The organism is Clostridium sp. (assembly GCF_026168755.1).
Taxonomy (GTDB): Bacteria; Bacillota; Clostridia; order Clostridiales; family Clostridiaceae; genus Clostridium.
This window is the reverse complement of sequence record NZ_JAPFDR010000015.1, coordinates 1-57,671: the sequence shown is the minus strand read 5'-3', so window position 1 is coordinate 57,671 and position 57,671 is coordinate 1. Positions and strand designations below refer to the sequence as shown.

Here is a 57,671-nt window from a genome sequence, read left to right as displayed (position 1 = left end):
TGTTAGAATTAAAAGGTGCTTACTATGATATTTATTGTGAGCAGTTTAAAGATTTTAATGCTTTAGAAAAGGAGGTTATATAAGATGCAGAATAATATAAATAAAGATGAAGAAGTTATGAGGCGTAGCAAAAGTGAAATAACAATTAAGTTATTAACTTATCTTAAGCCATATAAATTAAAAGCTTTTCTAGTAGTATTATTAATGATATTTGTAATGATATGTGAAATAGTAAATCCATTATTATTAAAGATAGCTATAGATGATTATGTAAGTAGTAGAAATGTTAATGGTTTGATAATAATAGGAGTTTCATTATTATCATTAAATTTAGTAGCTTGGGTACTATCAAAAATAAGATGGAATATGATAACTAGCATAACTAATAATATTTTAGTAAATATAAGACATGAGCTATATAGCCATATTCAATATTTATCTTTTGATTTTTTTGATAGTAGACCTGTAGGAAAAATACTTGCAAGGGTTGTTGGAGATGTTAATGCTTTAAAAAATTTATTTTCTCAAGCAATACAATCCTTTATTCCTCAAATAATTAATTTGTGTTGTGTTGCAGTAATAATGTTTTTGCTTAATGTTAAATTAGCATTAGCATCAATAGCACTGCTTCCTTTATTAGGATTTGCAATGTTTTGGATAGAGATTTATTCAAGACGAAGATGGGAGATTTATAGAAATAAACGTTCTAATTTAAATGGTTTTACTCATGAAGATTTTTCAGGAATAAAAGTTGTACAAGGCTTTGCTAGAGAAAAAGGAACAGAAAATAATTTTAAAGATATGGTAGGAGAATTAAGTGATTCATTTATAAAAGCAGTAAGGTTAAATGATTGTTTCTGGCCATTAGTAGAGTTATCTTGGGGTGTAGGAACTCTTGTAGTTTTTGCTGTAGGATACTTTTTAATAAAAAGTGGTGAAATAGAAATAGGTACTTTAATAGCATTTTCAATGTATGTTGGTATGTTCTGGAGACCTATTATGAATCTCTCTAGTTTTTATAATACTTTAATTACAAATTTTTCAGCAGCAGATAGAATATTTGACATATTAGATGTAGAGCCTGTTATAAAAAATTCTTTAAATGCTAAACCAATTGGGAAAATTGAAGGTAATGTAGAATTTAAAAATGTTACTTTTTCTTATGATGATGAAAATGAAGTGTTGAAAAATGTAAGTTTTAAAGTTTCAAAAGGGGAGAAAATTGCTTTAGTAGGAGCTACAGGAGCAGGCAAGAGTACTATAGTTTCATTGTTAAGTAGATTTTATGATCCAACTAAAGGAAAAATTTTAGTAGATGGAAAAGATATTAAAAATGTTAACTTAGAAAGTTTGAGGAGTCAAATGGGAATTATGCTTCAAGATACATTCTTATTTTCAGATTCAATTATGGAAAATATAAGATATGGAAGGCTTGATGCTACTGATGAAGAAGTAATTAATGCAGCTAAAGCTGTAAATGCTCATAGTTTTATTATAGAGTTAGAAAAGGGATATGATACTGAAGTAAATGAAAGAGGATCAAGACTATCTTTAGGACAAAGACAACTTATATCCTTTGCAAGAGCACTTCTTGCTAATCCAAGAATATTAATATTAGATGAAGCAACTTCTAATATTGATACACAGACAGAAAAGTTAGTTCAAGAAGGGATAGAAAAAATTCTTTATGGAAGAACTTCTTTTGTAGTTGCTCATAGACTTTCTACTATTAGGGACTGTGACAAAATCATGGTTATAAATAATGGAGAAATTGAAGAGGTTGGAAATCATGAAGAGCTTCTAAAGAAAAAAGGGAGTTATTATGAATTATATATGGCACAATATAACTTCTTAAGTGAAGGAGCTTAGAAATTAAGTAATTAAATTAAATGGATTATAGAATTTTTGAAAAGTATGAAGAATAAACGAATATTTTATCGTTGAAATTAAGTTAGTTCTAGAGTATAATCTTAGAAGTATTAGTAACGGATGAAAGGAATGTTATATAGATGAGATTAGGGATTGTAGGACTACCAAACGTAGGAAAAAGTACATTATTTAATGCTATAACAAAAGCAGGGGCAGAATCAGCAAACTACCCATTCTGTACAATAGAACCAAACGTTGGTGTTGTTAGCGTACCAGATAAAAGATTAGATGTATTAGAAAAAATGTATGGCACAAAGAGAAAAGTTTATACTGCTGTGGAATTTTATGATATTGCAGGATTAGTTAAAGGTGCTTCAAAAGGTGAAGGTTTAGGAAATAAATTCTTATCACACATCAGAGAAGTTGAAGCCATAGTACATGCAGTTAGATGTTTTGAAGATGAAAATGTAGTTCATGTTGAAGGTTCAGTAGACCCAATTAGAGATATAGAAACAATTAACTTAGAGCTTATATTTGCAGATTTAGAAGTTTTAGAAAGAAGAATGGAAAAAGGCGTAAAGCTTGCTAGATCTGGTGATAAAAAAGCTAAGGCTGAATATGAAATAATGGAAAAGGTTAAAGCTCATTTAGAGGCTAATAGACCAATTAGAACATTAGAATTAAATGAAGATGAAGAAGCTTTTGTTAAATCTTTATTTATGATAACTTCTAAACCTGTATTATATTCTTGTAATATATCAGAAGATGATATGATGAGTGGAAATCTTGAAAATAAATATGTTAAGATGGTTAAAGAATATGCAGCAAATGAAAATTCAGGAGTAGTTGTTGTGTGTGCTAAGCTTGAAGAAGAATTATCTGGACTTGATGAAGAAGAAAAAGCTGAAATGTTAGAAGAGTATGGAATAGAAGAATCAGGATTAGATAAGTTAATAAGAGCATCTTATAAATTATTAGGGTTAATAAGTTATTTAACAGCTGGTGTTCAAGAAGTTAGAGCATGGACTATAAAAGAAGGAACTAAAGCTCCAGCAGCAGCAGGTAAAATTCACTCTGATATAGAAAGAGGATTTATAAGAGCAGAAGTTGTATCATATGATGATTTAGTTGAATGTGGATCAGAAGCGACAGCTAAAGAAAAAGGATTATATAGACTTGAAGGTAAAGAATACGTAATGAAAGATGGAGATGTAGTAAACTTCAGATTTAACGTATAATATGTGTTTATAAAATAGGAACTGTTTTAGCAGTTCCTATTTTTGTGAAAAAACATATAACAAATAGAAAGAAAAAAAGACTAATATCGCAGAGGGTTCCCATAAAATGTAATAAATACAAGTCTTGGTATTACTTATACTTTAAAATAGATGAAACTATTGATTTTACTATATTTATCATGAGAAAAAAATACTATTTTAAGTAAATATATCTTGAAGGAAAGGGAATAATTTTATAGAATATATATAGTGGTGTAAAGTGGTTAAAAGTGGTTTAGTATGACTTAATGGAGGTGCAAAATGTTTATTGGTGAATATTCACACTGTTTGGATAGCAAAAATAGAATGATTGTACCTGTAAAGTTAAGAGATGAACTAGGGGAAAGGTTCGTAATTACTAAAGGACTTGATGGATGTCTTTACGCTTACCCGGAGAACGAATGGAAAATACTTGAGGAAAAATTTAAAAAGTTACCACTCACTAATAAAGATGCAAGAGCATTTGTAAGGTTTTTCTTTTCAGGTGCTTGTGAAGTGGAAACGGATAAACAAGGAAGAGGATTAATTCCATTAAACCTAAAAGAATATGCAGGGATAGAAAAGGATATAGTAAGTATAGGAGCCTTAACTAGAATAGAGATATGGAGTAAGGAAAAATGGCAAGAGTATAATGAATCAAATATAGATTTTAATTCAATTGCTGAAAAAATGGGCGATTTAGGAATATAAGGAGTTAGAAAAAATGGAATTTAATCACGTATCAGTTTTACTGAATGAATGTTTAGAAGCACTTAGTATTAAAGAAAATGGTATTTATGTTGATTGTACATTAGGAGGAGCTGGCCATTCATCTGAAATTATTAAAAGATTATCTAGTGAAGGAAGACTTATAGGTATAGATCAAGATAAAGATGCGTTAAAAGCAGCAGGCAAAAGGTTACAGAAGTATTCAAATGTTACTTTTGTACATAACAATTTTCATAATATAGGAGCAATCTTAGAAGGACTTGAAATCGAAAAAGTTGATGGTATTCTAATGGATTTAGGAGTTTCCTCTTATCAATTAGATCAAGGTGAAAGAGGATTTAGTTATATGAAAGATGCACCTTTAGATATGAGAATGAATAGAGAAAATAGTTTTTCAGCCTATGAAGTTGTTAATGATTATAGTGAGGAAGAATTATATAGAATCATAAGAGATTATGGGGAAGAGAAGTTTGCTAAGAGAATAGCTAACTTTATTGTAACTAGAAGAAGTGAAAAAAATATAGAAACTACATTAGAGCTAGTAGAGATAATAAAGGATGCAATTCCAGCAAAGGCTAGAAGAGAAGGACCTCACCCAGCAAAAAGAACTTTCCAAGCTATTAGAATTGAAGTGAATAGTGAATTATCAATTCTAAATAAGGCTATAGAAGATGGTGTTAATAAACTAAGTAAAGGTGGAAGAATGGCTATAATTACTTTCCATTCTCTAGAGGATAGAATAGTTAAAAATAAGTTTAGAGATTTAGCCGTATCTTGCAGATGTCCAAAGGAATTTCCAATTTGTGTTTGTGGAGAAAAAGCAAAGGTGAAAGTTATAACAAGAAAAGCAATAGATCCTTCAAAGGAAGAGGTTGAAATGAATCCAAGAAGTAGAAGTGCAAAATTAAGAGTAGTAGAAAAGATATAAATATTATGAAAATTGGCAGGGATGTGAATAAAATGGGAGTTAAGGAATATGATTATATAAGAGGAAATACAGCTTTAGCACCAGAGAGAAAAGTTAAGGAACTAGATAAAAAAAGAGAGTTACAAAGAAAAGAAAGAGAGCGTAAAGCTCATCAAAAAAGAAAAAACCTTCTAGTTAGTGGATTAACAATTGCTACGATTATGTTTACATTAGGAGCTACAACTTTATATCTAGATGGGAAAATACATGCCCTTCAGAAAGAGTTATTAATCTTAGAAGGCAATATGAAAGAAGAAGAGGATGTAAATGCAGCAATTAATGTAGATATGTTAAAATTTGCATCATTCGATAAAATAAAAAGCACAGCAGAAAATGAATTAGGAATGGTTTATCCAAGTTCTGAAAGCACTATAAGTATTGATATGTCAAAAGAATACTTTTCACATTTAAAAAATGAGGAAAGCAAGAAGAGTGGGTTACTACAAAAAATTATAGCAGCATTTAATTAATGGATAATTTATAGAAATGTAGACGCAAGGTATATCTTAGTAGTATTTTAAACTCTAATTATTCATTAGTTAAATGTTCCTTGGAGGAATTTAATATGAATAAGAAAGGGTTTAAGGATAGAGCAGTCATGCGTAAAAGGATGGTATTAGCTCTATGGTTTATTACTGCTGTGTTTGCCTTGCTAATTGTTAGGCTATCCTATATTATGCTTGTTAAAAGAGATGATTATTCTAGTAGAGCAGAAGATCAATGGACAAGTGAAGTTAGAATAGATGCGAGAAGAGGTAGAATTTTAGATAGAAACGGAAATGAATTGGCTGTATCAGCGAATGTTTACAGAATAGACTTTGATTTGAATTCTATTAGACAGTATTTAAAGAAAAATGAAAAGACTACTGATGATATTGCCCCTTTAATTGCAGAAGCAGTAGATATGGATACTAGCACAGTTAAAGATAAGCTTGAGACTAAGCTTGCAAATGGTAATGATGCAGGTTCGGCTACTTTGGTAAGAAGAATTGAAAAGGACTTAGCTGATAAAGTTAAGGAATTAAATATTCAAGGAGTTATAGTATCACCAGATACTCAAAGATATTATCCGGAAGGACAATTCTTATCACATGTGTTAGGAACTACCAATAGTGATGGACAAGGATTAACTGGAGTAGAGCTTCAGTATAATGAATATCTTTCAGGTGTTCCAGGATTAAGAATTACTGAGTTAGATAGAAATAGTGAAGCTTTAGATTATACAATATCAAATTTTACTGCACCTATTGCAGGTAAGGATGTAACATTAACTATAGATAAAAACTTACAAGCTATAGCTGAAAAAGTAGCGGAAAAAGGTCTTGTTGATAATAAAGCAAAAAGAGTTTCTATACTTGTAATGAATCCACAAAATGGAGAAATATTAGCTATGGTTAATGAACCAGATTTTGATCCTAATAATCCATTTGAGGGATATGAAGATTTTATAGGTGAGACTGATGCTGAAAAACTTCAAAAGATGTGGAGAAATAGTTTAGTTAATGATACCTTTGAACCAGGATCAATATTTAAGGTAGTTACTATGTCAACAGCAATAGAAGAAGGATTAGTTTCAGAATCTGATACTTTTCAGTGTGGAGGAAGTTTACAAGTAGGTCCACATACTATTCATTGTTGGAAAAGATCAGGGCATGGAAGTCAAATATTACCTGAAATTCTTCAAAATTCATGTAATGTTGGGTTTATGAAACTAGGAGAAAAAATTGGAGCAGAAAAGCTTGTTGAGTATATTAAAAAGTTTGGATTTGGACAAATTTCTGGAGTAGATCTACCAGGTGAAGCAAGAGGAATAATAAAATCAGCAGAGAATATGAATGATGCTGACCTTGCAACAATATCTTTTGGACAAACAAATACAGTTAATGCTGTTCAATATATGGCTGCATACAATGCAATAGTTAATGGTGGAACATTAATACAACCTCATGTAATGAAATCTATTAGTCATGTAGATAGCAATGGAAATACAATAGTTGATGAAGAGTTTGAACCAAAGACCAAAGAAAATGTAATTTCTGAAGAGACAGCTGCTACTTTAAGAGATTATTTAGAAAGAACAGTAAATCAAGGTGGATCTAATAAAGTTTATATAGAAGGATATCATGTTGGAGCCAAAACAGGTACTGCGCAAAAAGTTAATCCTTTAACAGGATCTTATGAATCAGGAAAGTATATATCATCTATGGCAGGATTTGCAACAGTTGAAAATCCTCAAATAACTGTATTTTTAAGTATAGATGAACCAAGCAATGGTGCATATTATGCTGGTGTAGTAACAGCTCCATTAGGTAAAATATTATTAGAAGATATATTTAATTATTTAGATAGTGAATTTTCACAAGATGAAAATGTGATATTAAAAGATATAGTTATTCCAGAGTTAAGAGGAGTATCAGTTTCAGAGGCTAAAAACTTACTAAAAGAATATAATTTAGAGTGTACTGTAGAAGGGGATGGGGAAACAATAACAAATATGAAACCTTATCCAGGATATACTATAAAGGAAGGTACTACAATAAATCTTTACACAGATGAAAATGAAACTTACAATAAAGATGTTATTATGCCTGATGTAAGAGGTTACTCAAAAGAATTAGCTGTAGAGCTTTTAGATAGTCTAGGAATAAAATATACACTTCAAGGAGATGGAGTAGTAATAAATCAAAATATTCCTAGTGGGGAAGTAGTTTCGGAAGGTAGTATTGTAAAGTTAACATTAAGTGCTGAGTATGGAGATTAAGATTTTATTTTTTAGCATGTGGTAGATTCACATGCTAAATTTATGTATAGACAAAATGTTTTTATTGTAGAATAAGAAGTTATATTGATGTCTATAATTAAAAGAAGCATACATTAATAAAATAAAAATAATATTTGAAAGATGAAGAAGGTAGAGTGATTATTATGGAAATGACTTTTAAGGAAATGCTAAATGCAATAGACGGAGAAGTTATTGTACAAAAGGAAGAGATTAATTTTAATAATTTATGTATTGACACAAGAAAAATAGAAAAAAATAATGTCTTCTTAGCAATTAAGGGAGCTAATTTCAATGGAAATGATTTTGCAGTAAAAGCTTTAGAAAATGGAGCATCTGTTGTAATAATAGATGAAGTTAAATTTGACTTAAAAGAAGTGCAGGGTAAAAGTACTATAATAAAAGTAAAAGATACTAGAGAAGCATTATTAAATTTAGCTAAATTTTATAGAGAGAAATTAGGTCTTAAGGTTATTGGAGTTACTGGTTCAACAGGCAAAACATCAACTAAAGATTTAATAGCTGCTCTTCTAAGTGATAAGTATAAAGTGTTTAAGACAAAAGGGAATTTCAATAATGATATAGGACTACCACTTATGATATTGGAGCTAACTTCAGGATTTGATGTGGCTGTATTAGAAATGGGGATGAGTTCTCTAGGGGAAATAGAGTTACTTGCAAGTGTTGCTAGACCTGATGTGGCTGTTATAACTAATATTGGATTATCACATATAGAAAATTTAAAGACACAAGAAAATATTTTAAAAGCAAAAATGGAAATTTCTACTTTCTTTGATGAGGGAAATACATTAATTGTCAATGCTGAAGATAAACTATTACAAAATATTTCATCAAATGTATTTAAAGTTAAAAAAATTGGTTATAATCATGAATATGATGTTTACGCATCTAATATTATATTAAGAGAAGAGGAAACAGAGTTTTTAGCTCATGCTTTTGGTGAAGAAGCTGTATTTAATCTACCAATGGCAGGTAAGCATAATGTGTTAAATACAATGCTTGCAATTGAAGTTGCAAAGTGTTTAAATGTTCCTTTTAAACAAATGGTTAAAGGACTTGAAAATTTAGAAGCTACTTCGATGAGATTACAAGTTATAAAAAAAGAAGGGCTTACTATAATAAATGATTGTTATAATGCCAGTCCTGATTCAATGAGATCTTCTTTAGATGTACTTTCAGCTTATAAAAATTGTAGAAAGATTGCAATTTTAGGTGATATGTACGAATTAGGAGATGAATCAGAAAGAGCTCATTTTGAAGTAGGAAAATATGCAAAAGATAAAGTTGATATCTTAATAGTTATAGGTAGATACATTAAAAACTTTAAAGATGGATTTGATAATGATAATATAATTATGTATAACACTAAAGAGGAATGCATAAAAGAATTGAAAAATATTGTTAAACTAGATGACGTAGTATTAATTAAGGCATCTAGAGGTGTTAAACTAGAAGATGTTGTTAAAAAATTAGAAGAGATGTAATTCAACGAAGGAGGTGAACTGCTAAGTATAGCAGTAAAAGATGGGGGATAGTACTATGAACATATTACCAGGAGAGATAACAAAGATATTAATATTAACTTTTGTAATAGGGATTATTATAGCTTTAATACTTGGCCCGATTACAATACCACTGTTAAGAAGATTAAAGTTTGGTCAAAACATTAGAGAAGAAGGACCTAAAAGTCATTTAAAGAAAGCAGGAACTCCTACGATGGGAGGAGTAATGTTTATTCTTTCAACAACAATAGTAATGCTTATTATAAGTGATAGTTTTACTGAAAAAGGAATGGTAGCACTATATTCACTTATTGCATTTGGATTTATTGGATTTTTAGATGATCTTTTAAAGATATTAAAAAAGCAAAGTGAAGGATTAAAAGCATGGCAAAAAATGCTTCTATTATTAATTGTTTCAGGAGCTTTTGGTTACTATAGCTATGTAAATTTACCACATGATATTGTAATACCATTTACTAGCTTTAAGCTTCCTTTAGGTGTGTTATATGTTCCATTTGTTATATTTGTTTATGCAGCTATGACAAATGCTGTTAATTTAACAGATGGATTAGATGGATTAGCATCAACAGTATCAGTTTTAGTTTTAACATTTTTTGGAGTTTTAACATTTATAATTAAAGATTACTCATTAACTATATTTTCAGTAGCATTAATAGCGGGATTAATTGGTTTCTTAAAATTTAATGCGTATCCTGCAAAAGTATTTATGGGAGATACAGGATCTTTAGCAATTGGTGGAGCTATTACTACAATAGCAATAATAAGTGGTTATCCTCTATTAATAGTAATAGTTGGGGGCATTTATGTTGTAGAGGCTTTATCAGTAATAATACAAGTTACTTCCTTTAAATTAACTGGAAAAAGAGTATTTAAAATGGCTCCTATCCATCACCATTTTGAACAATGTGGATGGAATGAAGTAAAAATAGTTACAGTATTTTCAATAATAACAGTAGTTTTATGTATAATAGGGTTTTTTGCAATTTAGTAATTAAATTGGAGGAATGTCTATGAGTTTTTATAAGCCCAAGGAAAAAAAAGAAATGGGGCAAATTGATTATGGTATATTTTATACTTTATGTATACTATTATCAATAGGGGTTGTTATGGTGTATTCCACAAGTTCTTTTTATGCTATGTTTCATAATAATGATAGTATGTATTTCTTTAAAAGGCAATTGATTTGGGCAATAATAGGTGTAATATCAATGACTGTAATGATGTCTATAGATTATCATAAGTTAAAAAAGATAACACCTAAATTACTTTTATTAACAATACCATTATTAATTGCTGTATTTTTCTTTCCAGCAATTAATGGTGCAAAAAGATGGATTTCTTTAGGTCCATTATCTTTTCAACCATCAGAGTTAACGAAATATGCAGTTGTAATGTTTTTAGCACTTAGTATAGATATTAAAGGAGATAAAGTTAAGGAATTTTGGCATGGATTAGTGCCTTATTTATGTGTATCAGGATTCTTTGCAGCACTTATTTTAGCAGAACATAATATGAGTATAGCTTCTATTATTATGATAGTTACTTTTATAATGCTTTTTGTAGCAGGAGGTAAAATTAAGCATTTGTTTGGAATTATTATGCCAGCTATGTTAACATTAGCCATATTCTTTATTTTTAGTTCTGATTATAGGAGAGAAAGAATGTTAAACTTTATAGATCCGTGGAAGGATGCAGCTGATGCTGGATATCAGTTAATACAATCTTTCTTAGCATTGGGATCAGGTGGACTTACAGGTTTAGGGCTTGGGCAATCTAGGCAAAAAACTTTGTATATGCCAGAACCTCATAATGACTTTATATTCTCTATAATAGGAGAAGAAGTAGGTTTAATTGGATGTTTAATTATTATAAGCCTATTTTTAATATTTATATGGAGAGGTGTTAGAGTTGCTATGAGTGCCAAAGATACTTATGGTAAGCTTTTGGCTATGGGAATTACATCTATTATAGCAGTTCAAGCTATTATTAATATAGCTGTTGTTACTGGATCTATGCCGGTTACGGGAGTGCCTATGCCGTTTATTAGTTATGGTGGAACCTCCCTTGTAATAAATCTGACGGCAATGGGAATATTATTAAACATATCAAGGCAAGTTGAAAAGAAAATAATTTAAAAGATTTTAAGAGCTTCTTATGAAAGAAGCTCTTAATTTTTGTGTACAATATAAAAAGAATGATGTAAAATAATTATAAAAAATTACAAGTTTTATGGTAAAATTATAGTAAAAGATAGAAATTAAAAAGGAATAAGATACTAATGAAAGATGTAAAAAAGTTTATAAAAGCGAAAAAAAGAAAAAGGCTAATAAAAAAGTTAACATTAATTACAATAGTAGTTGTTGTTGGAGGATTTATTTTTATTACAAAAGCTCCAATATTTAATATTAAAGCGATTACTTTTAAAGGAAATGTTACAATATCAAGTGAAGTTCTTTTAAGTGAAGTTAGCGATAGTATTGGATTAAATATCTTTACAGTAAATGAAAAAGATATAAGAGATGAGATTTTAAAAAATAGATATGTTAGCACTGTTGATATTAAGAGAAAGGGTATAAATACATTAGAAATTAATATTACAGAGGAAGCACCAGTGTATTATATTAATAATGGTGTTGAATTATTAATTATCAACAATGATTTGGAAGTTTTGGAAGAAGTTGATAATATTGATGGAAGAAATTTAGTTGAAATTAAAGGAGTTGACTTAAGTGTTAAGGATGATGAAAGTAGAGTTGATGAATTTAATTCATATAAAAGCATTTTAACAAATTTCTATCCTTTTATTTCACAAAATAGGGAATCTATATATATTTCAAGTTTAGATGTAAGCAATATAGTTAATATTATTGGTTATATTGAGAATGTAGAGATACTATTTGGTGATGACAGTAATTTATATAATAAAATGGAAAACGTATATAGAATTATGTTAGATGATAATATAAATATTGCAAAAGGATATATAAATGTTAGTTTTAATGGATCACCTGTAATAAAGGTTGAAGAAGTAAAAGAAGAAACTAATGAAGAAGAGGAAGGAACAATAGAGGAGAATAGTGTAACTGAAGATAATAGTACAACACAACAAGAGGGTCTAGAAGTAGATGCAGATGTAGAGCCAGTAGAATAGTAGGAGGAGAAATATGAAAAAGGTATTATCTCAAATAGTTGTAGCGTTAGTATGTGCATTTTTAGGGTTTTTATTAACATATCAATTTAAACAATTAAGTGTCGCTAATAGTGGAGATATAGATTATAATGGTGCGGATATATTATCAGAAATAGAGATTTTAAAAAAAGAAAAAGAAGATCTTCAAAAAAATAATGAAATATTATCTGAAGAATTAAAACAGCTTGAAGATGCAGCCGCAAAAGAAGGGGAAATTGAAGGAGAAATTAAAAAGCAACTTGACAATGCAAGAATGCAAATAGGGCTTTTAGATGTTAAAGGACCAGGAGTTGTAATAACATTATCACTTAAAAATTCAGTTTTTGGAACAAATGGGACTCAAACTATAAATACAGTAAGTGAAGAGGAAATTGTAAATTTAATTAATTCTTTATGGTATGCTGGAGCAGAGGCTATCTCCATAAATGAGATGAGAATTACACCACAGACTGGAATAAAAATGGCGGGAAGTTCAATTTCTATTGGATCAGCAGGAAGAGTAGATCCTAATAGTGAAATTGTTATAAAAGCAATAGGAGATAAAAGTAAGTTAAATCTTGCAGTAAATTTTCCAGGAGTATTAGATTATGCTGCTTTAAAGAGTTATACTAATGATGTTAAGCAAGTGGATGATATAACAATAGTTAAGACAACACAATCATTAAGATATGAATATATAAAGCCAATTCAATAAAGGAGGAAAAGTTATGATAGCATTTATAGGTTTATTATTAGGAGTGCTTTTAGGATTAATATTTGATGTAAATATACCAGAAAAGTTTTCTCCTTATATGTCTGTGGCAATACTAGCATGTTTGGATTCTGTATTTGGTGCATTTAGAGCATCTCTTAACAAAAAATTTAAGCCGGATATATTTATATCAGGTTTTTTTGGAAATGCGTTACTTGCAGCAGCGCTTGCTTATTTAGGAGATAAATTAGGAATTCCTATATATATTGCAGCTGTAATTGTATTTGGGGGAAGAATATTTGATAATTTTGGATCAATTAGAAGAGTTTTATTAGAAAAATATAAAGATAGACGAAGAGGTGATTAGGTGAAAAACTATAGAAGTAAGTTTTTTATTTTAATTGCTACAATATTACTTGGATTTTTAATTGTAACTAACATAGGTATAAAACAAACTAACGGTTTTCTTAATCTGAATTCTGTTGAATATAAGGATGCTATAGAAGAGAGAAATAAACTATACGATGAGATAACTGCATTAAGAGATGATAACTATGAATTATCTAAGAAGATTTCAAGTCTTGATATTAATTATGCAGATGATGATGAAAATAACGAAAAAGTAATTGAGCATATGAAAGAACAATTAGCTTCTTATGGGGATCTTGCCGGTACAACTAAAATAACAGGACCTGGTATAATTTTAACTATTTATGATGGTGAATATGATATAAATAAAGATGATCAATTAGAGGTTGATAGAAGAACTTTACATTCAGCAGATGCAGCAATGGTGCTTAATGATTTAAGAACTGCAGGTGCAGAGGGAATAGCTATTAATAATTATAGGATTTTAAATACTACAGGACTTGTATGTGCATGGGCATTTATAAGATTTGAAGAAAATGGAAACGATATGGAAGGTAGTCCATTTAAATTTTATGCTATAGGAGATCCAGAACAACTGGAAGCTTCATTACTAACAGAAGGTAGCTATATAAATAAATTAATAATTAGAAAGTTAAATATAACTATAGAAAAGTTTGATGAAATTACCTTACCAGAAGCAAAAAAATCTATAGAACCCAAATTTATGGAGAGAGCAGATAATTAAATTAAAAAAAGTATTAAAAATTTTCTAAAAAAATGTTATAATTAAAAAGAGATTTAGAAGGGAATTTTATACTTTTGAAGAATAATAATCTATGTAGGCAATTAACTCTTTCTAAGGAGGGATCAACATTAGTATTGCAGAGAAAACAATAAAAATTTTAAACGAGATACCTAATGATGTTAAGTTAGTAGCTGTATCTAAGACTAAGCCAGTAGAGATGATAATTGAGTCATATAATGCTGGGCAAAGAGATTTTGGAGAAAATAAGGTTCAAGAGTTAGTCTCTAAGAAAGAAATGTTGCCAGAGGATGTAAGATGGCATTTTATAGGTAAGCTTCAAACTAATAAAGTTAAGTATTTAGTGAATAATGTTTATTTAATACATTCTTTGTCTAGTATAAAACTATTAGAGAAAATAGAGAGTGAGTTTGGAAAAAATAATTTATGTGCTAAGGTACTTATTCAAATAAACATAGGTAGAGAAGAAAGTAAAAGTGGAATATATGAAGAAGAGATAGAAGATATGATTTCTGCTGTTGAAAAGTGTAAGCATGTAAAGGTTAAGGGAATTATGGTTATAATACCTAAAGGGAATGAGGAAGAAAATAGATGCTATTTTAGTAGAACAAAACAAATCTTTGACCAATTAAAAGAAAGAAAGTTTGAAAATATATCTATGGAAGTTTTATCTATGGGAATGACCAATGATTATAAAATTGCAATTCAAGAAGGTGCTAATTTAGTTAGAATTGGTTCTGGAATATTTGGATTAAGAGAAAAATAGGAGGATGTAATAAAATGAGTAATATGTTTGGAAAGTTTAAAGAAATAATAGGTCTTGGAGAGTATGATGACGAGGACTTTGAAGATTTAGAAGAAATTGAAGAAGAAGAAGAGGTTGAAGAGATTGAACCTATAATTTCAAAACAAAGAGGTAATAAAGTGGTTAATATTCATAATTCAGCATCTGCTAAGGTTATGGTTGTTAAACCAACTTCATATGATGAAGCAAGAGAAATTGCAGATGCTATAAAAAATAGAAAAATAGTTGTGGTTAATACAACTGCAATGGAAACGAAAATAGCTCAAAGATTAGTAGATTTTATTAGTGGAGCATGTTGTGTGTTAGGAGCACAGCTTCAAGAAGTTGAGCAAAGAGTATATTTGCTTTCACCATCAAATGTAGAAGTTAGTAATGAGTTAAGAAGTGAAATAAGTTCAAAAGCACTATTTAACTGGAATAAATAGGAGGTGATTCCAATAGGAATCATAAGTAGTTTTTTATATTTATTATTTACTGTGTTAGATATAAGTATTTTAGCAGAAGTAATACTTTCTTATGTACCTAATATTAGAGAAAGTAGTTTTTATAGAATTTTAGTATCTTTTAACAATCCAATTTTAGAACCCTTTAGAATTCTACAAGAAAGACTTTTTGGGAATATGATGATAGATTTTGCACCACTATTAGCTATCATAGTATTAAATTTTATCAGTGGTATATTATTATAAAATGTTATCAAAAGAAGATGTTTTAAAGAATTTTTTAAAAGAAGATACTGAAGATGTTATAAAAGTTTATCAATATATGAACTTGGCTTATAATAAAGGTATACCAACGTTTACTAAGTTTTTTTGCAAACCTAATATTTGGATGTATTTTACTAAGAATTTTAATGCTAATGATTTTTTAGTAGAGGCAAAAGGTGCTTTTGAGGAATGTGATAGAAAAATACTATCATTTAATAATATTTATTCTACTCCTTTTCCATATAGAATTATCAAGATTACCAATAAGTCTAAATTTAGTAATCTTTCACATAAGGATTATTTAGGATCTATTATGGCCTTAGGAATAGAGAGAGAAAAGCTTGGAGATTTACGAGTAATTGATAATTATGCAATAGTTCCTATTTATGAAGAAGTAGCAGACTATATTTTATATGAGTTAAGTAGTGTAGGTAGATCACCTGTATCAGTAGAAGAAATACAGGAGGATAATTTACCAAAGAGTAATTTTTTAGAAGGTACAATAATAGTTCCTTCACTTAGATTAGATAATATAGTTGCTAAGTTAGCTAACATATCTAGAGGAAAAGCAGTTGAAATTATTGATAATGGTAAAGTACTAATAGATTATTCTAAATCTATAGATAAAAGCAAAGAAATAAAGAATGGCCAAAGAGTAACGATTTCTGGAATAGGAAAATTTGTAATAGGGGAAATTGTTGGGAATACGAAAAGTGGAAGATATAAAGTTAAAATGAACAAATTTATATAGAAGAGGTGGATGGAATGAAATTAACTCCTATAGATATAAACAATAAGGAATTTAAGAAGGGAATAAGAGGATATTCTGTTGAAGAAGTAGATGAATTCCTAGATGAAGTTGTTGAAAGCTATGAAGAGGTTTATAAGGAGAATGCTAGGTTAAAGGAAAGTTTAAGCAGAGTAAATGAAAAGCTTGAACATTATGAAAAATTAGAAGCAACTATTCAAAATACTTTATTATTAGCACAAAATGCTGCAGATCAAGCTAAAGAAAGCTCTGAAAAGCAAGCTGAATTAATTATTGGAAATGCTAATGACACAGCTCAGAGAATATTGGATAAGGCGCATGGTGATGTTGTAGCTATAAATGATGAATATGAAAGAGTAAAAGAAGAGTTTATAAAATTCAGAGCAAAATTCAGAGGATTTATGAATACTCAACTTCAAACTTTTGATGAATTAGAAAAAGATTTGACAAAAAATTATAATGTAGCACAACCTATTGAACAATATGAGTTACATGAAAAAGAAGCAGAGATTTATAGTTCAGAAGAAAAGGACGAGTTTAAACTTGAAGATCTAAATGATGATATAGATGCTGTGAAAAAATTCTATTCAAATAACTAATACATATAGGAGACCGAAATTTTGGTCTCCTTTAGTTAATTTATTTGGCTTTATGATTAAGACTGCTATTGAGAATGATTTATTTATATATTATAATGGCAAAAGAAACTGATTATTTATGAGCTCTAGTGAGTACATAAAGTATAATTTGATTGTCTAAATTAAAGTTTAGAATATTAATTATACGAATATAAATAAATGGAGTAAAATATATGGAAAATTTAAGTTTTAATATTAATAGTGAAGAAGAAGGGCAAAGAATAGACAAATATTTATCAATAATGATAGAAGGTAAATCGAGGTCATTTGTTCAAGGATTAATAGATGAAAAAAAGGTTAAGGCTAATAGTAAAGTAATTAAGAACAATTATAAGCTTAAAAAAGGTGATTTTATAGAGGTTGAAGTTCCAAAGCCTGTTGAACTTAATGTTTCTGCAGAGGAAATGAATTTAAATATTGTTTATGAGGATGAAGATGTATTAGTTGTTAATAAGGAAAAGGGTATAGTAGTTCATCCTGCTCCAGGAAATTATACTGGAACTTTAGTAAATGGAATATTACATCATTGTAGTGATTTATCAGGAATTAATGGTGTTATAAGACCTGGAATTGTACATAGAATAGATAAAGATACTTCTGGAATACTTGTAATTGCAAAAAATGATGAAGCTCATAATGATTTAGCAGCACAATTTAAAGAGCATTCAATAAAGAGGGAATATTATGCCTTAGTAGAAGGAAGATTTAGTAATTTAAAGGGAACTGTTGATAAACCTATTAGTAGAGATAAAAAAGAAAGAATAAAAATGGCAATTAACTCTGATGGAAAAAGAGCAGTAACACATTATGAAGTACTAGAACAATACGATAAAGGAGTATCCCTTGTTAAATGTACTTTAGAAACTGGAAGAACGCATCAAATTAGGGTACATATGGCATCTATAGGTCATCCTTTAGTAGGTGATTTAGTTTATGGTTATAAAAGACAGAAGTTTAACATAGAAGGGCAAGCACTTCATGCTAAGACATTAGGTTTTATACATCCTAGATCTAAAGAGTATATGGAGTTTACATCTGAATTACCTAATTACTTTAAAGAGTTACTAGAAAAATTGAGAAAAATGTAAGGAGTTTATGTTTATGAAGTTAAAAGCTAATTTATTAGATGATAATGCAATTAGAAGAAGTTTAGTTAGAATTTCACATGAGATTATTGAAAAAAATAAAGGTGTTGAAGATATAGTATTAATAGGCATAAAGAGGAGAGGATATCCTTTAGCTAAAAGAATAGCTGAAAACATCAAGAAAATAGAAGGTGTTGCTGTAGATGTAGGATACGTTGATATAAGCCTTTATAGAGATGACATTACAGAAATTAAGGAAAGTCCTAAATTAAATTCTGTTGATTTAGGAGCTGAGGTAAAGGGTAAAAAAGTTATATTGGTAGATGATGTATTATTTACTTGTAGAACAGTTAGAGCAGCTATTGAAGCTATTATAGATGGAGGAAGACCACTATCAATTCAACTTGCAGTTCTTATTGATAGAGGTCATAAAGAATTACCAATTAGAGCTGATTACGTTGGTAAAAATATACCGACATCAAAGACTGAAATAGTAGCAGTGGAAATAAATGAAATAGACGGAAATGATTCAGTTAAAATATATGAATCATAAAAGGAGATAATAAATAATGGAATATAATTTAGTAGCAACAACTACTTTTGGATTAGAAGGAATTACAGCAAAAGAACTTAAGGCGTTAGGATATGAAGATCTAAAAGTTGAAAATGGTAAGGTACATTTCGAAGGTGATGAGATGGATATTGCCATTGCTAATGTACATTTAAGAACAGCAGATAGAGTATTTATAAAGATGGCGGAATTTGAAGCAAGAAGCTTTGAGGAACTTTTCCAAGGTACTAAAAAAGTAAAATGGAGTGAAATTATACCACAGGATGGAGTAATGCATGTAGTTGGTAAATCTGTTAAATCAACTCTTTTTAGTGTGCCAGACTGCCAATCAATTGTTAAAAAAGCAATAGTAACAAGTATGAGTGAAGATTATGGAGTAAGTCATTTTAGTGAAGATGGACCAGTTTATAAGATTGAAGTATCAATATTAAAAGATGTAGTAACTTTATCTATTGATACTAGTGGTGTAGGACTTCATAAAAGAGGATATAGGGAGGAAGCTGGTATAGCGCCATTAAAAGAAACTTTAGCGGCTGCTTTAGTTTTAATTTCTAGATGGAAAGAAGATTATACTTTAGTTGATCCTTTCTGTGGATCAGGAACTATATTAATAGAAGCTGCTATGATAATGCAAAATATAGCACCTGGACTTTTCAGAAATTTTGTATCAGAAACATGGCCAACTATAGGTTCGGATATTTATGAACAAGTTAAAGAAGGTGCAGAAAGATCTATAAAGAATAAGGAGATAAAGCTTATAGGTTATGATATAGACGGAAGAATGCTTAAAATTGCAAGAAGTAATTCTCAAAAAGCTGGAGTTGCTAAATATATTGAATTCCAAAAGAGAGATTTTAAACAATTCTCAAGCGGTGATAAAAATGCCTTTATTATAACTAATCCACCATATGGTGAAAGATTAGGAGAAAAGAAAGAGGTTGAAGAACTTTACAAGTATTTAGGAATGAATAAGAGAAAACTTGATACTTGGGATTTTAACATTTTAACGTCATATGAAGGTTTTGAAATACCTTTTGGAAGAAAGTCTACTAAAAATAGAAAATTATATAATGGTAAGTTAAAATGTTATTATTATCAATATTTTGATAATGAAAAAATAAAGAATCATGGAGATATGGTTGTTAATCACATTTAATATAATTAAAATAAAGATGGTGAAATTGCAGAGCAACTTTACCATCTTTTGCATTATTTTTTCTTGATATTTAAATTGTTAAATTCAGAAGGTTCTACAAACATTGTATAGTTAGTATGATAAATAACCATTCCTGGATTTGCTCCATTTGGTTTTTTTAGATTTTTAACTAAAGTATAATCAACTGGAACTTTTGAAGAATCTTTAGCTTTACTATAATGTGCTGCTAAAGTAGCTCCTTCTACTAATGTACTATCTGGAATATCATTTGAACATATAATAACATGTGAGCCAGGAATATTTTTTGTATGAAGCCACATAAAGTTTTTATTTGCAAATTTTAATGAAAGATAATCATTTTGAATATTATTCTTACCAACAAAAATATCTATACCATCAGAAGAAATATAATGTAATGGTTTTGATTCTTTAGATTTTTTTGAGTTTTTGCTATTAGATTTTCTTTTTCTTACATATCCTGTTGAAATTAATTCTTCTTTAATATCATCAATTTCTGTATAACTTTCACAATTTTCTATATTAGTTAATACAGAATATAAATATTGCAATTCTTGATCGTTTTTTTCAAGCTGTTCTATAGCTGATTCTTCAGATTTTTTTAGTTTATTATATTTTTTATAATAACTTTGTACGTTTTCGGAAGGTGTTTTATTTTCATCTAAAGGAATTGTAATTTCTTCACTATCCTCACTAAAGAAGTTAACTGTAGTGAAAGTTTTATCCCCTTTTTTAATACTATATATATAAGATGTTAATAAATCACCTTTAATTTTAAAGTCATCCTTATCTTCACATTTTTTTAGAAGATCATTTAATTTATTTTCTTTTTTTATACATCTTTCTATATTTGTTGTAACAAGTTTTTGTAAGTTTACAGAGCGACCTTTAATACGTTCTTGTTTATCCTTTTCTAAATAATATTTATCCATTAATTCGTGAATATCATTTAATATTTTAAAAGTATATTTTTCTTCTAATTGACTTAAAGGCATAACATAAAAGTCTATATATTCTCCATCTTTATCTTTGTAAATTTTAAATATTTCATTATCTAAAAGAGTGTTTATAAAGTTATTAATAAAGACACAGATATTCTTTATAGAAAAATCTGTATAATTTTTATTGTATTCAATGAATAAATGTTCAGATAGTGATGTACTTATACCGGTAAAACAAGAAACAAAGAAATTTTTGTTAAAAATCACTGAATTTTTATCCATAAACTCTTGTAAAGTGGTATCATTAAAAGAGAACGGATTAATCTTTGTTGATTCTGGAGGATATTTATAAGTTATTCCTGGATATAAAATTCTATAACTATTCATAGAAGGAGCTATATGTTTTATACATTCCATTATTTTATTGTCTCTTTCTCTAACAAGGGTAATATTACTGTGTCTTCCCATTATTTCAACAATTAAGGTATAAACACTATTAAAGCCTAGTTCATCAGAAGTTTCAATAAAGAATTTAACTATTCTATCTCCTTCTTGTTGAACAATATCTATAATTTTACCACCAATTAAATATTTTCTAAGAACCATAGTAAACATTGGTGCTTGAAGTGGGTTAGGTTTAACAACTGTAGTTAAGTTAAATCTTGGATATTTAGGTGATGCAGATATTAAAAGTTTTAAGTTTTTTCGTTCTTTTCTTAATGTTATTATTATTTCATCCTTTTCAGGTTGATTTATTTTATCAATTTTAGAATTTAATATTGATTTTTTTAAATCTTGCACTAAACTATATAAGTAGATACCGTCTATTGCCATAAATATCATCCTTTCTTTAGTATTAATTAAAGTAAGTATATCATTAATTTATGTATTAGTAAAACGGTTGTAAAATGGAGGAGAAAATTATGGAATTTATAAAAATGCACGGCACAGGAAATGATTTTATTTTTTTATTAGATTTAGATAATAAATATATTGGTCAAGAAAGTAATTTAGCTAAAAAGCTTTGTCATAGAAGATTTGGTATAGGAGCTGATGGAATAGTATTAGTTAGAAAATCAGCAGTAGCAGATGTGAAGATGGTAATAGTAAATAGTGATGGATCAGGTGCTAATATGTGTGGAAATGCTATTAGATGCTTTGGAAAATATGTTTTTGAAAATAATATTATAGATAAAGAAATAATTACTGTTGAAACTGGTGATGGAGTAAAAGAGTTAGAGTTAAAGATAAATAGTGATAGAAAGGTTGAAACAGTAAAAGTATATATGGGTGAAATATCTTTTGATGGTTCATTAATACCATTAAAGAATAAGGATAAATTAATAGATGAGAATATAGTTGTTAATGGTAAAAATTATAGAGCTTCATCTATATTAGTAGGTGTACCCCATACAGTTATTTTTGTAGATGATGAAAATTATGATGTTACAGAAGGTAAATATATAGAAAAATATGAGCTTTTTGAAGAAGGTACAAATGTTAATTTTGTTAAAGTAATTGATAATGAAAACATTTTAGTTAGAACTTGGGAAAGAGGGGCTGGAGCAACTTATTCGTGTGGAACAGGATGTTCAGCATCTGTTGTAATATGCAATAAATTAAATTTAACTAAAGATAGAGTTAATGTTAAAGTTCCAGGTGGTAAGTTAAGAATAGAATTAGAAGGAACTTCTATTTATATGATTGGGAATGCAGAGTTTATTTGTAGTGGTAAAGCATATTGATAAAGAGGAAAAAAGTAGATGGCAAAAAGAAAATGTAAAAGAGTGATGATTTTAATTCAACTTATGATTACTGCTGTATTTTTTCTAGGTTGTAAGAAGGAAAGCGTAGAAGAAATAAGTAAAATAAGCTTAAATAAAGGTGCTTTTGTAAATGAAAGCACCAGTTATGAAACTTTTAACTTTAATTCAGAAAACACATATGAAGAGATAGATACGGAAGGTAAGGTAATAACTAACTTTAATATGAAATCTAATACATATACATTTTATAAAGATAATAGTTTTTATGTAAATTATAATTCTAAAGATATAAAAATAGAACATAATAAAATAGCAAGTTTAAAGGTTTCACCAGAAGGAGATTATGTATTTTATTTTATAAATGATGAATACTTAGAACCAGCAGTTATGGATTTGAAAAATGAAAAGGAAATACTTTTAGATAATAAGGCTATAATTTCAGGACAGTTTATTGATTGGATAACTGATACTAAATTAGCTTATTATGGAGTTGATATTGAAGAAAAAACTACTGGAATTTTTACATATGATGTAAAAACACAAAATGAAGATAATATTTATAAAATAAGCAATGGATATGTGAAATTTTTAAAGCATATAGATGATGGATTAGCTTTAGTTGAAGAACATTATGGAGAAGATACAGTTCTTAATATAGTTAGTGTAAACGGAGATATAACTGAAATTTCAAGAGAAGTTATTGATATTAATGATATAGAGTCCATTAATGATAAATTATATTTATTAGGAAGGGTAAAAAATAATAGTTACTCTATTTATGAACTTGATAATGGGGTGGTAAAAAGGTTATTATTTGATTTTCCAAATGTACTTTATGCAGAAAAAGGCTTATCAGTTAATGAAGCAGGCGAGATATTATTTGTAGGAAGTGTAGCAAATGGGCAGGCGGAGCATGTGTATAAATACTCTAATGGAAGTGTAGTTTTAGTTAGTGATGATATAACAAATTGTAATTTTATAAATATCAATTAAAAAAAGAATTTAGAATAATTTCTAAGTTCTTTTTTTGTTTTAAAACTATTATTAAAATTTAAAAAAATATACAAAATATAGTATAAAAAATACAGGAATGGACAGTTTTATTAAGGGTGATTAAAAAATGGTAAAAAGTGAATTAATTAAGAATATAGATATTTCAGTAGTAAGAAAAATAAATGAACAAAAAGCAAAAAAGATAAGAGCATTTCCATTTAAAGAAAATAGCAGTGAAATTTACATCTATGCAAGCGAGAATAAAAAAACTATTATAGATGAATTTGAGTTTATATTTAGAAAAAAAGTTAAGGTAGTAATTATAAGTGAAGAGGAACTTGAATATTTACTTAAAATTGTATATTTAGGAAATAGCAAAGATGCTGATAATGAGGTTTTTAAGAAAGCTATAAATTTAAAAGCATCAGATATACATTTTGAACCATATAGAGACTATATATTAGTTAGATTTAGAATTGATGGGTTGTTAAGAAGTATGTGTATATTCGACAATAAGGAATATACAGCTATTTTATCAAAAATTAAAATAAGTTCAAATTTAGATATAACTGAAAAAAGAAAGCCTCAAGATGGAAAACTAACATTTAGATGTGATGAAAAGGATTATGACTTAAGAGTATCTATAATACCAATTGTATATGGAGAAAAAATTGTTATAAGAATTTTATATGGAAATGTATTTAATTACTCTATAGATAAGCTAAATTTAACTGATAAACAAAAAAAGAAATTAGAATATATTATGAAAGTTAACACTGGATTAACTATTGTAAATGGTCCAACAGGTTCAGGGAAGTCTACAACTCTTTATTGTATGTTACAAGAATTAAATAAGGATGAAGTAAATATATCAAGTTTGGAAGAACCAATTGAGGCAGTAATACCTGGAATAAATCAAGTGAACTTAAATAAAACTCTTAATATTGGTTTTGCAGAAGGACTTAGAAGTTTGTTAAGGCAAGATCCAGATATAGTTATGGTAGGAGAGGTTAGAGATGAAGAGACTGCTGAGATGGCGGTAAGAGCAGCTTTGACAGGACACAAAGTCTATTCGACTATTCATACTAGAGATCCAAGAGAAGTGTATTTTAGGTTAGAAGATATGGGAGTAGAAAAATATTTAATAAGGGATTCACTTGTTGGAATAATATCACAGAGACTTATTAGATTGCTATGTAATAAATGTAAAAAGAAAATAGGCGAAAAAATTATAGATAAGGAAAAAAGAGATGTTTTTTCAAAATGTGGATGTATAGAGTGTAACTATACTGGCTATAAAGGAAGAGCGTTAGTAGCAGCAATACATGTAATCGATAATGAAATGAAAAATAATATTAAAAATATTTATAATGATACACATATATTATCTAATATTGAAATGATAGAAAATTTAAATGATTTATTAAAGGGTGGAGAGATATCTATAGATGATTATGAAAACTTCATAGAAATGGAGGGGATTAAATATAGTTACAAAAAAGAAAGCTAGTTATAGGGATTTAGCCCTTATTGCAGGAAATATAGGAAAACTATATGATGAGGGAATTTCTTTGCTAAATATATTAAGTTTAATTGATGAATTACCATTAAAGAAAGAATATAAAGGATTACTAAAAGAAATGGAGAGGTGCATTAGAGATGGAGGAAGTTTATGTGAGAGCTTTAAAATGGGTGGTACTCTTATTCCAAGTTTTTTTAATTCTATGATAGATATAGGTGAGAGAACTGGGAAAATAGTTTATGTTTTAATAGGCTTAGAAACATTTTATAGTAAGCTATATTATGTTAAAAAGAAAATTGTAGGAGCACTAACATATCCTATGATTTTATTAGGTGCATTAGCCATTTTAGGATGGTTTGTTTTATTTTTCTTTATTCCTAATATGAGCAATATTTATTCAGCTATGGGTCAGGATATTCCTCAAGCATATGTAAATATAATATTATTTAAAGAAACATTTTTTGATAATCCTATAATAGTAAGTATACAATTGGCTATTATATTTATAATAATTCCTTCTTTTATTATTAAAAGCTTTTTTAAACAGTATTTAGATATGTTAATTGAAAAAATACCTATATATAACTTAATTAATGAATATATAGTTATAGTTTTAATGGATGTAGTAATTAATAGTGGAATTAATATAGCTATAGGACTGCAATATTGTTGCGAAGGGGAGCTTGGAAAAGCTATAAATAAAAATATTAAAAAGATAAACAAGGATATTACAGCAGGAAGAATGTTATCTCAATCAATGAGTGAGACAAAAATGTTTTCTAATTATACATTAGCTCATATAAAACTTGGAGAAGAAAGTGGTTCATTAGATAAGAGGTTGCAGATATTGGAAGAAGAGATTTTTAAAAATTTAAATTCAAGAATGAATAAGATAACACAACTTATACAGCCTTTTCTAATAGTGTTTATAGGAGTGATAATTGTAAGTTTTATTATTAAATTTTTAATGCCACTTTTAGATATAGTATTAATATGAGGTGCTAAATATGAAAAGAGGATATACATTAATAGAACTTATTATAGTTTTAGCTATAATTGCAATATTAATGCTACCAACATTAAATATATCAAAATCTTATAGAGAAGCAATAGGAAGAGTTAAAGGAAAAAGTATTATAAATGATATAAGCAATTTAATTAGTTACAGCAAATATTATTGTAGACATTATAGTAGTTATGGAGTAATTGAAATTAATAGTAGTAAGGGAAAAATAATATTTAAAGATACATCAGGAAAAAGTAAAGTAATAAAAACTATAACATTAGAAGAGGGATTTAGGTTTGTTAGCAATAATAGTTTAAGTGTAAATAAAGTAGGGCATATACAATCAGGAACAATAAGGATTATGGATGAAAATAGCAAATTATATAAAGTTACTATTTCTACCGGAATAGATAGAGTTAATATTTATGAAGGAGAGTAAGAGGTGAAGGTGAGGAAAAAGGGAAGTATTTTTATAGAGACTATAGTTGGAGTTAGTATTATTTTATCAGTATTTTTAATAGTTTCATTATTAATAGGTGAAAATATAAAAAGTTCATTTAGGCGTGAAGAAATAGAAGAATCAAATAGAATAATTTATTGTATAATGCAAGAAATAAAATATAATATGACATTAGAAGAAATATTATATCTAACTAATACAGATGATTTAAAATTAGAGAATTATGATGAATTTTTATTAGATTTATCAAGTTTGGATTTAGAATCAATGCCTAAAGGGGATGAAATAATAATTAAAACAACTCCAACAGAAGATGAAAATAAAATAGAAGTTGAAATAAAACTAAATTTAGCATCTAAAGATGAAAGCTTAGAGAGAAGTTTTGTTAAATATAAATGGATGGATTATTATGAGGAAACGTAAAAGTGGATATACATTAATAGAGGTAATAGTAGTTTTAGCTATAGTACTTTTACTGGGAGGTATAACAATAACACTTTCTTATGAAACTATAGGCAATTATTTTATTAATGTTGATAGATGTTATAGTGAAGATAAGTTTGATAATGCACTATTAAATATAGATGCTCTATGCAATAGTAATGGAATTGTTTCTATAGAGGAAAATAAAGTATTTATAGATAAAACAACTAATGATATTAAATCAAATAATATAGTCATTACTTTTAAGGATATAAAGGAAAATATAAAGATTAAAATAATTTACTTACAGAATGACAAGTTAATGGTTAGGACTTTAAATTATGATGGGGGTATATTGACAGTTGGAAATAATACCATATTAGATAAAGTTTACGACTTTCAAGTAAAAAGAAAGAAGAATTTAATTTATTATTATATAGAAAATAAAGAAAATAAAGAAAATAAGGTAAGAGGAAGGTGTATATGAAGAAAAAACAAGGGGTAGTAATGCTAGAAGTATTAATGCTATTAAATATTTTAATTGTATTAATAGTTTATAACTCTAAAACTATAATTGCCAATTTAAATAAATTTGATCTTTATGAAATAAAAGAAGATATTTTTTATTTAAATGATTTGGAATATGACCTATTAAATGAAGTAGAGGATTTAATTAAAAATGATGAAGAAATGTTTGTTTTAATTAATTCCTATAAAGATGATTTAAGTATTAATTATGAATATAGTTTTAGTGAAAATGAAAAATTAAAGTTTGTTATATGTGAAGGTAAATTGTATTTAAAGGAAACATTTCCTGGTAAAACTGAAAGCATAAGAGAAATTGATGTAGTATTCATTGAAGATGATAAAGAAGAAGTAGAAATTGTATTTAGACCTAAGTTATATAAAATGTTTTATATGATATAAGAGGAGAATTTATATGAAAGATATTATAGTTTCTACTAAGGATGATTTTATATTTAAAAATAAACTATATGACGAGATTGCCATAAAAAGTGTTGTTAAAAAAGAAATGGATTTATTTATATTTGAAGAAAATATACTTATTAAAAAGTTTGAAAATATAAAAAAAGCTAAAGAAGCTATTGTTGAAAAAATAGTAAGAGAAGAATTTGGTGATGAAAATGATATTTTAATTCATTATGAACATGATAAGAAGAGAAAAAATTTATACTTATATTCAATGGGAAATGGAAAAAGGGTTAAAAATATAATTAATGAGGCGAAAGTTCTTAGAATAAAGCCAATTCAGTTTTATATTAAGACATTAGTAGAGCGTAGAATAAAAAAACTAAGAAATTATATTATAATTATTGAGTTAAGAGGAATTATATATTCATTATATATAGAGGAAAATTTTATTATTAAAAGTTTTGTGAAAAATAAAAATGATTTTATTTTAACTCATGAGCTTAATGATTTAGAAAATGGATCTATTTTAGTAATGAGTAAAGAAGTTGAGGATATAATTCCAGAAGAGATAAAATATAAGCTACATATTATATATCTTGAAATAGGAGAAATAATAAATGAAAAAATATTTAAAGTATAAAGATTTTATTCCTAAAGAATTTGTTGAAAAAAAGCAACTTAAAGAAAGTAAAGAAAATAGAAGGGGATATAAAATATTATTATTATTAAATATAATTTTAGTATTATTTAACATAGAAAATATATCCAAGAGAAGTGAGGATAATGAGTATGATTTCAAACCCAAACAAATGTATATTGAAAAAGAAGAAATATTTAAGTGGCTAAATTTATATGATGAAGATAGTATTGAGTTTAAGGTTATAGATAATGTTGCTGAAATAACATATGAAAAAAATAAAGATATTAATAAAGTAGAAAAGTTAGGTGCTCAGATAAAAAAAGTCACTACTCATGATGATACAAAGGTGGTGAAAGTAATATATTGAGTAATCTAAAAATAAAATTAGGGGAATGTAAGCAAGCAATATTAATAATTATAACTATTATTCAAATTATAATTATGTTTTATTATTTTAGAATAGAAAATAAGATTCAAGACATTGAAGAAATAAATTATACTATGCCATCGAAATTAACATTTTATGAGATAAGTAATGATTTAAATATAGACAAAAGTATTGAAATATTAGAAGTTGAAGACTTGGGAGAAAAATGGTATGTTAAAATAATGATAAATGGCAATAATAAAAAAATAGAAGAAATAATTAATAAATTAGAAGAATTTGAAATATACAATTATGATATTAGTGGAAAAGATAGTATTTTAACTGTAATATTGGAGCTATATAGATAAATTTATTAAATTTTTTTATGTTATTAATGAAATAATTGCATTTCTTTAGTAATTTTGATAGAATGTTTTTGTTGTGTCATTAAACGACAAAGGGGATTATGATTATTTATTAAAAATAAAGGTCATAATAACTATGAATTCAAGTGATTTGGAGGGAATTTTTTATGATATCAGCAGGTGATTTAAGAAAAGGTACAACTTTTGAGTACGACGGACAAGTGTATACAGTAATAGACTTCTTACACGTTAAACCTGGTAAAGGTGCTGCTTTCGTTAGAACTAAGCTTAGAAATGTTATTTCAGGTGGGGTTACAGATACAACTTTCAACCCAACTACAAAATTACAAGAAGCAGTAATTGAAAGAAAAGAAATGCAATATCTTTATTCTGATGGAGAATTATACTACTTCATGGATCAAGAAACTTACGAGCAAATTCCACTAAACTATGAAAAAGTTGAAGATGCTATAAAGTTTATAAAAGAAAACATGTTTGCAGTAATTAAGTTCTACAAAGGTGATGCATTCTCAGTTGAAGCACCAAACTTTGTTGAGTTATTAATAACTCAAGCTGACCCAGGAGTAAAAGGAAACACAGCTACAAACGCTATGAAACCAGCTACATTAGAAACTGGAGCAGTTGTTAACGTACCTATGTTTGTTAACGAAGGTGATACTATAAGAGTTGACACTAGAACTGGTGAATACATGGAAAGAGTTTAATCTTAAAGTAAATGCTAGGTTTTTAACTTAGCATTTGTTTTTTTATAGAGGATATAAATCTTTGATTTAGCTATTCAAGTTATACCTAAGAGTAAATATGAATAGTGTGTTTAATATAGTGAATCTAAATATTTAATTTAGTTCTTTCAACTTATATAAACATGTCCGATTTTTCTTTTAAAGATGAGAAAATAAGGGTATAATTATATATATAATAATTTCTTCAAAGGAAGTGAAAGTATGAGAGAAATATATACTAAAATAGATCAACTGAAAAATATGATAAATGATATACAAGATGAAAAATATAATAATATATTTAATTCTATAAGTGATATATTATTAGACTTATCTTCAAAGGTTGAGGATTTAAATATAAGACAAGAATATTTAGAAGAAAATATGGAATATATAGATAATGATTTAACAGATATACAAGATGAACTATTTGAAGAAGTATCATTTGATGATTTAAGTGAATTAGAAGATGAATATGTTGAAATCAAATGTGAAAAGTGTAATAAACCTTTATTTGTAGAACAACAAGCATTAAATAACAACAATAATATTCCTTGTCCATTTTGTGGCGGTATAGCTAACAAATAATACATAGTATATATTTATTAAAACTTACTTAGTTTAAAAAACATAGGCTATTGCAAAGTAATTGCAATAGCCTATGTTTTTTCATTAAATTTAAGGAATTTATATGTGATGAGATAAATATATTATTATAGGTATTTATTTTACATATGTTTTTAAATAAATAATTTACATATTTTTTTATAGTATGAATAATTAGCTATTATGTGAAATAAAAATTAAAGAGAAAGGGAAATAAGGAAGTGATTATATGAATTATGATGAGATTTACAAAATACTTCCAGAAGTAATAGGAAATGGTATTAAACAGTTTTTAATGGAAGATAAAATACAAGAAATAAGAATTAAGGTTGGAAAACCGATAATATTAAATTTATCATTTGAGGAAAAGGTATTAGATTATACTCCTACAAGGGAGGATTTAAGGTACTTAATAACTAAAATTTCAAACTATTCATTATATGCCTTTGAAGAAGAAATTAAGCAAGGTTATATTACATTAAAGGGAGGACATAGAGTTGGACTAGCTGGGGAATGTGTAATGTCAAAAGGTGAAGTTAGAACTATAAAAAATATTTCCTCATTAAACATAAGAATATGTAAAGAAGTTATAGGAGCTTCTAATAAAGTTATGAGATTAATTACAGAAAATGATAGAGTATATAACACTTTAATAGTATCTCCACCTAAATGTGGGAAAACAACTATATTAAGAGATATAGCTAAGAATTTATCTAATGGAATGTATCAAATAAATTTAAAGGGAAAGAAAGTAACAATTGTAGATGAAAGAAGTGAAATTGCAGCTTGTTATAATGGAATTCCTCAAATGAATGTAGGTATAAGAACTGATATTTTGGATAATTGTTTAAAAAAATCAGGAATGATTATGGCTATAAGAAGTCTTTCTCCAGAAGTATTAATATGTGATGAGATAGGAACAGAAGGTGATTTAGAAGCACTAAATATGGCTTTTAATTCTGGAGTTAATATTATAGTTACAGTACATGGTTATGATATAAATGATATTTATAATAGAAAGGTTTTTAAGGAACTAATAGATAGTTGCGTATTGGAAAGAATCATATTATTAAGCAATCGAAGGGGGGCTGGAACTATAGAAAAAGTTTATAAGGTAAGTAGAGGGAAGGGATTACAATGTTTAGAAGTATAATGATTTTTTTAATGTTTCTAATCTGTACATTTATAGGTTTCTTTTTAGGGGAGAATTACAAAAGAAGAAGCATACATTTAAAGGAGTTTCAAAAAGCACTATTATTATTAAATAATGAAATTATATATGCTAATACTCCATTGCCAGATGCTTTATTAGAAATTAGTAAAAAAGTTTTAGAGCCAGTTTCTGAGATATTTAGTGATATGGCACTTGCATTGGAAAATGGTTATACAGTAAGTATATATGAAAGTTTTGAAAATGCTTATATAAAATCAAGGGAAAAGATAAATTTAACATCAGATGATAATAAAATTATAAGTGATTTTTTTAAAACACTAGGTTCATCAGGAGTAACAGGACAAGATAAGATATTTAAATTGGCATTAGATAATATAGATATAAATTATAAAGAAGCAAGAAAGTTCGAAAAAGAAAATATTAAGTTATATAGGACGTTAGGGTTGTCTATTGGTGCGATGCTAGCAGTATTTTTTATCTAAGGGGGGAATATGATTTATTATGTTTGATGTAAGTTTGTTATTTAAAATTGGAGCAATGGGAGTTTTACTTATGGTCATTGAAAAAGTGCTAGAGGGGAATGGGAAAAAGGAATTTGCAGTATTAGCTAATTTAGCAGGGATGGTTATTATTTTAATTACTATTATTGGAATGATATCAAATCTTTTTGATACTGTAAAAACTATGTTTACTTTTTAGGTGAGATTTATGGAGATAATTAATGTTGCATTTTTTGCTTTTACTGCTTTATTTATATTCCTTTTATTAAAAGATAAGAAGTCTGATGTAGGATTACTTGTAGTACTTGCAGCTGGAATAGGAATATTCCTTTATATGATAGGACAACTAGGAGATATAATAGAGTTTATTAAAGATATTGCCAATAAAGCAAATATAGATACTGTATATATTGGTATTGTATTAAAAATACTAGCAATAGCTTATATAACTTCTTTTTGTAGTGAAATATGTAAAGACTCTGGTGCTGGAAGTATAGGCACTAAGGTTGAATTTGCAGGGAAAATTATGATATTGGGATTGGCAATTCCAATTTTAATGGCTGTATTAAATTCAATTCTTCAGATATTGTAGGTGAGAAAATGAAAAACTATATTTTAAAGATAATTTACTCTTTGACAATTATCAGTATTTTAGGGTTTAGTGAAATTTCCATATTTCCTAATAAAATTGTCTATGCAGAAGAGCTTACAACTATAACTAATGATGAAGAAGTAGAGTCAAAGATTAATAGTTTATATGATTATATTAATACAATGAAAAGTGATGTAGAGCTTGTTAATGAGTTAGATCCAATAAGTTATATACAAAGTTATATAGAAACTGGTGAAGGAAATTTATCATTTTCAACAATTATAAATGCAGTTATAAGTTTGTTTTTTAGAGAAGTAAAAACAGTATTGTCATTAGCATTTTCAATTGTTGCAATAGGAATAATATGCTCATTATTTAAAAATATACAGTCGTCTTTTTCAAGTGAGGGAGTGTCGCAAGTAGCCTTTTATGCCTGTTATGCTATTTTAATAATATTATTATCAAAAACTTTTATTATATCAATATCACTGGCCAAAGATGTAATTGTTCAAATTACAGACTTTATGGATAAAGTTTCACCAGTTTTAGTAGTTATGTTAGCGGCAGCAGGAGGCTTAACTCAAGCAGCTACTATGGATCCAATAATACTTGGGGCTACCATATTAATTCCTAAAATATATATAAACGTTATAATACCGTTGATTTTAATAACTTTTGTATTACAGTTTACAAATAATATTTCAACAGAATCAAAATTATCTAATTTATGTGGGATGATAAAGAAGTCTACTGTATGGCTTCAAGGAATTATTCTTACTATTTTTATAGGAATATTAACTATTAGAGGTATAACTTCTTCTACTATAGATGCAGTTACATTAAAGACAGCTAAATTTGCAGTTGATAACTTCATACCAATAGTAGGTAAATCTTTTTCCGATGCTATATCATCTGTAGCTGGATACTCATTGATTATAAAAAATGCAATTGGATCAATTGGACTAATAGTTATAATTTTAGTAATTTTATATCCAATTATTAAGTTAATATTATCATCACTTATTTTTAAACTTTCAGCAGCTTTGTTAGAACCAATAACAGATAAGAGAATTACAAGTTCTATAGCTGCTGCAGGGGAATCTTTAGTATTAATAATGTCATGTGTTTTAAGTGTAAGTATAATGTTTTTTATTCTTATAGCAATTATGATATCTGCAGGAAAGTTTGTTATAGGAGGTTAATAAAATGGAATATATAAATAATTTTGTTATAACCTTAGTTGCTACAATGATATTTATGACAGCAGTAGAGATAATTTCACCAGATAATTCTATGAAAAAATATATAAAATTTGTATTAGGATTAATACTTATTTCAGTAATGATAAACCCAATAGTAAAGTTTTTTACTGGTGGAGAGCAAGAATTAGTAAATGCTATAAAGAATTATGAAAGTATGTTTTATGAAGATACAACTAATGAAAATGAAGATAGTATAAGTAAAAGTCAAATAGAGTCATTTAAAAATAATTTAAATAGTAACTGTGATAATTTACTTAAAGAAAAGTTTTCAGATAAAGAGTTTAAATCAAATGTTGAATGTGAAATAGATTTAGAGAGTATGACTTATAGTATAGATAGTTTAGAAGTTGGAGTAAAAGATAAGGGAATAAAAATAGTTGATAGCATTAAAATTGATATAAATAAAGAAAGTGAAGAAGCAGTATCAAATGATGGATCAGTGGAGAATGAAGAAGAAATTAAGAATTACTTATCAGAAGTTTTTAAAATACCAACAGAAAAAATAAAATTATATAGCATGGGAAAATAATAAATGATAGGAGGGAGAGGTATATATGGATAAAGATAAAAATAAAATTAATGAAGAAATTAACAACCTTATGCAAAATAAAAAATTTGTTAATTGCTTAATAGTATTACTTGTAATTATATTTTTATGGCTTGCAGTAAGTAATTTTATAGGAGATGATGCTGGATTAACTAAAGGAAATGGTGATAATACACCAATTGGAGCTCAAGAAGTTTCAAGTGAAGAGGGAGTTACAACCTCTAAAGAACTATTAGATTATGAAACAGAACAAAAAGAAAAATTAGAAGAAATACTTTCTAAAATTGATGGAGTAGGAGAAGTAGTTGTTAATATTTACTTTGAAAGTAGTGAAGTTAAAGTGCCAGCAACAAATTCAAGCACTCAAACCTCAGAAACAGAAGAGGAAGATACTAATGGAGGAACAAGAGTAACAAAGCAAGAAACTGAAGGAGCAACAGTAGTAATGCAAAGTGATTCAAGCACAAGTGAACCTTTTATAACTAAGACATATAAACCACAAATTACAGGGGTACTAATTGTTGCAGAAGGTGCTAAGAGCAGCAAGATAACATATGATATACAAAAGGCTGTTTCAAGTTTATATAATTTAAGTTTAGAAAAGGTTAATGTATATCCTATGGGAAGCTAGCATATATATGTTATATAAAAAGAATGGGAGGAATTTAAAATGACAAAAAAACAATTTGGGATTATTTTTACACTAATGGCTTTGATAGTGTGTGTTGGAGTATTATCTATGAAGCTAAATGAAAATGGTTATAACGACCCAACAAGTTTGGAGGATGTATTAAGCCAAAATACTGATAATACAAAGACTGATGCAGCAACAGAAGAAACTTTAAGTACAACAGAGTATTTCTATAGTATGAGATCAACTAAGGAACAACAAGATGAAAAGTATGTAAATGATATGAAAGCTATTACAGAAGATGCAAATGCATCACAAGAATCAAAAGATGTAGCAAATAATGCTTTAGTTCAAAAAGCAAAAATGCAAGATCAAGAAAGTAGAGTTGAATCAGAAATTAGAAATAAAGGTTATGAAGATGCAATTTGTATGATTAATGATAATCAAACTGTAAAAGTTTATGTAAAGGTAGAGGATGTTTTATCAGAGGAAAACTCAGCTGTAATAAAGAAAGTTGTTGAAGATATTACTACATTAACAGATGTAGATATAACATCAATGAAATAATTCATTGTAATATAAAGGGTCTTTTGCTATAATGAACATAAGGAAAAGTAGGTTTATATAATAAACCTTAAGGAGGTTAAGATATGGAAAATGTAAACAATGAATCTACTATAGGAATTGTTAAAATTTCTGATGAAGTAGTAAGTGTTATAGCAGAAATAGCAGCAGATGAAATTCAAGGAATAGTAGAAGTTCCACATGGAGTTTCAAGTAACATATCACAAATATTAAAAGGTAAAAAAGCTTCTGGTGGGAAGAATGTAAAGGTTACATTAGAAGAGGATAAAGCTATAATTGAATTAAATGTAGCAGTAGAGTATGGTGTGAAAATTCCAGATGTAGTAAGTGCAGCTCAAGAAAATGTTAAAAAGACTGTTGAAGCTATGACTGGTTTAAAGGTTGATAAAGTTAATGTCAATGTTCAAAACATATATGTTCCAAAACAAGAACAACAGGAAGAGCTAGAAGTATAGTAAAAAAACCCTCTGTAAAACAGAGGGTTTCTCATTGTAATAGAAAAAATATAAGGTTTACATAAAAATTAGATAGTAAATTTTAAAAAAGTTATTTATAATAGTAGAAGTTGCTTCGTAAAAGATTATTTTTATGGACAGAAATAAGATAATATTGTAATATACATATGTTTAATTAATATAATATAAGTTCATAATACAAATAAAGAGATTAATGTATATTATATATACTTAGGAGGAAGTTATGAAAAGACAGAAATCAAGAGAAAAAGCAATGGAATTGCTTTTTAGCATGGAGCTTAGCAAAAATAGTTATGAGGAAACAATAGAAAATTTCATAGAAGATTATGAGATGGATTTAAATACTATAGATGTAGAATATATAAAGAATGTTGTAAAAATAGTTACTGACAATGTAGAAACTATTGATGAAAGGGTTATACAATCCTTAGTAAATTGGAAATTAGATAGAGTTTCTAAGGTTAATCTTACAATATTAAGATTAGCGGTGGGAGAGATGATGTTTATTGAAGATGTCCCAGGAAGTGTAGCCATAAATGAAGCAGTTGAATTAACTAAAAAATATTCAGATGAGAAGAGTTGTTCATTTGTTAACGGAGTATTAGATAAGGTTTTAAAAAGCTTATAATAAGTAGTATTTATTTTGATATATATGGAGGGGTAGGAATGGGTGATAGAATAGATGGTAAGGCTATAGCTTTAGGTGTGAAGGAAAGTATAAAAAACTTTATAGAAACTAGAAAGTTAAATGGTATGAATATACCTAAAGTTGCATCCATATTGGTTGGTAATGATGGAGGATCGTTATTTTATTTAAATAATCAAGAAAAGGTAGCAGTTTCATTAGGATTAGAATTTGAAAAAATTCATTTAAATGATGATATAAAAGAAGATAAATTAATTGAAAAGATTAAAGAGTTAAATAATGATAACAGTGTAAATGGTATAATACTTCAGTTGCCATTACCTAAAAATATGGATGAAAAGAAAGTAATATCATCCATATATCCAGAAAAAGATATAGATTGTTTAACATTTGTTAATCAAGGAAAGCTGTACATGGGGGAGGAGACATTTATGCCATGTACACCTAAATCTGTATTAACAATATTAAAGAATTTAAATATAAATTTAGAAGGAATGGAAGTAGTTGTTGTTGGAAGAAGTAATATAGTAGGTAAGCCAGCAGCTGCATTGATGCTTAAAGAAAATTGTACAGTTACAATTTGTCATTCTAGAACTAAAAACTTAAAAGAAGTATGTAAGAGAGCAGATATTTTAATTGTTGCTATAGGAAAAGCTAAGTTTATAGATGATAGCTATATAAAAGAAGGTGCAATAGTTATTGATGTAGGAACTAATTCTGTAGAAGGAAAAATCACAGGGGATGTTGATTTTGAAAAAGTTATAGATAAAGCAGCTTTTGTTACTCCTGTTCCAGGAGGGGTTGGAGCTCTTACAACAACTCTTTTAATGAAGAATGTATGTGAGGCTTTAGAAAAGTATGAAAATTAAAACTTTAACTGTATCAGAAGTTAATAATTATATAAAAAAAATATTAGATAATGATTTTATATTAAATAACCTTTCTGTAAGAGGAGAAATTTCAAATTTAAAATATCATTCCAGTGGGCATATTTATTTTTCATTAAAAGATGAGAATAGTAAAGTAAATTGTATTATGTTCAAAAGTAAAAGCTTTGATTTAGATATTATATTACAAGAAGGAATGTCTGTAATAGTATCAGGAATAGCATCTGTATATACAGCAAATGGAACATTTCAAATATATTGTGATAGAATAGAACAAGAGGGTTTGGGAGAACTACACATAAAATTTGAAAAATTAAAGGAAAAGTTAAACAGGGAGGGGTATTTTGACGATGAGTTAAAAAAAACCCTTCCTAAAAATCCTTATAGAATAGGAATAGTAACATCAGAAACCGGTGCAGCAATACACGATATAATTAATGTTATAAGAAGAAGAAATACAAAGGTTGATATTGTTCTTTATCCAGCTTTAGTACAAGGGGAGGGAGCATATAAAACAGTAATTGAAGGTATAGAGTATTTTAATAAAAAGAAAAGTGTAGATGTTATTATAATTGGTAGAGGTGGAGGTTCTATGGAGGAGTTATGGAATTTTAATGAAGAGCCTCTTGCATATGCTATTTTTAAATCAGAAATACCTATTGTATCAGCTGTAGGGCATGAAGTTGATTTTACTATATCAGATTTTGTAGCAGACTTTAGAGCAGCCACTCCTTCACAAGCGGCAGAAGTAGTTGCTCCTTTAGAAGAAGATCAATATAATCAAGTTAGTGAGTATAAAGAAAAACTGAGTTTTATAATAAGTGATAGACTTAAAGAAGAAAAACAAAATGTTAAAAACTTAGAAAAAATATTAAGTTTAAATTCACCAAGCAATAGAATTGCAAATGCATATTTAGAAATTGATAATCTAAAGGAAAAAATAGAAAAAATAATAGAATTTAAAATAAAGAGCAACAAGGAAAAGATATTCTCATTAAATAATATATTAAATGCGCATAATCCTTTGAATATTATAGCAAAAGGTTATGCTATAATAGAGGATGAAACTGGGAAAGTAGTTAAGAGCAAAGAATTTTTTGAAGAAACTACTGAAATAAAAATTTCTATGGAAGATGGGTACGTAAAAGGAAGTTTTACTCCAATAGAAAAAGGAGGGTTTTATCATGGCAAAGAAAGAAAGCTATAATGATATGTTAAATAATTTAGAAGCTATTTTATCTACATTAGAAAATGATGAATTAAGTTTGGAAGATGCTATGAAAGAATATGAAAAGGGAAGTAAAATCGTTAATAAGTTATATAAGACATTAGATGCGTTAGAGGGCAAGTTTTTAACAATTAAAGAAAATGCTGAAGTGGTGAAAGAAAATGAAGTTTAATGAAATGAAGAAAGAAATAAATGAGTTTTTGCTAAATTACTTTAGTAATAAAGGAACTTATAATAAGGTTATTTATGATTCAGCAAGCTATAGTATTAATATAGGAGGTAAGAGAATAAGACCTATATTAATGCTTTTAACATATAGTATGTATAAGGAAAATTGGAGAGATATATTAGAATTTTCATCAGCTATTGAAATGATTCACACTTATTCTTTAATACATGATGATTTACCTTGCATGGATGATGATGATTTAAGAAGAGGTAAACCTACTAATCATAAAGTATATGGTGAAAATATAGCAGTACTTGCAGGAGATACACTTTTAAATGAAGCTATGAATTTAATGATGAGATTTTCATTAAAAAATGGGAAAAAATCATTAGTGGCAGCTGAAAAGATTGCTTCTGCAGCAGGACCAGAGGGTATGATAGGTGGTCAAGTGGTAGATATCATAAATGAAGGTAAAAAAATAAGTGAAGATGAACTTAAATATATGCATATGAATAAGACTGGAGCACTTATTAAAGTTTCAATAATGTCAGGAGCTATACTTGGGGAAGCATCAGAAGAGGATATTAGGAAATTAGAAAAGTTTGGGGAAAATTTAGGGTTGGTTTTTCAGATAAAAGATGATATTTTAGATGTTATAGGTAGTACAGAAAAGTTAGGAAAAAATGTGTTAAGTGATGAAGAAAGTAATAAAAGCAACTTTATCACAATGCATGGTTTAGAATATTGCATTAAAGAATGTGAAAGGCTAACAAAAGAGAGCATTGAGATATTAGATAGTTTATCTGTAGATACTAAAGATTTAAAAGTTTTAACTAAGGAACTTTTAGACAGAGAAAACTAAACGAAGGAATGATAAGTATGTCAAAATTATTAGAGGATATAAACTATCCACGTGATGTGCAAACTTTGACTAATAAGGAACTCTATAAGCTTAGAGATGAAATAAGAGAATTTTTAATAGATAAAGTATCAAAAACTGGAGGTCATTTATCCTCAAATTTAGGTGTTGTTGAATTAACACTTAGTTTATATAAAACATTTAACTTTGAAAAAGATAAAATAGTATGGGATGTTGGACATCAAACTTATGTTCATAAGATATTAACTGGACGTAAGGATAAGTTTGATACATTGAGAAAATATAATGGTTTATGTGGATTTCCTAAAATAAGCGAAAGCAAGTATGATGCTTTTGGAGTTGGTCATAGCAGTACATCAATATCAGCAGCTTTAGGTATAGCAAGAGCGAGAGATATTAAGCATGAAGATTATAATGTTATTGCAGTTATAGGAGATGGAGCATTAACTGGAGGAATGGCATTAGAGGCACTAAATGATGTTGGTTTTAATAAAACTAATATGATTATAGTTTTAAATGATAACCAAATGTCAATTTCTAAAAATGTAGGTGGAGTATCAAATCATTTAAATAAATTAAGATTAGATCATAGTTATAATAAATTAAAAGAAGATATAAACTCTACTTTAAGTAATAGCAATGCTGGCAAAACAGTAGTTCAATATTTACATAGAGTAAAAGATAGTTTAAAGCATTTATTAGTACCATCTATGTTATTTGAAAATATGGGTATTAAATATATTGGACCTATTGATGGACACGATATTGAGCTAATGAATGAAGTGTTTAGTAAGGCTCAAGAGGTTAATGGACCTGTAATAATTCATACAGTAACTCATAAGGGAAAGGGGTATGAATTTGCAGAAAAAAATCCAAATAAATTTCATGGAGTTTCACCATTTGATTTAGAAAGTGGTGAAAGTTATATACCTTCTAAAAAAACGTATTCTAAAGTATTTGGAGATACTATGTTAGAATTAGCTGAAAAAAATAGTAATGTGGTTGCTATTACTGCAGCTATGCCAGATGGTACAGGCTTAAAAGATTTTGCTAAAAAATATAGCAATAGATTTTTTGATGTTGGAATAGCGGAAGAACATGCTACTACACTTGCAGCAGGTATGGCAAGTGCTGGTTTAAGACCTGTTTTTGCAGTTTATTCAACATTTTTACAAAGAGCTTTTGATCAAGTTATACATGATGTTTGTATTCAAAACTTACCTGTAGTTTTTGCTATAGATAGAGCAGGAATTGTAGGTGACGATGGAGAAACACATCAAGGGATATTTGATTTATCTTATTTATGTGCAGTACCGAATATGGTAGTTTTAGCTCCTAAGCATTTAGAAGAACTATCTATAATGTTAAAGTGGGCATTAAGACAAAATGGACCTGTTGCAATAAGATATCCAAGAGGAGCAGATTGTTGTGAAGATTTAACTGCAGTTAAGGAAATAAAATATGGAAAATGGGAAAAGATAATTAATGGAGAGAAAGTTGCTATAATAGCTGTAGGAAAAATGGTACAGCATGCTATGATTGCAAGAAAAGAACTAATTAAAAAAGGAATTAATCCTACAATTATAGGAGCAACTTTTGTAAAGCCTATAGATACTGAAATGTTAAAAGATCTAGTTGATGAAGGATATAGCATTGTAACTATTGAAGATAATGTTATAAATGGTGGATTTGGAAGTTATGTATTAATGGAGTTAAATAAACTTAATTTTAAAAGGAAATTTAAGTGCTTAGGATTTAGTGATAACTTTGTTCCTCATGGAGATGTTAATTTATTATATAAAGATGCAGGACTTGATGCAGAAGCTATAGAAAAATGTGTTATAAACATTTTAGGATAAAGGAGAAAAATATGGCATCTAAGAAGGAAAGATTAGATATATTATTAGTTGAAAAAGGAATTTGTGAATCAAGAGAGAAAGCAAAGACTAATATTATGGCAGGACTTATATTTGTTGATGGGCAAAGAGTAGATAAAGCAGGTGAAAAAGTTAAAGTTGATGCTGATATAGTATTTAAGGGGGAGAAACTTAAGTACGTAAGCCGTGGAGGCTTAAAATTAGAAAAAGCAATGAACACCTTTGGGATTGATCTTACAGATAAAGTATGTATGGATATAGGAGCATCAACAGGGGGATTTACGGATTGTATGCTTCAAAATAATGCATCTAAGGTTTTTGCTGTAGATGTAGGATATGGACAATTTGCTTGGAAGCTTAGAACAGATGAGAGAGTTGTTTGCATGGAGAAAACTAACATTAGATATGTAACTCCAGAAGACATAGGTATTGCTTTAGATTTTGCATCTATAGATGTATCATTTATTTCCTTAAGAACAATAATGCCAGCTGTAAAGGCATTATTAGGAGATAAAGGTGAAGTTGTAGCATTAATAAAGCCACAGTTTGAAGCTGGAAGAGATAAGGTTGGTAAAAAAGGTGTTGTAAGAGATAAAGAAGTACATTTAGAAGTTATAAATACAATAGTAAACTTTTTGATGGAAAATGAATTAAATATACTAGGATTAAGCTACTCACCAATTAAAGGTCCAGAAGGAAACAGAGAATATCTTGTTTACTTTACTAAGGATAAAGAGAAAGAAGGAAATTTTGAATTAAGTCAAATTGAAGATGTTGTAAATGAATCTCATAGCCAGCTTTAAAAGCTGGCTATAGGTGTATAAGTATAGTAAAGGAAGTTATTATGAAAAATATTTTAATAGCATTAAACCCTTCAAAAGATACAGAAGGAAAGATACTATCTTTGGTTATTAAAAAAATTACAAATATATTTAAGAGCTCTAAAATAACTGTATTAAATAGCTATGAAATAAATAAATATAAATTTGATAATGATTTAGATTTGCTTATAGTTTTAGGGGGAGACGGAACTTTACTTGGTATAGCTAGAGATATTAATGGAAAATATGATGTTCCTATTTTAGGAATAAATATAGGAAATTTAGGATTTTTATCAAGTATAGAAATACAAGATTTAGGCGAAGCTTTAAATAAAATAAAAAATGGACAATATATTATTCAAAATAGAATACTTTTAGAATGTAAAAGTGATGATGAAAATGAAGATATTAATAGTAAAGCTTTAAATGATGTTGTAATAGCTAGAGGAACATTATCAAGAATGGCAAAGTTTGAAGTGTATATAGATAAAAAGTTATATTATAGCTTTAAAGGAGATGGGTTAATAGTTTCAACACCTACAGGTTCTACAGCATATTCATTTTCAGCAGGAGGACCTTTTGTATATCCTGATGTTGAAGTTATAACATTAACACCTATTTGTCCACATACCAGAGGAATGCAGCCAATAGTATTAAAAAGCAGTAGTGAAATTTTAATTAAAGCTGAAAATTATAATGGTGAAATTTACTTAACTTTTGATGGTCAAGAATCTAGGAAAATTAAAGATAATAGCTCTATAATAATTAAAAAAGCTAAAGATGTTGCAAAAATTTTATTATTTGATAATTATGATTACTTTAATGTTTTGAGAAAAAAAATATTAAATAAATAGAGAGGCTTTAAGGGATTAATTAAAATAGAGTTTTAATATAAAAAGTAAATCTTTTATTAGGGATTGTACATTTATTAACAAATTGAGAAGGTGATTAAAGTGAAGTCAAAAAGACATAGTAAGATATTAGAGATTATTAATGATAATGATATAGAGACACAAGAAGAATTAGCAGAAGCACTTAAACAGGCAGGCTATGATGTAACTCAAGCAACTGTATCTAGAGATATAAAATTATTGAAATTAGTAAAAATGCAAAGTGAATCAGGAAAATATAAATATATATCTTCAGCAAAAGGAGAGCGTGATATAAATGACAAACTTTACAGCATATTAAAAAATGCAGCTATAGGAGTAGAACAAGTTGATAAATTTGTTGTAGTAAAAACACTAACAGGTGCTGCATCAGCTGCTGCAGAAGCAATTGATACTTTATATTCAAATGATGTTGCAGGAACAATAGCTGGAGATAACACTATTTTTGTATTAGTTAGAACTGATGAAAAAGCTTTAGAATTAATTTCTAAAATTAGAAATATGATTTCTTAAATTTATAAAGGTGGGGTATAATGCTAATTGAATTAAATATTAATAATTTTGCATTAATTCAAGAGTTATCTGTTGAGTTTGGCTCAGGATTTAATATATTATCAGGAGAAACTGGTGCAGGTAAATCAATACTTATAGACACTATAGATTATGTATTAGGCGGAAAATTTTCTAAGGATCAAATAAGATATGGAGAAGATAAAACAATAGTAGAAGCTGTATTTTCTATTGAAAATGATGAAGTTTATGAAGTGTTAGAGGAATTGGGAATAGAAAAAGATGAAATGCTAATTATACGTAGAGAAACTACATTGCATGGTAAAAGTTTAATAAAAGTAAATAATAGGAGTATTGTATTATCACAATTAAAAAAAATCAGAGAAAAGCTATTGGATATTCATGGACAACATCAAAATCAAAATTTATTAAATAAAGGTACTCATATTTTATATGTTGATGAATTTTATTATGATAAAATAAAAGACTTACTTAAAGAATATGAGTTATTAAGAGGTAACTATTTAGAAAATCTTGAAAAGATAAATAGTTTAACTGGAAATAAAGATGGTGAAAAATTAGCTGATTATATTAAATTTCAGATAGAAGATATAGAAAAAGCAAATTTAAAGGTTAATGAAGAAGAAGATCTAAAAGATGAATTTAATATGTTATCAAATGCAGAAAAAATATCAAATAGTTTAGTAAAATCTTATGGATATTTAAATTCATCAAATGAAGGAATTTCTGTATTAGAAGGATTATCAAAGGTTATTTCTGAATTATCATTAGTTGAAAACCACTCTGAAATAATAAGAGAAAAGAAAAGTCAAATAGAAGAGGCATTTTATAGTTTAGAAGAAGTAACAAGAGAAATTCGTGATGTAGGTAGTGAAATACAATATGATGAAGATAGATTAGCACAAATAAATGAAAGAATATATACTATAAGTTTATATAAGAAAAAATATGGAAACTCCATACAAGAGATTTTAGATAATTTAAAAAATTTAAAAGAAAAATATAATGAACTAGTAAATGCTGAAGAAATAGTAAATAAGTTAAAAGAAGAACTTATTATTATTGAAGACAAAATGAAGATTATAGGTAAAAAACTTCATGATTTAAGAGTTGAAGCAGCTGAAATATTAGAAGTAAATATTAAAAAAGAATTATCTTATGTTGGACTGGAAAAGGCAATAATAAAAATTGAAGTTAATTTAACTGATGAAATGAATTCAAGAGGTTATGATGAAGTTCAATTTTTAGTATCAGCTAATCCAGGTGAACCTTTAAAACCATTAGAAAAAGTACTATCAGGTGGTGAATTATCAAGAATAATGCTTGCTTTAAAATGTGTTTTTGTAGATAAAGATAAAATACCAACACTTATTTTTGATGAAATAGATACTGGAATTAGCGGAACTATTGGAAAGCGTGTTGGAGAAAAAATGTATGAAGTTTCATTAAAGCATCAAGTATTATGTATAACTCATTTACCACAAATTGCAGCACTTTCTGATAATCATTACTTTGTATCTAAGCATGTTTTAGAAGGAAAGACATTTACAGGAATCCGAATGTTAACGAGAGAAGATAAAATTAGAGAGATTGCTAAAATGGTAGGTGGAGATGAAATAAGTGATGTCACTATAGAAAATGCATCAGAAATGGTGAAATTTGCTGAAATAAAAAAGAAAGAAATGAAAAATATTTAATAAAAATATACATAAGGTCTAGCAATACGGTAAAGAATAAAATCATGGTAATTTAGCATGGTTTTATTTTTTTTATACAAAATTTATTAACTTAATAATTTTTGACTATGTTAACAATCTTAATACAGCATATAAAAAAATGATACAGGGAAAAGTAATGTCAGAAGCAAAGGAGGAGATAAAATGATGAAAAAAATATTAAAGTATTTTAGTATAATTACTGCTCCAGTAGCTATTTTGGCATTAATAGCATATTTTAGTGTTTTGAAGTTGCCAGAAAAAATATATATCAATGATAGTATGGAAGTATCAGATATAGCTGTGAATAATCAAGGAGTATTTAATACTGTGAAACTATCAAAAGATAAAGTGAATATTGATTTTTTAGGATTAATTCCTATAAAATCAGTTGCAGTACAAAAGCTAGAGGATATAAAATTATATCCAGGAGGAACAAGTGTAGGAATAAAGTTATCTACTGAAGGAGTTTTAGTTGTTGGTTTCTCAGAGGTTGAAACTAGAGGTGGAACTGAAAGTAGTCCAGCAAAGATAGCAGGATTGCAGTTAGGTGATGTATTGCTTAAAGTAAATGGAAAAGAGATTGAAGGAGCTAAAGAATTAGGAACTTTAATAAAAGAAAATGATACGAATGTAGTGAATGTAGAATTCATGCGTGAAGGATGCAAGTTTAATAAAGATATTGAACTTGTTAAAGAAGGCGAAGCTTATAAATTAGGTTTATGGGTTAGAGATTCAACTGCAGGTATTGGAACATTAACTTTCTATCATGAAGGTACTAATACTTTTGGAGCTTTAGGTCATCCTATTACAGATGGCGATACTAATACTAACTTTACAATTAAAGATGGGGATTTATTATCAGCATCAATTTTAAGTGTACGTAAAGGTGAAAAAGGTGTTCCAGGTGAATTAAGAGGATTATTTATAAATGAAAAAAGCTCTATAGGAACAATTAAAAGTAATTCATCATCAGGAATATTTGGAAGTACTAATAAGCCTTTAGTAAATCCTATATACAGTAAACCAATGTCTGTTGGGTTTAGAAATGAAGTTGTAGAAGGACCTGCTACTATAATTACTACAGTGGGTGAAGAAGGACCAAAAGAATATGACATAGAAATTGTTAAGCTATTACAACAAGATAAATGTGGACCTAAGAGCATGATAATTAGGGTTACAGATGAAGAACTTTTAAGTAAAACAGGTGGAATAGTGCAAGGGATGAGTGGTAGTCCAATTATTCAAAATAATAAAATTGTAGGTGCTGTTACACACGTTTTAATTAATAAGCCTGACATAGGATATGGAATATATATAGAATGGATGCTTGAAGAAGCTGGTGTAATAAAATAAAAAAATAGAAAATTATCAACAAGATATAGCTAAAATAACAAAAGGAAAATGCTATATCTTGTTGTTTTAAAATAAGTAAATTAAATAACACAAAATTTCTTAAAATTCCCTTAAAAAAATTTCAAAATAATGTAAAATAAACTATTTTTATTTTAAAATTTATGTTATAATATATTTAATGAAGTTAAAAAACAACTAAATATAACTTAATTTAAATTATAAAATATAGTATTGTTAAATAAGTTATGTGGGAATTTGGAACTTTGAAATTTAAAAATAATATATTATAGTGGGTAGAAAGGGAGAGAAAACATGGATGGAAACAAAATTTCAGTAATTATTGCTGATGATAACAAAGAATTTTGCAGTATTTTAAATGATTATCTTCTAAATCAAAGAGATATCGTTGTAACAGGAATTGCAAAAGATGGTAGGGAAGCTTTAACATTAATTGAGGAAAAACAACCTGATTTAGTTGTTTTAGATATTATAATGCCTCATTTAGATGGATTAGGGGTTTTAGAAAGATTAAATTCAATGAATTTAGAAAAATTTCCTAGAATAGTTGTATTATCTGCAGTTGGACAAGATAAAATAACACAAAGAGCTATAACTTTAGGTGCTGATTATTATGTTGTAAAACCATTTGATATGGATATTTTTACAAAACGTATAAGAGATATGTTTAATGATACTTTAGCGGTAGAAAATGAACCTGTTAAAAAGCAAGTTGCAATGACAACAAGTGAAATAATAAATACAAGTAATAGGGGACCTATGGATTTAGAAACTGAAATTACAAACATAATTCACGAAATAGGTGTACCAGCACATATTAAAGGATATATGTATTTAAGAGAGGCTATAACAATGGTTGTTAATGATATGGAATTATTATCAGCTGTAACTAAGGAGTTATATCCTTCAATAGCTAAGAAGTATAATACTACTGCTTCAAGAGTTGAGAGAGCAATAAGACATGCTATCGAAGTTGCTTGGGGAAGAGGGCAAATTGAAGCTATTAATAAGCTATTTGGATATACTGTTCATAATGATAAAGGTAAACCAACTAATAGTGAGTTTATTGCTATAATAGCAGACAAGCTAAGATTAAAGAATAAAGTATCTTAATACTAGTAATAGAGCCATAGTTTGAAAATTTCATTGCAATCAACATCAATGATGGGGGTATGAAAATGAGATTTTCAAGCCAATAAATATATTTCTATCATCACTTCTAATAATTAGATTGGCATCTAATGTTAGGAGTGATTTTTTTATGCCCAAAATTAAGAAAACTAAAACAATAAACAATATAATTGTAGAATATTTAGAGTATTGCAGTTATAAGAATTTGAGAATAAAAACAATCAAGTCGTATCATCAAACTTTAATGTTATTTTCAAAATACTTAGAGGAAGAATTGGATATTACAGATATAAGCAAAGTTAATAAAAAGATTGTAGAAGATTATTTAGTATTTACTAAAGATAGGGGGAAATATAGTTTTGCTTCAAGTGATGAAGGTATTAATAAAGCTAATTTAGATAAAAGGCATGATGTAGGAAAAGAAATATCAGATGTGACTATAAATGGTTATTTAAGAAATATAAAAGCATTTTTTAGTTATGCAGAAGAAAACAATATAGTAAAGAAAAATAATATTAGTTCTATAAAGTTTCTGAAAGTTACAAGAAAGCCAAAAGAGCAGTTAACAGATGAAGAATACAAAAAGCTAATTAAAGTATTAGATTTATCTAAATTTCATGAGTTTAGAGATTTTACTATTATCAATCTGATTTTTGATACTGGAATGAGATTAGGAGAAACATTAGAGTTGAAAATTGAAAATGTAGATTTATTTAGATGCACAATATTTTTAGATGGGGATATAACTAAGGGAAGGAAAGATAGAGTAGTTTTCTTTAGTTATGAAATGCAGAAGTTATTGCAAAGATGGATAAAATTTAAAGATGTTATGCAAGAAAGTGATTTATTATTTCCAACTCAAAGAACTAATAGAAAAATAGAGCAAGGAAACTTTGAAAGAAATTTCAGAGAATATTTAAAACGGGCAAAGATAAATAAGAATATAACACCACATGGATTAAGAAATAATTTTAGTAGAAGATTTCTTATGAATGGAGGTTCGATATTTGTATTATCTAAGATATTAGGACACTCTAGTGTAGCAGTTACGGAAAAAGCATATTTAGATTTGAAAGAAGAAGATTTAAGAAAGAAATATAGAGAATATTCTCCATTAGGGAATATAAAAAAATAAAAAAGAGATATAAATACTATATCTCTCCCAAAATTAAATATTTTGTAATAAACTTTGTATGCCTTTTTGTTTGGCACATTTAACTCGCAATTAAATGTTATCAAAAAAATAGGTACTATGCAAGGCTTTATTTCCTATACCTTAAATTAGGAATAGGTAAGTAGTATACGCACTAAAGCTACTATAAATAATTTTAGTAGGTGAGCTGAGCCAATGCATTAAATCAGCTATATTATTGTTCATAAGTGATTTACTTCTATTGTAACTTATGCAAGGTATCAATAATATGTAAGGTGGGCAACGACCAATAACCTTTAAATAATAGTTGTGGTGGAAACTTGGCACTCTAAAGAGTGGGTAAGTATTAGCAAAAGATAAAGACATTTAGGACAAGTTTTAAATGGTAAAGCTGATATGCAGTTATGCAATAATAATAGAAGTGTTAAATGAGGTTCTCAATGGGTAAACCAAACAATAATATTATCTTACTTATGTCTACAATTCTTATTTTGTAGATATAGGTAAGATAACTATATCATTCAGTAACTCATAAGTTCCCAAACAATTAATTTAGATAAATAAGTAAGAGTATAATAGATTACTTCAATTAAGGATAAAGAGTTTATTATTTTAGAACGACTATCTAATAACATACATAAAAGTAAAAAGTTTACATGAAAAATAAATAATGATAAAATTAAGTATGATGGTATGCGGAGGGAAGAAATGTATAAGGAATTATTATTAGATAATAGTAAAATTGAACAAGCTATTAAGAATTTTTTTAAGATAGATTATAATAATGTAAAAGTTATTCCAGAGGATAAACCAAACAAATCTGGATTTATAGAAACAAGATATAATGTCGAGTTTGATAATCAAAAGTTATTTCTTACAGTTTTTATTAATTCTAAGGGAAAAACAACTTTAAAAGTTAAAGAGGGAAAACTTCAAGAGATAAAATTATACTTAGCAGAATATATAAAGGAACATTGTAAAATAGATAATAATTTAGCTACAAACAATCAAAGTATGTTGTTTAAAACAATTGATTTTTCAGATTTTGAAAAATCAATTAAATTTATAAATGCAGAAGAATTATGCAAAGAAATAAGAATAAGTAAAGAAGACATAAACGAAAAAATTTATAAATTAAAGGGTTCATATAATGACATTGTAACTATTACATTTAACAAGAAAACAAATAACGTTAGGGTTCAAGGGATACCTTTACTTTTATATAATTTATGTGTATCATATATGAATGAATTACTTAGTGTTGATGAAGTCGTAAATAATTTAGAAGAAAACCTTGGAAAGAGTGTAAGTGCTTTATCTATAGAGGAACAATATAAATCTTATTTGCCTAATTCATATAATAAACATAGTGAGAAATTAAGAAAATCTCTATTGAAAGCTGTGTATAATTTAAATGTAACTAGTCAAGAATATACTTGTACAGAGTTAGTGTTTGAAGTATTAAGAGCACTAGAAGGGCATATTAAATTAACTTTGTATAGAGATTATCAAGTTACTTCGTCAAAGCAATATGGAAATTTAGATATGTTTAATTATGATTATAATAGAGAACGAGCAAGTATAAAGAAAGATGTTAGAAATAAGATTTTGAGCATTAAAGATAGAGTTGAGTATTATAAAAAAGCATATAAACATATAGTAGTATATAGACATAAATATTTTCATTGGGATTTTCCTAATGATTTTGGTAATGATGAAACAGTACAAATTGATGACGTTGATGTTGCTAAAAAATTAATTAAAGACACATTAAAAATTATTGATGAATATTATGAAATATAGAAAAATATATTTATTAGAAAGGAGAAGTAAAAATGAAAAGATATGATATAAGAAGTTTTTATACTAATGAAAATAAAAAGCAATATATTGTATTTTCTACATCTTATATATCTCCTCTAAAGTTTATAAAAGAAATAGAAGAAGAATTATCTAATCAAGTTAATACAGAAATAGAAGTTATTTTTGACTTATTATTAAGTTCAGGAAATAGCAAGGAACGTTACGGTAAAGCAATTTATGATGGAGAACAATTTAATAGAGAAAGCTTTCAATATATTAATGTTTTAAAGACAGATATTTTAAGGAGATTTTCAGCTAAATATTATGAAAAACGTAATGATTTTCTTGATAATTCAATTTTGAACTCTATACAGAAAAAAATGTTATGCAATGGGATTTGTATATAATAATTTAAGTAACCAATAAAGCATCTAGTTGATAGATGCTTTATTTTATAAGAAGACGAGAGCCAAAATGAAGTTGAAAGAATGAAAGCTACATTTAAATTTAGATATAGCTTTATTTTCTTATATAATAAATATACAATGTAATATGTGAATACGTGTATAAAGGGGAAGAAGAAAATGAATATTTTAGTGATAGGAAATGGATTTGATTTAGCACATGAATTACCAACAAAGTATTGGGATTTTATGATGTTTATTCAGTGTGTTAAAGAAAAGGGAGGTTTCAACGATGTACAAAAAGCAAAAAAATTTAATCAGTTAAGCACTGGAATAAAAAAAATTTTCTATGATATGCAATACTTTTCTGCAATATTTAGTGCTGATAAGGATAAAAGTGAACTAATAGAACTTCTACAATTAATCAAACATAATGTATGGATAAATTATTTTTTAATGAAAATTAATGAGCAAGATAGAAACAAAGGATGGATTGATTTTGAACTTGAAATTTCACAGGTAGTTAAAAGTTTAAGTGAGGATATATCAAATGGCGATTATGAAAAGATACAAGAAACTTTTATAACAGAATCAAAAATCGAAGATAAATTAGAGGGGAAATCGCTACAAAATTTTAATAAACTAAATAAAGATATACAAAAGGAAGCAATTGATATTCTTTATAAAGATTTAGAAAGCTTAATAAGATGTTTAGAGATTTATTTAGGACAATTCGTTAGTAAAATACAAATAGGAAATAAGATAAAAGAGATTGAGAATATCTCTAATGTGGATAAAATATTGAGCTTTAACTATACAAATACTTACGAAAAATATTATGAAACTAATTATCAAGAGGATAATTATGATTACATTCATGGAAAAATAAGAACAAGCAATAAAAGTCCTAATAATATGGTATTAGGAATAGATGAGTATTTAGATGAGGATAGAAAAAATAAGGAGTTTGATTTTATTAAATTTAAGAAATATTATCAAAGGATATATAAAAAGACAGGTTGTAAATATAAGAGATGGGTAGAAGAAATAAAAAAAGAATATGTTGAATATCAGAATGTATATAAAGAATTTTCAGGATTTTCCTATATGAAGGATTCAGAGGATACACTTATAGATTCAGCTAAAGAGATAATGGAAAATAAGGGTGGACATCATAATGTATATATTTTTGGACATTCATTAGATATTACAGATGGAGAAGTATTAAAGGATTTAATATTATTGGAGAATGTAACTACAACAATTTTTTATTACAATGAAGAAGCATATGCACAACAAATAGTAAATTTAGTTAAAGTTATTGGACAAGATACACTTATTAACATGGTATATGGTAATAATCCAAGAATTGTTTTTGAAAAACAGAGTTAATAAAAGTAAATAAATTACAAGCTAATAAGGATAAAATAAGTATTTTATTTAAGAGTTAAATTATTAATTGATGATTTTTAAAGGTGCTGGAAAGCATCTTTTTTGTTGTGTAAAAAATTTTTATTTAAAAGTGAACTTTTTAGAATTTCAATTATATAATACAAATGCAAATAACAAATGAAGAATAAAGGAGATTGATATTATGAAAAAAACATTAGTAACAAAGGAATTAAATATTGTAGCAATTAAAGATGAAGCAAAGAAAATATTTAGAAGAAAGAAAAATAACGTTGTAAGTTTAAGAATTAAACAAGAAGATGAAATTATAAAGATAATTATAAATGATAAGTTAATAGATGAGGTTGCATCAGAAAAAGAATCTGATTGTGATGATTTATTTGATATTGTTGACGGTTTAGTTGAACAAGTAAAATTAGAAAATGAATTAAGAGAGAATAAAAGATTTATAAAAGATAAATTAATGTATTTTAATAGAAAGTTTACACCAGAAGAAATAGATAATAATTGTCCAGAAGACTGTAAGTATTGTAAATATTATAATGAGTGTGAATTTAGAGAATATATGCCATTTTAAAATATAATTGTTTAAATATGAAAAAGAAAGGAGGGAATTTAGAAGGAAGGAAATTAAATTTTCTTTCCTAGAGCCAATTAATTATATTAGTTGGTGGTTTAATGAAATGAGGAAATTAATAAATGAGAAAATTAACGGTAAATGAAATTATAAAAAGTAAAGGCATAATGTTACACAAAGGAAAAATCAACTTGATAATTGCTCCAGCGGGTAGCGGTAAAACATATTATATATTTAATACATTACTAGATGTTACGAAGAAAAGCGTTTATTTGTGTGATACATCAAATTTGCAAGAAATGATTTTGAAAGATAAAGAAATAATTGGTAAAGTTAAAAGTACTGGTTTTGATATGATAGAAGGGTTTTATATTGATGGATTTAATTGTACTGTAATGACTTATGCTAAATGGTTCTATGAAATGAATAAGGAAGAATATAAAGATGTTGAAACGATAATTTGTGATGAAATACATAATCTTTACAAATATAAGGATAAGTTTGACAAAGAAGAAGATAAAGAAAATGGTATTAAGGAATGTAAAAACTATGAAAATGTAATAAGTAATTTACACCAAAATGCAAAGAATGGCGTTCAAGTAGTAGGCTTTACGGCTACACATGAAAGAATAAAAAGAGAGATGAATTTTCTTTTACCTAAAGATGATAGTAATATAACTAATGCAACAAATGAAAAATGGAATGTCATTAATCTTTCAAATGAAAAGAATATAAGAAGGCTAACAAGTGATTTTACTTTTTTCTTTAATAATTATAGAAACTTAGGACATTATTTAAAAGTGTTCAATGGTTTTAAATATGGTAAAAAGGCATTAATTTATACTAATAGAGTTACAGAGTGCGAAGATATGATTAATATATGTAATTCGATAGGGTTAAAATCAATAGCTTTATGGAGTATTAATAATACTAAAAACCCTATGAATGAAGAACAATTAGAGGTAAGAGAAAGTATTTTAACAACTGGTATTATTCCAAGGGATTATCAAATATTAATTATCAATGGAGCATATGAAACCGGAATTAATATTCTTGATGAAGATATAGAAATTATGGTTTGTAATGATACTCAAGCTGATACACAAATACAATCTAGAAGCAGAATAAGAAAAAATATTAAAGCTGAAATATTTAAGGATAAAAATTGTTTAGATGATATTAGAATAGTTGTACCGGAAGAATATTTAAATAGAAAATTAACTACAAAAGATAAGAGTGAATTATGTAAGATAGTAAATGTATATGGAGAAAAGAAAAGTATATTAAAGTGGACTAGCATTAAGCCAATAATAATAAATTCTGGATATGAGGTAGAAGATAATACAATTTCTATAAAAAAGAAAAATGATACTAGAGTTTCAACAATTATAGATGTAAATCCAGATGCGAGAATAATAAAATAAGGTAGACAAAAATACCCCCTAGCTATATATATTATAGGTAGGGGTATTTTTTGTCTACCTATAATATTAAATGGACAACATTTGCGGTGAATTATATACTTTTATAAAGATAAGTTAAAAATAATACGCAAATCTTGTCCGTTTTTTATTTTATATCAATAATACTATTGGTGGATTGGAACGAGTTCCAACCACCCCCATAAAAAGGCATGAGCCTTTTTTATGGGTTTATCTATTATTCAATAATAATTGTTTTGCAATTATATATGCTTGGCTCATTATCAAATCTGCTTTTAAAGTCTATTTTACTATATATGTATATAGTTCTATCTGCAAAGTTTTTAAATGCAATTAATCTTTTGCCAGTAGCAAGTATCCAATGTATATCTTGATAATCGGCTACTTTCTTCATGAAATCTATAACATCATCAAGAATATTGCCTTCTTCATCTAAGAGCCTATATGCTTTTTCCATTTCACGTTTATTACATGGTTCCATACGATTACACATAACTTGAAAACACCAAATATCACGCTTTTGAACAATTAGGGTTTCCATACCAGTATTGACATTTACGCCTTTACAATCACGAATTTCTTTACATATCATTTCAACATTCCCCCCTTTTTTATCATTATAATCCAATTTATATAAGTAGAAAAGATAAATAAAAATTTTGGAGGAATTATAAATGAATAAATTACAACAAGTAAATCAACAAAAAACAATCAATTCAAGATAAGTGGCAGAAATGTTAGGAAAGAGCCATAGTGCATTAATGAAAGATATTAACGGTTCAAAAGATGGTAAATCTGTTGGGATAATACCGATTTTACTGAAATCAAATTTTGATTTGAGTAAATATTTTATAGAAAACAGTTATAAAGATGCTAGTGGAAAAACAAACAAATGTTACGAAGTAACTAAAATGGGTTGTGAAATGTTAGGAAATAAGCAACAAAAATTCTTAGGGTTCAACATACCGGTTATTGAAGGTGGATTTGGTGAAAATCAAAAAGTTATGTTAGCAAAGACAATAGCAGAAATTCACGAAATGGAGTTAAGAAAAGTAAATGAGTTAATAAATAATAATATTAGTGAATTTGAAATTGGTATTGATTTATTAGACTTAAAAAACTCAATCCTTACAAAGGATTCACTTTTAGAAGTTGGATTTACTAATCAAAAGATAGCAAATTCAAAAAATATATATCTTCTAAGCGAACAAGTTTACTTTGCTTTAGTAATGTTAATGAGAAGTGAAAAGGCAAAAGAAAAACTATTGTGTAAATCCTTAGTTGTGTACATTATATAATATAAGTGTACAAAAACTAATGGCTATATATTACTGTTGTTATGTATATTATATAATATAAGAAGTAATATTTCATACTTCTTATAAAGCGCCATATTTGTATTGTATATAAATATGCTCTTTCAGAAAAAACGCTAAGTATAAATTTACAAGGTATTGTGCTATACCTCAAATTTTTGCTTTTACGTTTTTCATAATATTACAAAATGCTTTTATAATAGAATTTATTTTATTCATTAAAAACAACTTTCAAAAGTCGAGGGTTTCTTCACCTCGGCTATTATTCTTTATGTATTTAATATTAAGGGGTATAGACCATGTTTATTGTTTCTCTAAATCCATATTTACCTTTTATTTTTTATACCCCTTAATAATGAATATAATGATTTAGTTTATAAAACCCTAAAGGGGTTTAAAGATATAATACATATGCAATTTCTATAAAGATAGATAAAAGTATTTTCTTACGGTTATCAAATAAAAAATAGCTTAAACAGAAAAGAAATTATCAAGGGTAAAGGAAGGTTAAAAGCCTTCCTTATTTTTTTGTAGATATTTTAGTGTAATTTAGATACACAGTAAGGAAGGGAGAGTTATGGTATATAAGTTTCAAGTTGATAAAGATAAGTTTAAAACTAAACTTAAAGAGCGGTATTCAAAGTTTATAATTGATGACAATATTACATTATCAAGATGTTATGAAATGTTTTGTTGTGAAATGAATATATGCCGAAAAACAGTTTTTAACTTTATGAATAATCATTATAGTATTCAGTTATTAATGAAAGTAATTGAAGTATTAGAAGTAAAAGACATAGAAGAAATATTTAAAGAAATTGAGTAGAACCTTTAGAGGTTCTTTTTTTAATGTATAGGAAAGTATAAAATTTTCAATGGCTGAAAGTTAGATGAAATCTAGCTTTCGGCTATTTTTTGTGGTAAATTAGTAAATTGTAATTAGAGGTTAATAAATGAAAAATAGCAAAATAAAATTAAT

66 protein-coding genes (1 of these 66 running past the window's edge) are annotated in these 57,671 nt (G+C 27.2%); 64 read left to right on the top strand and 2 right to left on the bottom strand.

The genetic code is table 11. The features are described 5' to 3' along the window. The 22 genes from Q0Y03_RS07900 to Q0Y03_RS07795 all read left to right on the top strand — a co-directional run. Nucleotides 1-83, top strand: partial view of an ABC transporter ATP-binding protein gene (locus Q0Y03_RS07900; protein ID WP_297713292.1) — the end only. 1,648 nt of this gene lie to the left of the window's left edge; 83 of the gene's 1,731 nt are visible here — the last part of the coding sequence; the start codon falls outside the window, past its left edge; its stop codon occupies nt 81-83. 1 nt (nt 84) lies between these two features. Then, nucleotides 85-1,869 (top strand): ABC transporter ATP-binding protein, encoded by a 1,785-nt coding sequence (locus tag Q0Y03_RS07895; RefSeq protein WP_297713291.1) that lies wholly within the window; start codon nt 85-87, stop codon nt 1,867-1,869. A gap of 140 nt (nt 1,870-2,009) precedes the next feature. Then, nucleotides 2,010-3,107, top strand: coding sequence for a redox-regulated ATPase YchF (ychF, locus tag Q0Y03_RS07890; protein ID WP_297713290.1), 1,098 nt, complete (start codon nt 2,010-2,012; stop codon nt 3,105-3,107). Nucleotides 3,108-3,407: 300 nt separating this feature from the next. Next, entirely contained in the window at nt 3,408-3,836 is a 429-nt protein-coding gene (gene mraZ / locus Q0Y03_RS07885) for a division/cell wall cluster transcriptional repressor MraZ (RefSeq protein ID WP_297713289.1), read from the top strand. A gap of 13 nt (nt 3,837-3,849) precedes the next feature. After that, on the top strand, nt 3,850-4,782 hold the full coding sequence (gene rsmH / locus Q0Y03_RS07880) for a 16S rRNA (cytosine(1402)-N(4))-methyltransferase RsmH (protein ID WP_297713288.1): 933 nt from the start codon (nt 3,850-3,852) through the stop codon (nt 4,780-4,782). A 5-nt stretch (nt 4,783-4,787) separates the two neighbouring features. Beyond that, nucleotides 4,788-5,291 (top strand): hypothetical protein, encoded by a 504-nt coding sequence (locus Q0Y03_RS07875; RefSeq protein WP_297713287.1) that lies wholly within the window; start codon nt 4,788-4,790, stop codon nt 5,289-5,291. 95 nt (nt 5,292-5,386) lie between these two features. Next, on the top strand, nt 5,387-7,582 hold the full coding sequence (locus Q0Y03_RS07870; RefSeq protein WP_297713286.1) for a stage V sporulation protein D: 2,196 nt from the start codon (nt 5,387-5,389) through the stop codon (nt 7,580-7,582). 164 nt (nt 7,583-7,746) lie between these two features. Then, nucleotides 7,747-9,105 carry a UDP-N-acetylmuramoyl-tripeptide--D-alanyl-D-alanine ligase gene (gene murF / locus Q0Y03_RS07865; RefSeq protein ID WP_297713285.1) on the top strand — a complete coding sequence of 453 codons (1,359 nt, stop codon included), beginning with the start codon at nt 7,747-7,749 and terminating at the stop codon, nt 9,103-9,105. 40 nt (nt 9,106-9,145) lie between these two features. Continuing rightward, nucleotides 9,146-10,132, top strand: a complete 987-nt coding sequence (gene mraY, locus Q0Y03_RS07860; RefSeq protein WP_297713284.1) for a phospho-N-acetylmuramoyl-pentapeptide-transferase — start codon at nt 9,146-9,148, stop codon at nt 10,130-10,132. 22 nt (nt 10,133-10,154) lie between these two features. After that, nucleotides 10,155-11,279 carry a stage V sporulation protein E gene (gene spoVE / locus Q0Y03_RS07855; protein ID WP_297713283.1) on the top strand — a complete coding sequence of 375 codons (1,125 nt, stop codon included), beginning with the start codon at nt 10,155-10,157 and terminating at the stop codon, nt 11,277-11,279. 143 nt (nt 11,280-11,422) lie between these two features. Further along, the gene (locus Q0Y03_RS07850; protein WP_297713282.1) at nt 11,423-12,295 is read left to right on the top strand and encodes an FtsQ-type POTRA domain-containing protein; all 873 of its coding nucleotides are present in this window, start codon (nt 11,423-11,425) and stop codon (nt 12,293-12,295) included. Between the two features lie 13 nt (nt 12,296-12,308). Next, nucleotides 12,309-13,028: a DUF881 domain-containing protein gene (locus tag Q0Y03_RS07845; RefSeq protein ID WP_297713281.1), complete on the top strand. Its 720-nt coding sequence runs from the start codon at nt 12,309-12,311 to the stop codon at nt 13,026-13,028. Nucleotides 13,029-13,041: 13 nt separating this feature from the next. Further along, on the top strand, nt 13,042-13,392 hold the full coding sequence (locus tag Q0Y03_RS07840; protein WP_297713280.1) for a small basic family protein: 351 nt from the start codon (nt 13,042-13,044) through the stop codon (nt 13,390-13,392). Next, entirely contained in the window at nt 13,393-14,139 is a 747-nt protein-coding gene (locus tag Q0Y03_RS07835) for a DUF881 domain-containing protein (RefSeq protein ID WP_297713279.1), read from the top strand. A gap of 127 nt (nt 14,140-14,266) precedes the next feature. After that, nucleotides 14,267-14,923: a YggS family pyridoxal phosphate-dependent enzyme gene (locus Q0Y03_RS07830; RefSeq protein ID WP_297713294.1), complete on the top strand. Its 657-nt coding sequence runs from the start codon at nt 14,267-14,269 to the stop codon at nt 14,921-14,923. Between the two features lie 14 nt (nt 14,924-14,937). Continuing rightward, the gene (gene sepF / locus Q0Y03_RS07825; RefSeq protein WP_291676381.1) at nt 14,938-15,387 is read left to right on the top strand and encodes a cell division protein SepF; all 450 of its coding nucleotides are present in this window, start codon (nt 14,938-14,940) and stop codon (nt 15,385-15,387) included. A 3-nt stretch (nt 15,388-15,390) separates the two neighbouring features. After that, nucleotides 15,391-15,651 carry a YggT family protein gene (locus Q0Y03_RS07820; RefSeq protein WP_297713278.1) on the top strand — a complete coding sequence of 87 codons (261 nt, stop codon included), beginning with the start codon at nt 15,391-15,393 and terminating at the stop codon, nt 15,649-15,651. Nucleotide 15,652: 1 nt separating this feature from the next. Next, complete coding sequence (locus Q0Y03_RS07815) at nt 15,653-16,420, top strand: YlmH/Sll1252 family protein (protein ID WP_297713277.1); 768 nt, start codon at nt 15,653-15,655, stop codon at nt 16,418-16,420. Between the two features lie 14 nt (nt 16,421-16,434). After that, nucleotides 16,435-17,037: a DivIVA domain-containing protein gene (locus tag Q0Y03_RS07810; protein ID WP_297713276.1), complete on the top strand. Its 603-nt coding sequence runs from the start codon at nt 16,435-16,437 to the stop codon at nt 17,035-17,037. Between the two features lie 212 nt (nt 17,038-17,249). Continuing rightward, nucleotides 17,250-18,164: an RluA family pseudouridine synthase gene (locus tag Q0Y03_RS07805; RefSeq protein ID WP_297713275.1), complete on the top strand. Its 915-nt coding sequence runs from the start codon at nt 17,250-17,252 to the stop codon at nt 18,162-18,164. Between the two features lie 13 nt (nt 18,165-18,177). Beyond that, nucleotides 18,178-18,714: a bifunctional pyr operon transcriptional regulator/uracil phosphoribosyltransferase PyrR gene (gene pyrR / locus Q0Y03_RS07800; protein ID WP_297713274.1), complete on the top strand. Its 537-nt coding sequence runs from the start codon at nt 18,178-18,180 to the stop codon at nt 18,712-18,714. Nucleotides 18,715-18,730: 16 nt separating this feature from the next. After that, nucleotides 18,731-19,888, top strand: a complete 1,158-nt coding sequence (locus tag Q0Y03_RS07795) for a class I SAM-dependent RNA methyltransferase (RefSeq protein WP_297713273.1) — start codon at nt 18,731-18,733, stop codon at nt 19,886-19,888. A 53-nt stretch (nt 19,889-19,941) separates the two neighbouring features. Here the strand turns inward: Q0Y03_RS07795 and Q0Y03_RS07790 are convergent, their stop codons facing one another. Next, the gene (locus Q0Y03_RS07790; protein ID WP_297713272.1) at nt 19,942-21,681 is read right to left on the bottom strand and encodes an NFACT RNA binding domain-containing protein; all 1,740 of its coding nucleotides are present in this window, start codon (nt 21,679-21,681) and stop codon (nt 19,942-19,944) included. A gap of 89 nt (nt 21,682-21,770) precedes the next feature. On the opposite strand from Q0Y03_RS07790, the gene dapF reads away from it, so the two are divergent. From dapF to Q0Y03_RS07590, 40 genes are all read left to right on the top strand, one after another. Continuing rightward, entirely contained in the window at nt 21,771-22,592 is an 822-nt protein-coding gene (gene dapF, locus Q0Y03_RS07785) for a diaminopimelate epimerase (RefSeq protein WP_297713271.1), read from the top strand. An 18-nt stretch (nt 22,593-22,610) separates the two neighbouring features. Beyond that, a complete protein-coding gene (locus Q0Y03_RS07780) occupies nt 22,611-23,606 on the top strand; it encodes a hypothetical protein (RefSeq protein ID WP_297713270.1) in 996 nt (331 codons plus the stop codon). Between the two features lie 127 nt (nt 23,607-23,733). After that, nucleotides 23,734-25,116: an ATPase, T2SS/T4P/T4SS family gene (locus Q0Y03_RS07775; RefSeq protein ID WP_297713269.1), complete on the top strand. Its 1,383-nt coding sequence runs from the start codon at nt 23,734-23,736 to the stop codon at nt 25,114-25,116. After that, the gene (locus Q0Y03_RS07770) at nt 25,094-26,125 is read left to right on the top strand and encodes a type II secretion system F family protein (RefSeq protein ID WP_363318728.1); all 1,032 of its coding nucleotides are present in this window, start codon (nt 25,094-25,096) and stop codon (nt 26,123-26,125) included. Before Q0Y03_RS07775 ends, Q0Y03_RS07770 begins: the two co-directional genes overlap by 23 nt. 10 nt (nt 26,126-26,135) lie before the next feature. Continuing rightward, a complete protein-coding gene (locus Q0Y03_RS07765; RefSeq protein WP_297713268.1) occupies nt 26,136-26,573 on the top strand; it encodes a prepilin-type N-terminal cleavage/methylation domain-containing protein in 438 nt (145 codons plus the stop codon). Between the two features lie 3 nt (nt 26,574-26,576). Continuing rightward, the gene (locus tag Q0Y03_RS07760; protein WP_297713267.1) at nt 26,577-27,017 is read left to right on the top strand and encodes a hypothetical protein; all 441 of its coding nucleotides are present in this window, start codon (nt 26,577-26,579) and stop codon (nt 27,015-27,017) included. Further along, nucleotides 27,004-27,504, top strand: a complete 501-nt coding sequence (locus tag Q0Y03_RS07755; protein WP_297713266.1) for a type II secretion system protein — start codon at nt 27,004-27,006, stop codon at nt 27,502-27,504. The genes Q0Y03_RS07760 and Q0Y03_RS07755 overlap by 14 nt, the downstream gene beginning before the upstream one ends. After that, nucleotides 27,501-27,944 carry a hypothetical protein gene (locus Q0Y03_RS07750; protein ID WP_297713265.1) on the top strand — a complete coding sequence of 148 codons (444 nt, stop codon included), beginning with the start codon at nt 27,501-27,503 and terminating at the stop codon, nt 27,942-27,944. The genes Q0Y03_RS07755 and Q0Y03_RS07750 overlap by 4 nt, the downstream gene beginning before the upstream one ends. 13 nt (nt 27,945-27,957) lie before the next feature. After that, complete coding sequence (locus Q0Y03_RS07745) at nt 27,958-28,590, top strand: hypothetical protein (RefSeq protein WP_297713264.1); 633 nt, start codon at nt 27,958-27,960, stop codon at nt 28,588-28,590. Further along, nucleotides 28,568-28,957 (top strand): hypothetical protein, encoded by a 390-nt coding sequence (locus tag Q0Y03_RS07740; protein ID WP_297713263.1) that lies wholly within the window; start codon nt 28,568-28,570, stop codon nt 28,955-28,957. Before Q0Y03_RS07745 ends, Q0Y03_RS07740 begins: the two co-directional genes overlap by 23 nt. Then, nucleotides 28,954-29,325 carry a hypothetical protein gene (locus Q0Y03_RS07735; protein WP_297713262.1) on the top strand — a complete coding sequence of 124 codons (372 nt, stop codon included), beginning with the start codon at nt 28,954-28,956 and terminating at the stop codon, nt 29,323-29,325. The genes Q0Y03_RS07740 and Q0Y03_RS07735 overlap by 4 nt, the downstream gene beginning before the upstream one ends. A 164-nt stretch (nt 29,326-29,489) precedes the next feature. Further along, nucleotides 29,490-30,047 (top strand): elongation factor P, encoded by a 558-nt coding sequence (gene efp / locus Q0Y03_RS07730; RefSeq protein WP_133016754.1) that lies wholly within the window; start codon nt 29,490-29,492, stop codon nt 30,045-30,047. Nucleotides 30,048-30,287: 240 nt separating this feature from the next. After that, nucleotides 30,288-30,653, top strand: a complete 366-nt coding sequence (locus tag Q0Y03_RS07725) for a CD1247 N-terminal domain-containing protein (protein ID WP_297713261.1) — start codon at nt 30,288-30,290, stop codon at nt 30,651-30,653. Nucleotides 30,654-30,900: 247 nt separating this feature from the next. Further along, entirely contained in the window at nt 30,901-31,824 is a 924-nt protein-coding gene (gene spoIIIAA, locus Q0Y03_RS07720; RefSeq protein WP_297713260.1) for a stage III sporulation protein AA, read from the top strand. Then, complete coding sequence (gene spoIIIAB, locus Q0Y03_RS07715; protein ID WP_297713259.1) at nt 31,809-32,327, top strand: stage III sporulation protein SpoIIIAB; 519 nt, start codon at nt 31,809-31,811, stop codon at nt 32,325-32,327. Before spoIIIAA ends, spoIIIAB begins: the two co-directional genes overlap by 16 nt. Nucleotides 32,328-32,346: 19 nt before the next feature. Continuing rightward, complete coding sequence (gene spoIIIAC / locus Q0Y03_RS07710; RefSeq protein WP_133016750.1) at nt 32,347-32,544, top strand: stage III sporulation protein AC; 198 nt, start codon at nt 32,347-32,349, stop codon at nt 32,542-32,544. A gap of 9 nt (nt 32,545-32,553) precedes the next feature. Further along, nucleotides 32,554-32,937: a stage III sporulation protein AD gene (spoIIIAD, locus tag Q0Y03_RS07705; protein ID WP_297713258.1), complete on the top strand. Its 384-nt coding sequence runs from the start codon at nt 32,554-32,556 to the stop codon at nt 32,935-32,937. A gap of 8 nt (nt 32,938-32,945) precedes the next feature. Then, nucleotides 32,946-34,139, top strand: a complete 1,194-nt coding sequence (gene spoIIIAE, locus Q0Y03_RS07700) for a stage III sporulation protein AE (protein ID WP_297713257.1) — start codon at nt 32,946-32,948, stop codon at nt 34,137-34,139. 4 nt (nt 34,140-34,143) lie between these two features. After that, nucleotides 34,144-34,728 carry a stage III sporulation protein AF gene (gene spoIIIAF / locus Q0Y03_RS07695; RefSeq protein ID WP_297713256.1) on the top strand — a complete coding sequence of 195 codons (585 nt, stop codon included), beginning with the start codon at nt 34,144-34,146 and terminating at the stop codon, nt 34,726-34,728. A gap of 25 nt (nt 34,729-34,753) precedes the next feature. Beyond that, entirely contained in the window at nt 34,754-35,377 is a 624-nt protein-coding gene (gene spoIIIAG / locus Q0Y03_RS07690; protein ID WP_297713255.1) for a stage III sporulation protein AG, read from the top strand. Between the two features lie 39 nt (nt 35,378-35,416). Continuing rightward, complete coding sequence (locus Q0Y03_RS07685; RefSeq protein WP_297713254.1) at nt 35,417-35,944, top strand: SpoIIIAH-like family protein; 528 nt, start codon at nt 35,417-35,419, stop codon at nt 35,942-35,944. An 83-nt stretch (nt 35,945-36,027) separates the two neighbouring features. Further along, entirely contained in the window at nt 36,028-36,417 is a 390-nt protein-coding gene (locus Q0Y03_RS07680; protein WP_297713253.1) for an Asp23/Gls24 family envelope stress response protein, read from the top strand. 244 nt (nt 36,418-36,661) lie between these two features. Beyond that, nucleotides 36,662-37,066, top strand: coding sequence for a transcription antitermination factor NusB (gene nusB / locus Q0Y03_RS07675; protein WP_297713252.1), 405 nt, complete (start codon nt 36,662-36,664; stop codon nt 37,064-37,066). A gap of 38 nt (nt 37,067-37,104) precedes the next feature. After that, complete coding sequence (locus Q0Y03_RS07670; protein WP_297713251.1) at nt 37,105-37,953, top strand: tetrahydrofolate dehydrogenase/cyclohydrolase catalytic domain-containing protein; 849 nt, start codon at nt 37,105-37,107, stop codon at nt 37,951-37,953. Continuing rightward, nucleotides 37,943-39,178: an exodeoxyribonuclease VII large subunit gene (gene xseA, locus Q0Y03_RS07665; protein ID WP_297713250.1), complete on the top strand. Its 1,236-nt coding sequence runs from the start codon at nt 37,943-37,945 to the stop codon at nt 39,176-39,178. The genes Q0Y03_RS07670 and xseA overlap by 11 nt, the downstream gene beginning before the upstream one ends. After that, entirely contained in the window at nt 39,156-39,371 is a 216-nt protein-coding gene (gene xseB / locus Q0Y03_RS07660; protein ID WP_291676322.1) for an exodeoxyribonuclease VII small subunit, read from the top strand. The genes xseA and xseB overlap by 23 nt, the downstream gene beginning before the upstream one ends. Beyond that, nucleotides 39,361-40,230 (top strand): polyprenyl synthetase family protein, encoded by an 870-nt coding sequence (locus Q0Y03_RS07655; RefSeq protein ID WP_297713249.1) that lies wholly within the window; start codon nt 39,361-39,363, stop codon nt 40,228-40,230. Before xseB ends, Q0Y03_RS07655 begins: the two co-directional genes overlap by 11 nt. A 17-nt stretch (nt 40,231-40,247) precedes the next feature. Further along, nucleotides 40,248-42,107: a 1-deoxy-D-xylulose-5-phosphate synthase gene (gene dxs / locus Q0Y03_RS07650; protein WP_297713248.1), complete on the top strand. Its 1,860-nt coding sequence runs from the start codon at nt 40,248-40,250 to the stop codon at nt 42,105-42,107. A gap of 11 nt (nt 42,108-42,118) precedes the next feature. After that, a complete protein-coding gene (locus Q0Y03_RS07645; RefSeq protein WP_297713247.1) occupies nt 42,119-42,928 on the top strand; it encodes a TlyA family RNA methyltransferase in 810 nt (269 codons plus the stop codon). A gap of 41 nt (nt 42,929-42,969) precedes the next feature. Further along, a complete protein-coding gene (locus Q0Y03_RS07640; protein ID WP_297713246.1) occupies nt 42,970-43,800 on the top strand; it encodes an NAD(+)/NADH kinase in 831 nt (276 codons plus the stop codon). A gap of 99 nt (nt 43,801-43,899) precedes the next feature. Continuing rightward, on the top strand, nt 43,900-44,349 hold the full coding sequence (locus tag Q0Y03_RS07635) for an arginine repressor (protein ID WP_297713245.1): 450 nt from the start codon (nt 43,900-43,902) through the stop codon (nt 44,347-44,349). 20 nt (nt 44,350-44,369) lie between these two features. Next, nucleotides 44,370-46,064 (top strand): DNA repair protein RecN, encoded by a 1,695-nt coding sequence (gene recN, locus Q0Y03_RS07630; protein ID WP_297713244.1) that lies wholly within the window; start codon nt 44,370-44,372, stop codon nt 46,062-46,064. Between the two features lie 183 nt (nt 46,065-46,247). After that, nucleotides 46,248-47,438 carry a SpoIVB peptidase gene (gene spoIVB / locus Q0Y03_RS07625; protein WP_297713243.1) on the top strand — a complete coding sequence of 397 codons (1,191 nt, stop codon included), beginning with the start codon at nt 46,248-46,250 and terminating at the stop codon, nt 47,436-47,438. 312 nt (nt 47,439-47,750) lie between these two features. Next, nucleotides 47,751-48,569 (top strand): sporulation transcription factor Spo0A, encoded by an 819-nt coding sequence (gene spo0A / locus Q0Y03_RS07620; RefSeq protein ID WP_297713242.1) that lies wholly within the window; start codon nt 47,751-47,753, stop codon nt 48,567-48,569. A gap of 148 nt (nt 48,570-48,717) precedes the next feature. Then, nucleotides 48,718-49,722: a tyrosine-type recombinase/integrase gene (locus Q0Y03_RS07615; protein WP_297713241.1), complete on the top strand. Its 1,005-nt coding sequence runs from the start codon at nt 48,718-48,720 to the stop codon at nt 49,720-49,722. Nucleotides 49,723-50,448: 726 nt separating this feature from the next. Then, the gene (locus tag Q0Y03_RS07610; RefSeq protein WP_297713240.1) at nt 50,449-51,543 is read left to right on the top strand and encodes a type II toxin-antitoxin system RnlA family toxin; all 1,095 of its coding nucleotides are present in this window, start codon (nt 50,449-50,451) and stop codon (nt 51,541-51,543) included. A gap of 32 nt (nt 51,544-51,575) precedes the next feature. Continuing rightward, nucleotides 51,576-51,950 carry a type II toxin-antitoxin system RnlB family antitoxin gene (locus Q0Y03_RS07605; RefSeq protein ID WP_297713239.1) on the top strand — a complete coding sequence of 125 codons (375 nt, stop codon included), beginning with the start codon at nt 51,576-51,578 and terminating at the stop codon, nt 51,948-51,950. A gap of 177 nt (nt 51,951-52,127) precedes the next feature. Beyond that, nucleotides 52,128-53,339, top strand: coding sequence for an AbiH family protein (locus Q0Y03_RS07600; protein WP_297713238.1), 1,212 nt, complete (start codon nt 52,128-52,130; stop codon nt 53,337-53,339). Between the two features lie 202 nt (nt 53,340-53,541). Beyond that, entirely contained in the window at nt 53,542-53,934 is a 393-nt protein-coding gene (locus Q0Y03_RS07595; protein WP_297713237.1) for a hypothetical protein, read from the top strand. 122 nt (nt 53,935-54,056) lie between these two features. Continuing rightward, nucleotides 54,057-55,358, top strand: a complete 1,302-nt coding sequence (locus tag Q0Y03_RS07590) for a DEAD/DEAH box helicase (RefSeq protein WP_297713236.1) — start codon at nt 54,057-54,059, stop codon at nt 55,356-55,358. Nucleotides 55,359-55,593: 235 nt separating this feature from the next. Here Q0Y03_RS07590 and Q0Y03_RS07585 read toward each other — a convergent pair whose 3' ends face one another. Then, nucleotides 55,594-55,869: a hypothetical protein gene (locus Q0Y03_RS07585; RefSeq protein WP_297713235.1), complete on the bottom strand. Its 276-nt coding sequence runs from the start codon at nt 55,867-55,869 to the stop codon at nt 55,594-55,596. Between the two features lie 241 nt (nt 55,870-56,110). On the opposite strand from Q0Y03_RS07585, the gene Q0Y03_RS07580 reads away from it, so the two are divergent. Both Q0Y03_RS07580 and Q0Y03_RS07575 read left to right on the top strand, forming a co-directional pair. Next, nucleotides 56,111-56,674: a Rha family transcriptional regulator gene (locus Q0Y03_RS07580; RefSeq protein ID WP_297713234.1), complete on the top strand. Its 564-nt coding sequence runs from the start codon at nt 56,111-56,113 to the stop codon at nt 56,672-56,674. A gap of 595 nt (nt 56,675-57,269) precedes the next feature. Then, the gene (locus Q0Y03_RS07575) at nt 57,270-57,518 is read left to right on the top strand and encodes a hypothetical protein (RefSeq protein ID WP_297713233.1); all 249 of its coding nucleotides are present in this window, start codon (nt 57,270-57,272) and stop codon (nt 57,516-57,518) included. Nucleotides 57,519-57,671 lie beyond the last annotated feature (153 nt).

What these genes read in the sequence shown, in the direction of transcription:
- Q0Y03_RS07895 (WP_297713291.1), top strand. Translation starts at nt 85, where the DNA reads ATGCAGAATAATATAAATAAAGATGAAGAAGTTATGAGGCGTAGCAAA.
- ychF (WP_297713290.1), top strand. Translation starts at nt 2,010, where the DNA reads ATGAGATTAGGGATTGTAGGACTACCAAACGTAGGAAAAAGTACATTA.
- mraZ (WP_297713289.1), top strand. Translation starts at nt 3,408, where the DNA reads ATGTTTATTGGTGAATATTCACACTGTTTGGATAGCAAAAATAGAATG.
- rsmH (WP_297713288.1), top strand. Translation starts at nt 3,850, where the DNA reads ATGGAATTTAATCACGTATCAGTTTTACTGAATGAATGTTTAGAAGCA.
- Q0Y03_RS07875 (WP_297713287.1), top strand. Translation starts at nt 4,788, where the DNA reads ATGAAAATTGGCAGGGATGTGAATAAAATGGGAGTTAAGGAATATGAT.
- Q0Y03_RS07870 (WP_297713286.1), top strand. Translation starts at nt 5,387, where the DNA reads ATGAATAAGAAAGGGTTTAAGGATAGAGCAGTCATGCGTAAAAGGATG.
- murF (WP_297713285.1), top strand. Translation starts at nt 7,747, where the DNA reads ATGGAAATGACTTTTAAGGAAATGCTAAATGCAATAGACGGAGAAGTT.
- mraY (WP_297713284.1), top strand. Translation starts at nt 9,146, where the DNA reads ATGGGGGATAGTACTATGAACATATTACCAGGAGAGATAACAAAGATA.
- spoVE (WP_297713283.1), top strand. Translation starts at nt 10,155, where the DNA reads ATGAGTTTTTATAAGCCCAAGGAAAAAAAAGAAATGGGGCAAATTGAT.
- Q0Y03_RS07850 (WP_297713282.1), top strand. Translation starts at nt 11,423, where the DNA reads ATGAAAGATGTAAAAAAGTTTATAAAAGCGAAAAAAAGAAAAAGGCTA.
- Q0Y03_RS07845 (WP_297713281.1), top strand. Translation starts at nt 12,309, where the DNA reads ATGAAAAAGGTATTATCTCAAATAGTTGTAGCGTTAGTATGTGCATTT.
- Q0Y03_RS07840 (WP_297713280.1), top strand. Translation starts at nt 13,042, where the DNA reads ATGATAGCATTTATAGGTTTATTATTAGGAGTGCTTTTAGGATTAATA.
- sepF (WP_291676381.1), top strand. Translation starts at nt 14,938, where the DNA reads ATGAGTAATATGTTTGGAAAGTTTAAAGAAATAATAGGTCTTGGAGAG.
- Q0Y03_RS07815 (WP_297713277.1), top strand. Translation starts at nt 15,653, where the DNA reads ATGTTATCAAAAGAAGATGTTTTAAAGAATTTTTTAAAAGAAGATACT.
- Q0Y03_RS07810 (WP_297713276.1), top strand. Translation starts at nt 16,435, where the DNA reads ATGAAATTAACTCCTATAGATATAAACAATAAGGAATTTAAGAAGGGA.
- Q0Y03_RS07805 (WP_297713275.1), top strand. Translation starts at nt 17,250, where the DNA reads ATGGAAAATTTAAGTTTTAATATTAATAGTGAAGAAGAAGGGCAAAGA.
- pyrR (WP_297713274.1), top strand. Translation starts at nt 18,178, where the DNA reads ATGAAGTTAAAAGCTAATTTATTAGATGATAATGCAATTAGAAGAAGT.
- Q0Y03_RS07795 (WP_297713273.1), top strand. Translation starts at nt 18,731, where the DNA reads ATGGAATATAATTTAGTAGCAACAACTACTTTTGGATTAGAAGGAATT.
- Q0Y03_RS07790 (WP_297713272.1), bottom strand. Translation starts at nt 21,681, where the DNA reads ATGGCAATAGACGGTATCTACTTATATAGTTTAGTGCAAGATTTAAAA.
- dapF (WP_297713271.1), top strand. Translation starts at nt 21,771, where the DNA reads ATGGAATTTATAAAAATGCACGGCACAGGAAATGATTTTATTTTTTTA.
- Q0Y03_RS07780 (WP_297713270.1), top strand. Translation starts at nt 22,611, where the DNA reads ATGGCAAAAAGAAAATGTAAAAGAGTGATGATTTTAATTCAACTTATG.
- Q0Y03_RS07775 (WP_297713269.1), top strand. Translation starts at nt 23,734, where the DNA reads ATGGTAAAAAGTGAATTAATTAAGAATATAGATATTTCAGTAGTAAGA.
- Q0Y03_RS07765 (WP_297713268.1), top strand. Translation starts at nt 26,136, where the DNA reads ATGAAAAGAGGATATACATTAATAGAACTTATTATAGTTTTAGCTATA.
- Q0Y03_RS07755 (WP_297713266.1), top strand. Translation starts at nt 27,004, where the DNA reads ATGAGGAAACGTAAAAGTGGATATACATTAATAGAGGTAATAGTAGTT.
- Q0Y03_RS07750 (WP_297713265.1), top strand. Translation starts at nt 27,501, where the DNA reads ATGAAGAAAAAACAAGGGGTAGTAATGCTAGAAGTATTAATGCTATTA.
- Q0Y03_RS07745 (WP_297713264.1), top strand. Translation starts at nt 27,958, where the DNA reads ATGAAAGATATTATAGTTTCTACTAAGGATGATTTTATATTTAAAAAT.
- Q0Y03_RS07740 (WP_297713263.1), top strand. Translation starts at nt 28,568, where the DNA reads ATGAAAAAATATTTAAAGTATAAAGATTTTATTCCTAAAGAATTTGTT.
- efp (WP_133016754.1), top strand. Translation starts at nt 29,490, where the DNA reads ATGATATCAGCAGGTGATTTAAGAAAAGGTACAACTTTTGAGTACGAC.
- Q0Y03_RS07725 (WP_297713261.1), top strand. Translation starts at nt 30,288, where the DNA reads ATGAGAGAAATATATACTAAAATAGATCAACTGAAAAATATGATAAAT.
- spoIIIAA (WP_297713260.1), top strand. Translation starts at nt 30,901, where the DNA reads ATGAATTATGATGAGATTTACAAAATACTTCCAGAAGTAATAGGAAAT.
- spoIIIAB (WP_297713259.1), top strand. Translation starts at nt 31,809, where the DNA reads ATGTTTAGAAGTATAATGATTTTTTTAATGTTTCTAATCTGTACATTT.
- spoIIIAC (WP_133016750.1), top strand. Translation starts at nt 32,347, where the DNA reads ATGTTTGATGTAAGTTTGTTATTTAAAATTGGAGCAATGGGAGTTTTA.
- spoIIIAD (WP_297713258.1), top strand. Translation starts at nt 32,554, where the DNA reads ATGGAGATAATTAATGTTGCATTTTTTGCTTTTACTGCTTTATTTATA.
- spoIIIAE (WP_297713257.1), top strand. Translation starts at nt 32,946, where the DNA reads ATGAAAAACTATATTTTAAAGATAATTTACTCTTTGACAATTATCAGT.
- spoIIIAF (WP_297713256.1), top strand. Translation starts at nt 34,144, where the DNA reads ATGGAATATATAAATAATTTTGTTATAACCTTAGTTGCTACAATGATA.
- spoIIIAG (WP_297713255.1), top strand. Translation starts at nt 34,754, where the DNA reads ATGGATAAAGATAAAAATAAAATTAATGAAGAAATTAACAACCTTATG.
- Q0Y03_RS07685 (WP_297713254.1), top strand. Translation starts at nt 35,417, where the DNA reads ATGACAAAAAAACAATTTGGGATTATTTTTACACTAATGGCTTTGATA.
- Q0Y03_RS07680 (WP_297713253.1), top strand. Translation starts at nt 36,028, where the DNA reads ATGGAAAATGTAAACAATGAATCTACTATAGGAATTGTTAAAATTTCT.
- nusB (WP_297713252.1), top strand. Translation starts at nt 36,662, where the DNA reads ATGAAAAGACAGAAATCAAGAGAAAAAGCAATGGAATTGCTTTTTAGC.
- Q0Y03_RS07670 (WP_297713251.1), top strand. Translation starts at nt 37,105, where the DNA reads ATGGGTGATAGAATAGATGGTAAGGCTATAGCTTTAGGTGTGAAGGAA.
- xseA (WP_297713250.1), top strand. Translation starts at nt 37,943, where the DNA reads ATGAAAATTAAAACTTTAACTGTATCAGAAGTTAATAATTATATAAAA.
- xseB (WP_291676322.1), top strand. Translation starts at nt 39,156, where the DNA reads ATGGCAAAGAAAGAAAGCTATAATGATATGTTAAATAATTTAGAAGCT.
- Q0Y03_RS07655 (WP_297713249.1), top strand. Translation starts at nt 39,361, where the DNA reads ATGAAGTTTAATGAAATGAAGAAAGAAATAAATGAGTTTTTGCTAAAT.
- dxs (WP_297713248.1), top strand. Translation starts at nt 40,248, where the DNA reads ATGTCAAAATTATTAGAGGATATAAACTATCCACGTGATGTGCAAACT.
- Q0Y03_RS07645 (WP_297713247.1), top strand. Translation starts at nt 42,119, where the DNA reads ATGGCATCTAAGAAGGAAAGATTAGATATATTATTAGTTGAAAAAGGA.
- Q0Y03_RS07640 (WP_297713246.1), top strand. Translation starts at nt 42,970, where the DNA reads ATGAAAAATATTTTAATAGCATTAAACCCTTCAAAAGATACAGAAGGA.
- recN (WP_297713244.1), top strand. Translation starts at nt 44,370, where the DNA reads ATGCTAATTGAATTAAATATTAATAATTTTGCATTAATTCAAGAGTTA.
- spoIVB (WP_297713243.1), top strand. Translation starts at nt 46,248, where the DNA reads ATGATGAAAAAAATATTAAAGTATTTTAGTATAATTACTGCTCCAGTA.
- spo0A (WP_297713242.1), top strand. Translation starts at nt 47,751, where the DNA reads ATGGATGGAAACAAAATTTCAGTAATTATTGCTGATGATAACAAAGAA.
- Q0Y03_RS07615 (WP_297713241.1), top strand. Translation starts at nt 48,718, where the DNA reads ATGCCCAAAATTAAGAAAACTAAAACAATAAACAATATAATTGTAGAA.
- Q0Y03_RS07610 (WP_297713240.1), top strand. Translation starts at nt 50,449, where the DNA reads ATGTATAAGGAATTATTATTAGATAATAGTAAAATTGAACAAGCTATT.
- Q0Y03_RS07605 (WP_297713239.1), top strand. Translation starts at nt 51,576, where the DNA reads ATGAAAAGATATGATATAAGAAGTTTTTATACTAATGAAAATAAAAAG.
- Q0Y03_RS07600 (WP_297713238.1), top strand. Translation starts at nt 52,128, where the DNA reads ATGAATATTTTAGTGATAGGAAATGGATTTGATTTAGCACATGAATTA.
- Q0Y03_RS07595 (WP_297713237.1), top strand. Translation starts at nt 53,542, where the DNA reads ATGAAAAAAACATTAGTAACAAAGGAATTAAATATTGTAGCAATTAAA.
- Q0Y03_RS07590 (WP_297713236.1), top strand. Translation starts at nt 54,057, where the DNA reads ATGAGAAAATTAACGGTAAATGAAATTATAAAAAGTAAAGGCATAATG.
- Q0Y03_RS07585 (WP_297713235.1), bottom strand. Translation starts at nt 55,869, where the DNA reads ATGTGTAATCGTATGGAACCATGTAATAAACGTGAAATGGAAAAAGCA.
- Q0Y03_RS07580 (WP_297713234.1), top strand. Translation starts at nt 56,111, where the DNA reads ATGTTAGGAAAGAGCCATAGTGCATTAATGAAAGATATTAACGGTTCA.
- Q0Y03_RS07575 (WP_297713233.1), top strand. Translation starts at nt 57,270, where the DNA reads ATGGTATATAAGTTTCAAGTTGATAAAGATAAGTTTAAAACTAAACTT.